The organism is Azospirillum sp. UFLA03-27 (assembly GCF_059803775.1).
The window spans coordinates 1-56,566 of record NZ_JAUQTX010000005.1 but is presented as its reverse complement, the minus strand read 5'-3'; the positions used below and the strand labels follow the sequence as shown (position 1 = coordinate 56,566).

The following is a 56,566-nucleotide window of genomic DNA, read 5'->3' as shown; positions in this document are numbered from 1 at the left end:
GGGCTGGCGCGAGATCGCCGCCTCCGCCCGCGGGGTGGTCGGCGCCGCGCCGCGCGCCAATCTGCCCAAGGAAGACGCGGAGCGGCTGAAGGAACAGATCGAAGCCTGCCTGGAGGGCCGCGGCGGCGAGGTGTCGGCGCGGGCGCGGGCGGCGCAGCTCGGCCGCACTTATCTGGCGCTGGACGGGCAGGGGCGGCGCAATTTCCTGATGATGCTGGCGCGCGATTTCGACGTGGACCGCGCTGCCGTCGACCAGGCGATGGCGACCTTCCAGACGGCGGGCGACCCGGTGTCGCGCGGCCATGCCGAGCGCGCCCTGCGCCGGGCGCTGGAGCCGCCGCGGCTGCGGCTGCTGACCCAGTTCAACGGCCTGCCGGAAGGGGTGAAGTTCCTGGTGGACCTGCGCGCCGAGCTGATGGAGATGGCACGCGGCGAGCCGCTGCTCCAGGCGCTGGAGGACGATCTCAAGAGTCTGCTGCGCAGCTGGTTCGACGTCGGCTTCCTGGAGATGCGCCGGATCACCTGGGACAGCCCGGCCTCCCTTTTGGAAAAGCTCATCAAGTACGAGGCGGTGCACGAGATCAGCGGTTGGCGGGACCTGAAGGACCGCCTCGACTCCGACCGCCGCTGCTTCGCCTTTTTCCACCCGCGCATGCCGAACGAGCCGCTGATCTTCGTCGAGGTCGCGCTGGTCCAGGGCATGTCGGACAACGTCCAGGCGCTGCTCGACCCCTCCGCCCCGGTCTGCGACCCGAAGAGCGCCGACAGCGCCATCTTCTATTCCATCTCCAACGCCCAGGTGGGGCTGGCGGGAATCAGCTTCGGCAACTTCCTCATCAAGCGGGTGGTGGACGGGCTGACCGGGGAATTCCCCAACATCAAGTGCTTCGCCACCCTGTCGCCGATTCCCGGTTTCCGCCGCTGGCTGGACCGGGAACTGGCCGAGCGCGGCGATTCGCTGCTCAGCCCGCCCGAGGCGGAACGCATCGCCGAGGCCATGACCAGTCATCCGGGAAACGGCGAATCGGAGATGGACAGCGACGCGGACGAGCGCCCGGTGCTGGCCGGAGCCCTGGCTCTGCCCTCCTGGCACACCGACGAGGAGCTTCAAAAACAGCTTCGCGGCCCGTTGATGCGGCTGTGCGCGCACTACCTGACGACGGCGCGCGCGTCGGACCGCCGCAGCGAACGGCCGGGCGCGGCGCCGGCGCGGGCGCTCGATCCGGTCGCGCACTTCCACCTCAGCAACGGCGCCCGCATGGAGCGGCTGAACTGGCTGGGCGACCGGTCGCCCAAGGGGTTGCGGCAGTCCTGCGGGATGATGATCAACTACCGCTACAAGCTGGGCGAAATCGACGCCAACCACGAGGCGTACCGGGGGGAGGGCAAGGTCAACGCCTCCTCCTCCATCCGGTCCCTGGGGAAGGGGGGCGGATGAGGCGGCCTGCCGTTCGCCGGGGCGCTTCCCTCGGGGCTTCCCAGGCCACCCACCAATGGCGTGCGGAACGGCGCCCATTTTGCCTGTTTGCGGCGCGAACCCTGTGCTATAGAGCGGACTTCGCCGGCAGTCCGTCGGGTGTTCCGCACCCGTCGCGGGCTGTCTATGCCATTGCGGGCGTGGCGGAACTGGTAGACGCGCCGGATTTAGGTTCCGGTGACTTCGGTCGTGGGGGTTCGAGTCCCTTCGCCCGCACCATGGCAACAGCTTGGACCGCATGGGAACACACGGTTTCGGGCCGCCCGGACGGGCGCCGCCGGGCCGGACAACGAGATAGGCTTTCGTTCCGATGAACATCACCGAGACCAGCGCCGACGGCCTGAAGCGCGAGTACAAGGTCGTCATTTCCGCCCAGGATATCGAACAGAAGGTGCAGGGCCGGCTCGAAGAGCTGCGCCGGACGGTGCAGCTCCCCGGCTTCCGTCCGGGCAAGGTGCCGGTTGCCGTGATCAAGCAGCGCTACGGCGGCAGCGTGCTGGCCGAGGCTCTGGAGGATGCGATCGCCGACAGCTCGCGCCAGGCGCTGAGCGAGCGCGGCCTGCGCATCGCCATGCAGCCGAAGATCAACGTCGAGAAGTACGAGGACGGCGGCGACCTGTCCTACACCATGGGCGTCGAGCTTCTGCCGGACATCGAGCCGGGCGATCTCAGCGGCCTGGAGCTTGAGAAGCCGGTCGCCACGGTCGAGGATTCGGCCGTCGACGAGGCGCTGACCCGTCTGGCCTCCGCCCATTCGGTGCAGGCCCCGGTCACCGAGGACCGCGCGGCCGAGAAGGGCGATATCGCCGTGATCGACTTCGCCGGTTCGGTCGATGGCGAGGCCCTGCCGGGCATGGATGGCAAGGACTACCCGCTGGAGCTGGGCGCCAACCAGTTCGTTCCGGGCTTCGAGGAACAGCTGATCGGCGCCAAGGCCGGTGAGCACCGCACGGTGAAGGTCACCTTCCCGGCCGACTACCCGCACGACCGCCTGAAGGGTGCGGACACCGTGTTCGAGGTGGACGTCAAGGAGCTCCGCAAGAACGTCCCGGCCGAGGTCAACGACGACCTCGCCAAGGAGTTCGGCATGGAGAGCCTGGAGAAGCTGCGCGAGGCCGTCGGCGACCGCATCAAGGGCGAGTACGCCAACGTGTCGCGCCTGCGCGTCAAGCGCCAGCTCCTCGACAAGCTGGCCGAGGCGCACTCCTTCGAAGTCCCGCCGGGCATGGTGGACGTCGAGTTCGAGGGCATCTGGCAGCGCCTTCAGCAGGAGCTGAAGAACGGCACCGCCGGTGAGGACGCCGGCAAGCCGGAAGAAGAGCTGAAGACCGAGTACCGTGGCATCGCCGAGCGCCGCGTGCGCCTGGGCCTGCTGCTGTCGGAAATCGGCCGCCGCAATGACATCCAGGTGACCCAGGACGAGATCAACCGCGCCCTGATTGCGGAAGCCCGCCGCTTCCCCGGCCAGGAGCGTCAGGTGTTCGAGTTCTTCAAGCAGAACCGGGAAGCGCTGGAAAACCTCCGCGCCCCGATCTTCGAGGACAAGGTCGTCGACTACATCCTGGACCAGGCCAAGGTGAGCGAGAAGCCGGTGTCCGCCGAAGAGCTGATGAAGGACCCCGACGAGGAGGCCGAGGCGGCCTGATCGTCAGAAAGGTTGAGGGGCGGCCTACCGGTCGCCCCTTTCCATTCCTATATGTAGACTGCTCAGACGACTAACCGAGCTGCGGGAGCAGGGAAGACCACCATGTACGACTTCGAACCGAAGATGAATGCTCTGGTCCCGATGGTCATCGAGCAGACCAACCGGGGCGAACGAGCGTACGATATTTACTCGCGCCTGCTGAAGGAACGGATCATCTTCTTGATCGGTGGCGTGAACGACGCCGTCGCCAGCCTGATCTGCTCGCAGCTGCTGTTCCTGGAATCGGAGAACCCGAGCAAGGACATCGCGCTCTACATCAATTCGCCGGGCGGCTACGTCTCGGCCGGTCTCGCCATCTACGACACCATGCAGTACATTCGTCCGCAGGTGTCGACGGTGTGCATGGGGCAGGCGGCCTCGATGGGTTCGCTTCTGCTCGCCGCCGGCGCGCCGGGCAAGCGCTTCTCGCTGCCGAACAGCCGGATCATGATCCACCAGCCGTCGGGCGGCGCCCAGGGCCAGGCCTCGGACATCGAGATCCAGGCCCAGGAGATCCTGAAGCTGCGCTCGCGCCTCAACGACATCTACGTCAAGCACACCGGCCAATCGCTCGACACCATCGAGGCGGCCATGGAGCGCGACAAGTTCATGTCTCCTGAGGAAGCCAAGGCGTTCGGCCTGATCGACGAGGTCGTGGAAAAGCGCCCCGGCTCGGTCGGCGACGGCAGCGCCGCCTGAGGGCACGCACGAACTAATGATTGATTGCGCCGGTTCCCTGTTGTTGAATGATGGGGAACCGGTCCGATGGATCGGGTTCGAAGGATGAGTGAGCGGATGCGTTAACCTTGTCGCGGGCCTTCCCCGTGACAACCTTTGAAAGGACCGGCGTCGGGGGACGCCGCAGGCGGTTGACAGGTTATACGGATCAGTCCCCCGCGAGATGACGGAGTACCGATGAGCAAGTCCAGCAGCGGCGATTCGAAGAATACGCTCTACTGCTCCTTTTGCGGCAAGAGCCAGCACGAGGTCCGCAAGCTGATTGCCGGTCCGACGGTGTTCATCTGCGATGAATGCGTCGAGCTGTGCATGGACATCATTCGCGAGGAGAACAAGACGACCCTCGTGAAGTCCCGCGACGGCGTGCCGACCCCGCGCGACATCCATGCGGTACTGGACGATTACGTGATCGGCCAGCATCACGCGAAACGGGTCCTTTCTGTTGCGGTGCACAACCACTACAAGCGGTTGGCGCACGGCACGAAGCACAACGACGTCGAACTGGCGAAGTCCAACATCCTGCTGGTCGGCCCCACGGGCTGCGGCAAGACGCTGCTCGCCCAGACGCTCGCCCGGATCATCGACGTTCCCTTCACGATGGCCGACGCCACGACCCTGACCGAGGCGGGCTATGTCGGTGAGGACGTCGAGAACATCATCCTCAAGCTGCTCCAGGCCGCCGACTACAACGTCGAGCGGGCGCAGCGCGGCATCGTCTACATCGACGAGGTCGACAAGATCAGCCGCAAGTCCGACAACCCGTCGATCACGCGCGACGTGTCGGGCGAGGGCGTGCAGCAGGCCCTGCTGAAGATCATGGAAGGCACCGTCGCTTCCGTGCCTCCGCAGGGTGGCCGCAAGCACCCGCAGCAGGAGTTCCTGCAGGTCGACACCAGCAACATCCTGTTCATCTGCGGCGGCGCCTTCGCCGGTCTGGACAAGATCATCGCGCAGCGCGGCAAGGGCACCTCGATCGGCTTCGGCGCCGACGTCCGTGGTCCGGACGAGCGTTCGACCGGCGATATCCTGCGTGAGGTCGAGCCCGAGGATCTGCTGAAATTCGGCCTGATCCCCGAGTTCATCGGCCGTCTGCCGGTGGTCGCAACCCTGTCCGACCTGGACGAAGCGGCTCTGGTCGAGATCCTCACCAAGCCGAAGAACGCCCTGGTCAAGCAGTACCAGCGCCTCTTCGAGATGGAGGACGTCCGTCTGGAATTCTCCGACGACGCCCTGCGCACCATCTCCCATAAGGCGATCCAGCGGAAGACCGGCGCCCGTGGCCTGCGTTCGATCATGGAGTCGATTCTGCTCGATCCGATGTTCGATCTGCCGGGCCTGTCGGGGGTGGAAAGCATCCTGGTCAATAAGGAAGTGGTCGAAGGGCGCGCCAAGCCGCTTTACGTCCACGCCGAGCGCCGCGGGGAGCAGCAGGCACCGGGTGCCTGAGTTCGTCACGGCCGATCAGTATCGGATACGGGGAAGGGCGCCTTTGGGCGCCCTTTGTCGTTTCCAGCTTTTGCAGGCATCGAGGGCACCAGCCGGGCCGCGGAGCGGTCGGACCGGCATGTCGCACCGCCATACGGAATTGGGGTTCTGGCCCTTGAAGGGGGGCTATGGCTGTGCCACGTTAGAAAAAGTGCCGGTTTTCGATCCCTGTGCTCATCCCCCGAGGCGGGGCTCTTCCCAGGCCCATCCCGGGCTGACGGCGTCCCAATGAAAGAGGCCCAATCAATGTTCGAAATCCCTCGTGGTGCCCTCTATCCGGTCCTGCCGCTCCGCGACATCGTGGTTTTCCCCCACATGATCGTGCCTCTTTTCGTCGGCCGTGAGAAATCCGTGCGCGCCCTGGAAGACGTGATGAAGGACGACAAACAGATCCTTCTCGTCACCCAGAAGAATGCCGCGCAGGACGATCCGACGCCGGCCGATATCTACAGCGTCGGCACCGTTGGGACCGTGTTGCAGCTGTTGAAGCTGCCCGACGGAACGGTGAAGGTGCTCGTGGAGGGCGGCCAGCGCGCGTCCATCACCAAGTTCGCCGAGAACGAGGATTTCTTCCAGGCCCACGCCGACCTCGTCGAGGAAAAGGTCGGGGAAAGCCAGGAGCTTGAGGCGCTGGGACGCGCGGTCGTCTCGCAATTCGAGCAGTACATCAAGCTGAACAAGAAGATCCCGCCGGAGGTTCTGGTCTCGATCAACCAGATCGAGGAGCCGGGGAAGCTGGCGGACACCGTCGCCTCCCACCTCGCGCTGAAGATTCCGGAGAAGCAGCAGCTCCTGGAATGCGCCACGGTGTCGGAGCGTCTGGAGCGGGTGTATGCCTTCATGGAAGGCGAGATCGGCGTCCTGCAGGTCGAAAAGCGCATCCGCAACCGCGTCAAGCGGCAGATGGAGAAGACTCAGCGCGAGTACTACCTCAACGAACAGCTCAAGGCGATCCAGAAGGAACTCGGTGAGACCGAGGACGGCCGCGACGAGTCGGCCGAGCTGGAAGAGAAGATCAACAAGACCCGCTTCTCCAAGGAAGCCCGCGACAAAGCCCTGGCCGAGCTGAAGAAGCTGCGCTCCATGAGCCCGATGTCGGCCGAGGCGACGGTGGTGCGCAACTACCTGGACTGGATGCTCTCCATTCCGTGGAAGAAGCGTACCAAGGTGAAGAAGGACCTGAAGCTCGCGCAGAAGATCCTCGACGCCGACCATTACGGCCTGGAGAAGGTCAAGGAACGCATCCTCGAGTATCTCGCGGTCCAGAACCGCATGAACAAGGTGAAGGGGCCGATCCTTTGCCTCGTCGGCCCCCCCGGCGTTGGCAAGACCTCGCTGGGCAAGTCGATCGCCAAGTCCACGGGGCGCAACTTCGTGCGCATGTCGCTCGGCGGCGTGCGGGACGAGGCCGAGGTCCGTGGTCACCGGCGCACTTACATCGGCTCGATGCCCGGCAAGGTCATCCAGGGCATGAAGAAGGCAAAGTCGTCCAACCCGCTGTTCCTGCTGGACGAGATCGACAAGCTCGGTGCCGATTGGCGCGGCGATCCGTCGTCGGCCCTGCTGGAGGTCCTCGATCCCGAGCAGAACGGCACCTTCAACGACCATTACCTTGAGGTCGACTACGACCTCTCGGACGTGATGTTCGTCTGCACGGCCAACACGATGCGCATGCCGCAGCCGCTGCTGGACCGTATGGAGATCATCCGCGTTGCCGGCTACACCGAGGACGAAAAAGTCGAGATTTCCAAGCGCCACCTGATCGAGAAGCAGGTGGAGGCCAACGGTCTGAAGAAGGGCGAGTTTGCCATCTCCGACGACGCGCTGCGCGACCTGATCCGCTATTACACGCGGGAGGCCGGTGTCCGTAGCCTGGAGCGCGAGATCGCCAACCTCTGCCGCAAGGCCGTGAAGGAGATCCTGATGAAGGGGGCCGCCGGCGCCAAGGTCTCGGTCACCCGCCGGAACCTGGACAAGTATGCCGGCGTTCGCCGCTTCCACTTCGGTGAGGCGGAGCTTGAGGATCTGGTGGGCGTCACCACCGGCCTGGCCTGGACGGAAGTCGGCGGCGAACTGCTGTCGATCGAGGCGGTCAGCCTTCCCGGCAAGGGGCGGGTGACCACCACCGGCAAGCTCGGCGACGTCATGAAGGAGTCGGTCCAAGCGGCGGAAAGCTACGTCAAGTCGCGGGCCACCGCCTTCGGCATCAAGCCGACGCTCTTCGAGAAGCGGGACATCCACGTCCACGTGCCCGAAGGCGCCACCCCGAAGGACGGTCCGTCGGCGGGTGTGGCGATGATCACCTCGATCGTCTCGGTCCTGACCGGCATCGCGGTCCGCAAGGACGTGGCGATGACCGGCGAGATCACCCTGCGCGGCCGGGTGCTGCCCATCGGCGGCCTGAAGGAGAAGCTGCTGGCCGCTCTGCGCGGCGGCCTCAAGCATGTGCTGATCCCGAAGGACAACGAGAAGGATCTCGCCGAAATTCCGGACAACGTGAAGCGCGGCCTGGAAATCATCCCGGTCAGCACGGTCGACGATGTCCTGAAGAACGCCCTGGTTCGGGAACTCGAGCCAATCGAGTGGAAGGAACCGGAGGCGGTCGAACCGGCGGTCGCCAAGCCGCAGCCCGACGGCGGCGGCGAGGTGCTGCGTCATTGATCATGCTCCGCGTTTAAAGCGCCCTTAAAGGCCTACCAAGCTTCGCATCGCCCGCCCGTCTGCAATTGACGGGCGGGCGATGTCGCGTTTATCGTTTGAAAGCGTGAAGTCATTGGGTGGCTTTGCTTCCACTTTCTTTGCCGGACTGAAATGGGGGGAAGTAAGTGAACAAGAATGATCTGGTGGCGCACGTCGCCGATGCCGTGGGTTTGTCGAAAACCGACGCGACCAAGGCGGTCGACGCTGTTTTCGACGGCATCGCCGACTCGCTCAAGAACGGGGAGGAGGTTCGACTGGTCGGTTTCGGCACCTTCGCGGTTTCCGAACGCGCGGCCGGCGAGGGCCGCAACCCGCGCACGGGCGAGAAGATTGCCATTCCCGCGTCGAAACAGCCGAAGTTCAAGCCGGGTAAGACCTTGAAGGACGGGTTGAAGTGATGACGTCTTGAACGGATAGGGCATTCCGGGCATAGTGCGCGCCGGTCAGCACAGGCTGGCCGGCTTTGCGTTGTCTGGAGCGCCAATCCGGTCAACGACGCGGCGCGGGCGATTAGCTCAGCGGTAGAGCATCTCGTTTACACCGAGAGGGTCGGGGGTTCGAAACCCTCATCGCCCACCATCGCGCCCGATCCTTCCAGCACGTCCTTTTCAAATTCGTGATTGACAGGTCATGCGTCGGGCGGCTAGAAACCGCCCATCGGCGACGGGGCGTGGCCCCGGAAACTGCGCTGCGATCCTATGACATGGACGCCTGTTTTTGCGCATTTCATATCGCCGCGTTGCGCGGGTGTAGCTCAGTTGGTTAGAGCGCCGGCCTGTCACGCCGGAGGCCGCGGGTTCAAGTCCCGTCACTCGCGCCATTCCTTCCCTTTTCATTCTCTTTTTTTGCAAAGAAAACGAAGCCTTCACGGCTTTACCGGCAGGCTCACGGTCCCCATATCCGATTAGCTCGACCCGCATATCCGATAAGCCGGATAGAGAGAAGGGTCATTTAAAAAGTTTGGTAATACCAAGGACATCCGCTCATTTCCGCAGAGTGGATTCGTTGGCCGAAAGCGATTCAAAGCGCTTTCCTTGATCACGCTCTCGTCATATATTCCGCCCCGTCTGATGGGCTAATCCAAGGCATTCCAGCCACGACACCGCGCGTCGGCCGATTACCGGCCGTACCGGCGATCGTGGCGTGGGCTTATGGGAGGACCGCGGTGACCAACCCGCTGATCATTGAGTACCTTCCGATCCTGGTGTTCCTGCTGATCGGTATCGCGCTGGCCGTGGTGATGGTTGGCGCGTCTTACGTCATCAGCCCGAAGAATCCGGATTCGGAGAAGCTCTCCCCCTACGAGTGCGGCTTCGAGCCGTTCGAGGATGCCCGCACGAAGTTCGACGTGCGGTTTTACCTGGTCTCCATCCTGTTCATCATCTTCGACCTTGAGGTCGCCTTCCTGTTTCCGTGGGCCGTGGCGCTCGGGGACATCGGCCTCTTCGGTTTCTGGTCGATGATCGTGTTCCTTGGGATTCTGACCATCGGCTTCATCTATGAGTGGAAGAAAGGAGCTCTGGAATGGGAGTAGAGGCTGCCAAGCTGGCGCCGATTCCGCCCGGACCGGAACAGGACGCCTATCTCCGCGCGGTCACCGAGGAGATCCAGGAAAAGGGTTTCATCACGGCGAAGTACGAGGACGTGCTCGCCTGGGCCCGCACCGGTTCCCTGTGGCCGATGACCTTCGGTCTGGCCTGCTGCGCGGTGGAGATGATCCACGCCTACATGAGCCGGTACGACCTGGACCGTTTCGGCGTCATTCCGCGCCCCAGCCCGCGCCAGTCCGACTGCATGATCGTGGCCGGCACGCTGACCAACAAGATGGCCCCCGCGCTGCGCAAGGTCTATGACCAGATGCCGGAACCGCGCTGGGTGATCTCGATGGGCTCCTGCGCCAACGGCGGCGGCTACTATCACTATTCCTACTCGGTGGTGCGCGGCTGCGACCGGATCGTTCCGGTCGATATTTACGTGCCGGGCTGTCCTCCGACCGCGGAAGCGCTGGTCTACGGCATTCTGCAACTCCAGAAGAAGATCCGGCGCGGCAACCGCATCGCTCGCTGAATAAGAAAAAGGCAGGTCCTGGCCATGTCCGAACAGGCGTTGAAGGAACTTGGGGACCATATCGCCGCGACGCTCGGCGATGACGTCCTGAAGGTCGAGCTGAAGCTTGGCGAGCTGATGGTGACCGTCCGCCGGCCCTCGCTCATCAAGTCGCTGACCTTCCTGCGCGACGATCCGACCTGCTCGTTCGAGCAGCTGCTCGACGTCACCGCTGTGGATTGGCCGGAGCGGGAGGAACGCTTCGAGGTCGTCTACATCCTTTTGAGCTACAAGCACAATCGGCGCCTCCGCGTGAAGGTCACCACCGACGAGGATACCCCGGTGGCCTCCGCCGTGCCGGTGTACAGCGCGGCCGGCTGGTTCGAGCGTGAAACCTGGGACATGTTCGGGATCTTCTTCTCCGACCATCCGGATCTGCGCCGCATCCTGACCGACTACGGTTTCGAAGGTCACCCGTTGCGCAAAGACTTCCCGATGACGGGCTATGTCGAGTGCCGCTACGACGAGGACCAGAAGCGCGTCGTCTACGAGCCCGTCCGCCTGACGCAGGATTTCCGCAGCTTCGACTTCCTGTCGCCCTGGGAAGGCATGACGAACGTGATGCTGCCCGGCGACGAGAAGGCCCAGGCCCCTGACACCGGGAGCAAGCCGTGACCATCGCCACGTCCGCACACCCCTCCGCCGGCCAGTCCGGCGGCAAGACCCAGATCAAGCCCTACACCATGAACTTCGGGCCGCAGCACCCTGCGGCCCACGGCGTGTTGCGTCTGGTGATGGAGCTGAACGGCGAAGTCGTCGAGCGCTGCGACCCGCACATCGGCCTGCTGCACCGCGGCACCGAGAAGCTGATCGAGTACAAGACCTACCTGCAGGCCGTTCCGTATTTCGACCGCCTCGATTACGTCAGCCCGATGTGCATGGAGCACGCCTATGTGCTCGGCATCGAGAACCTGCTGCAGATCAAGGCGCCGCTGCGCGCCCAGTACATCCGCGTTCTCTTCTCCGAGATCACGCGAATCCTGAACCACATCCTGTCGATCACCACCGGCGCGCTCGACGTCGGCGCGATCACGCCGGCGCTGTGGGGCTTCGAGGAACGCGAGATCCTCATGGAGTTCTACGAGCGTGTGTGCGGTGCGCGCTTGCATGCGAACTACTTCCGTCCCGGCGGCGTCGCCTGGGATTTGCCCGCTGGCCTGACCGACGACATCTGGGAGTTCACGGAGCGCTTCCCGAAGTTTGTTGACGACATTGACAATCTGCTGACGAACAATCGCATTTTCAAGCAGCGGACCGTCGACATCGGCGTCGTCACCAAGGAAGAGGCGTTCAACTGGGGCTTCACCGGCCCGATGCTGCGCGGCTCGGGCGTCGCCTGGGACCTGCGCAAGTCGCAGCCCTACGAAGTCTACGACCGCATGGACTTCGACGTGCCGGTCGGCCTGACCGGCGATTGCTGGGCGCGCTACCTCGTCCGCATGGAGGAGATGCGCCAGTCCAACCGCATGATCCGCCAGTGCCTGAAGGAGCTTCCCGACGGCCCGGTGCGCGCGGAGGAGCGCAAGGTCTCCCCGCCGCCGCGTGGCGAGATGAAGCGGTCGATGGAAGCGCTGATCCATCACTTCAAGCTCTTCACCGAGGGCTTCCACGTCCCGGCGGGCGAAACCTACACCGCCATCGAGGCGCCGAAGGGCGAGTTCGGCGTGTATCTGGTGTCGGACGGCACGAACAAGCCGTACCGGTGCAAGATCCGCGCGCCGGGCTTCGCCCACCTGCAGGGCCTCGACTTCATGTCGAAGGGCCACATGCTGGCCGACGCGGTGGCCAACATCGCGTCCATGGACATCGTGTTCGGAGAAATTGACCGATGAGCGCCCCGGCTCACGACCCGGCCAAGGAGCCGGCCTCCTTCGCCTTCAATCCGGAAAATCTGGAACGGGCGAAAGCCATCATCGCGAAGTACCCGGCGGGCAAGCAGGCCAGCGCCTGCATGCCGCTGCTCGATCTGGCCCAGCGCCAGAGCGACGGCTGGCTGCCGCGCGTCGCCATGGACGCCGTCGCCGACCTGCTCGGCATGCCGCGCATCCGCGTGTACGAGGTCGCGACCTTCTACACGATGTACAACAAGACCCCGGTCGGTAAGCACGTCATCCAGGTCTGCACGACCACGCCGTGCTGGCTGCGCGGGTCGGACGACATCGTGCACACCTGCGAGCGCAAGCTGGGTATCGGTGTCGGCGAGACCACCGCGGACGGCCAGTTCACGCTGCGCGAGGTCGAGTGCTCGGGCGCCTGCGTCAACGCGCCGGTGGTCCAGATCGGCGACGACTACTATGAAGACGTCAGCCCGGAACACATGGAAACGATCATCGACGCTCTCAAGGGCGGCGAGATCCCCAAGCACGGCTCGCAGATCGGCCGGCAGTCCTCCGAACCGGTGGGCGGCCCGACGACTCTGAAGGCCTTCACCACCACGGCCGATTGAGGGGGATGCGATGCTTCGCGACGAGGACCGCATTTTCACCAACCTGTACGGCTACCAGAGCTTCGGCCTGGACGCCGCCCGGAAGCGTGGTGACTGGGACAACACCAAGGCCCTGATCGCCCAGGGCAAGGAATGGATCATCGAGCAGGTCAAGGAGTCCGGCCTGCGCGGGCGCGGCGGCGCCGGTTTCTCGACGGGCATGAAGTGGTCCTTCATGCCGAAGAACGTCACGGACAAGCCGGTCTACCTCGTCATCAACGCCGACGAGGGCGAGCCGGGCACCTGCAAGGACCGCGACATCCTGCGCCACGATCCGCACAAGCTGATCGAGGGCTGCCTGATCGCCGGTTTCGCCATCGGCGCGTCCGCCTGCTACATCTACATTCGCGGCGAGTTCTACAACGAGGGCTCCAACGTCCAGCGCGCCATCGACGAGGCGTACGAGGCGGGGCTGATCGGCAAGAACGCCTGCGGCACCGGCTACGATTACGACATCTACATCCACCGCGGCGCGGGCGCGTATATCTGCGGCGAGGAAACCGCGCTCATCGAGTCCATCGAGGGCAAGAAAGGCCAGCCGCGCAACAAGCCGCCGTTCCCCGCCCAGGCCGGTCTCTATTCCTGCCCGACCACGGTGAACAACGTCGAATCCATCGCGGTGGTTCCGACCATCCTGCGCCGCGGCGCCGCGTGGTTCGCTGGTCTCGGCCGTCCGAAGAACACCGGCACCAAGCTCTTCTGCATCTCCGGGCACGTCAACAAGCCGTGCAACGTGGAAGAGGAGATGGGCATCCCGCTGAAGGAGCTGATCGAGAAGCACGCCGGCGGCGTGCGCGGCGGGTGGGACAACCTGCTGGCGATCATCCCCGGCGGTTCGTCGGTGCCGCTGCTGCCGAAGTCGATCTGCGACACGGTCCTGATGGACTTCGACAGCCTGCGCGATGTGCGCTCGGGCCTGGGCACCGCGGCGGTGATCGTGATGGACAAGTCCACCGACGTGGTGAAGGCCATCGCCCGCCTGTCCCAATTCTACGCCCATGAGAGCTGCGGCCAGTGCACGCCGTGCCGCGAGGGCACCGGTTGGATGAACCGCATCATGCAGCGCATGGTGACCGGCAACGCGCGCGTCGAGGAAATCGACATGCTGCTGGAGGTCACCAAGCAGATCGAGGGGCACACCATCTGCGCGCTCGGCGATGCCGCGGCCTGGCCGATCCAGGGCCTGTTCCGGCATTTCCGGCCGGAGGTCGAGCGCCGCATCCTCGACTACCGCAACGCCGCCAAGTCCTTGGCGGCCGAGTAAGGAGCCCGGTTTCCAATGCCGAAACTCACCATCGACGGGATCGAGATCGAAGTCGAGCCGGGCACCTCGATCCTGCAGGCCTGCGAACAGCTGGGCATCGAGATCCCGCGCTTCTGCTACCACGAGCGTCTGAGCGTGCCGGCGAACTGCCGCATGTGCCTCGTGGAGATGGAGCGCGCGCCGAAGCCGGTGGCCGCCTGCGCCATGCCCTGCGGCGACGGGATGGTCGTCAAGACCAACACCGAGCTCGTGCACAAGGCCCGTAAGGGCGTCATGGAATTCCTGCTGATCAACCACCCGCTGGACTGTCCGATCTGCGATCAGGGCGGCGAGTGCGATCTCCAGGACCAGGCGATGGCCTACGGTTTCGACCGTGGCCGCTACGGCGAGAACAAGCGCGCCGTCCAGGACAAGTACATGGGGCCGCTGATCCGGACCGAGATGACGCGCTGCATCCACTGCACGCGCTGCATCCGCTTCGTGAACGAGATCGCCGGCGTTCCCGACCTCGGCGCGGTGAACCGCGGCGAGCACATGGAGATCACCACCTTCGTCGAGAAGGCCATCGGGTCGGAGCTGTCGGGCAACCTCGCCGACGTCTGTCCGGTGGGCGCTCTGCTGTCCAAGCCCTACGCCTTCACGGCCCGTCCGTGGGAGTTGCGCAAGACCGAGACGGTTGACGTGCTGGACGCGGTCGGCTCGAACATCCGCGTCGACACCCGCGGCCCCGAGGTGATGCGCGTCCTGCCGCGCGTCAACGAGGACGTCAACGAGGAGTGGATCGCCGACAAGACCCGCTTCGCCTATGACGGGCTGAAGCGCCAGCGTCTCGACCGCCCCTACGTCCGCAAGGACGGCAAGCTCCAGCCGGCGACCTGGGCCGAGGCCTTCCAGGCCATCGCCGCCAAGGTCAAGGGCGTCCCGGGCAACCGCATCGCCGCCATCGCCGGCGATTTGGCCGACACCGAGTCCATGCTGGCGCTCAAGGAGCTGATGGCGGGCCTCGGCTCGGCCAACATCGACTGCCGCCAGGACGGCGCCCTGTTCGACACGTCGTCCCGCGCGGGCTACCTGTTCAACAGCGGCATCGCCGGGATCGAGCGGGCGGACGTCATCCTGCTGGTCGGCACCAACCCGCGTTGGGAAGCCACCATCGTCAACGCCCGCATCCGCAAGCGCTACATGATGGGTGGCCTGAAGGTCGCGGTGATCGGCGAGGCCCGCGAGCTGACCTACCCGTACAGCCATCTCGGCACGGGCACCGACGCCCTGCAGCAGCTCGTCGACGGCACGCACGCCTTCGCCGACGTGCTGCACGGCGCCAAGAACCCGATGGTCATCCTCGGCGCCGGCGCCTTCCGCCGCAAGGACGGCGCCGCCGTTCAAGCTGCAGTGCGCAAGCTGGCCGAGACCTTCAACGTGGTTCAGGACGGCTGGAACGGCTTCAACGTGCTGCACACGGCGGCGTCCCGCGTCGGTGGCCTCGACATCGGCTTCCTGCCGGGCGAGGGCGGTCGCGGCACCGCCGGCATCGTCGAGGGGGCAGGGAAGGGTGAGATCGACGTGGTGTACCTGTTGGGCGCCGACGAGATCGACACCGCCGCGCTCGGCAACGCCTTCGTGGTCTACCAGGGCCACCACGGCGACAAAGGCGCCCACCGCGCCGACGTCATCCTGCCGGGTGCCGCCTACACCGAGAAGAACGCCCTCTACGTCAACACCGAGGGTCGTCCGCAGCAGGCGCGTCTCGCCACCTTCCCGCCCGGCGAGGCGCGGGAGGACTGGAAGATCCTGCGCGCCCTGTCGGAACAGCTCGGCCACAAGCTGCCCTACGACAGCCTGACGCAGATCCGTCGCCGTCTGGCCGAGGTCAACCCGGTCTTCGCGGCGGTCGGCACCGTCACGCCGGCCGCCTGGGCGCCGTTCGGCGCGGAGGGCGCGCTCGACGCGGCCCCGCTCCAGTCGCCGGTCGCGAACTACTACATGACCGACCCGATCAGCCGCGCCTCGGTGACCATGGCTCGTTGCGCCGAGACGTTCGTGAAGCCCGCCGAGAGCGCTCAGGAGAGGACCGGTACCCATGGCTGAGTTCTGGAGCGGCTTCCTGCTGCCGCTGATTATCATCGTCCTCAAGATCCTGGCGATCGTCGTGCCGCTCCTGGTCGCCGTGGCCTTCATGACCTACGCCGAGCGTAAGATCATGGGCGCCATGCAGCTCCGCCAGGGTCCGAACATCGTCGGCCCGTTCGGGCTTCTGCAGCCTTTTGCGGACGGCCTGAAGCTGTTCGCGAAGGAGCAGATCCTGCCGGTCGGCGCGAACCGCTTCGTGTTTTATCTGGCGCCGATGCTGACCTTCTTCCTGGCGCTGGTCGCCTGGGCGGTCATTCCCTTCGACTACGGCATGGTGCTGGCCGACATCAACGTCGGTATCCTGTACCTGTTCGCGATCTCGTCGCTGGGCGTGTACGGCATCGTGATGGCCGGCTGGGCATCGAACTCGCGCTACGCCTTCCTCGGCGCGCTGCGCTCGGCGGCGCAGATGGTGTCCTACGAGGTCTCGATGGGCCTCGTCATCATCTCCGTCCTGCTCTGCGTCGGCTCGCTGAACCTGACGAAGATCGTCGAGGCGCAGGAGACGATCTGGTTCGCCATCCCGCTGCTGCCGATGTTCGTCATCTTCTTCATCTCGGCGCTGGCGGAAACCAACCGGTCCCCCTTCGACCTGCCGGAAGGCGAGTCGGAACTGGTGGCCGGCTTCATGGTGGAATACAGCTCGGCCCCCTTCGCGCTCTTCTTCCTTGGCGAATACGCCAACATGATCCTGATGAGCGCGATGACCAGCATCCTGTTCCTGGGAGGCTGGCTGCCGCCGCTGCCGTTCGCGCCCTTCACCTGGATCCCCGGCCCGATCTGGTTCGCCCTGAAGATCGCCTTCTGCCTGTTCGTCTATGTGTGGGTCCGTGCGACCATGCCGCGTTACCGCTACGACCAGCTGATGCGTCTGGGGTGGAAGGTATTCCTGCCGTTCTCGCTGCTGTGGGTCGTGCTCACGGCCGGCGTGCTGGTGACGTTCGGCTGGCTGCCGAAGTGACCGGCGCCTGAACGGACCATCGGATCGAGTTTCAAAGAGAAAGCGCGGGCGCTACCCGGAACGGGGCGCCCGCTAGGAAGGAGACGAAGAGGCCATGGCGTTCCTCGATCGTGCGGCGCGCAGCCTGTTCCTGACCGAACTGTTGGGCGGCCTCGGGCTCACCCTGCGCTACATGTTCAAGCCCAAGGTGACCCTGAACTACCCGTTCGAAAAGGGCCCCATCAGCCCCCGCTTCCGCGGCGAGCACGTCCTGCGCCGGTATCCCGGCGGCGAGGAGCGCTGCATCGCCTGCAAGCTGTGCGAGGCGGTGTGTCCGGCCCTGGCCATCACCATCGAGGCCGAACCGCGTGAGGACGGCAGCCGCCGCACCACGCGCTACGACATCGACATGACGAAGTGTATCTACTGCGGCTATTGCCAGGAGGCTTGCCCGGTGGACGCCATCGTGATGGGCCCGAACTTCGAGTTCTCCACCGAGAACCGTGAAGAGCTTTTCTACAACAAGCAGAAGCTGCTGGCGAACGGCGACCGCTGGGAAGCGGAAATCGCCCAGAACCTCGCGGCCGAGGCGCCGTACCGGTAAGTCGTTGCAGTGCGGTAAGCGGAAACGGGGATAACGATGATTGTTCAAGGCATCGCCTTCTACGTCTTTGCCGCGCTGCTGGTGGCCTCCGGTGTGATGGTCATCTCGGCGCGGAATCCGGTTCATTCGGTCCTTTATCTGGTCCTGGCCTTTTTCCAGGCCGCCGGCCTGTGCGTGCTGCTCGGGGCCGAGTTCATCGCGATGATCCTGGTGATCGTCTATGTGGGCGCGGTCGCGGTCCTGTTCCTGTTCGTGGTGATGATGCTCGACATCAACTTCCGCGAGCTGCGGGCGGGCGCGCTCCAGTACCTGCCGATCGGCGGGCTGATCGGTCTCATCCTGCTGGCCGAACTGGCCGCCGTGCTCGGCGGCTGGATCATCGCGCCGGCGGCGGAGAAGGCCGCATCGGCTCCGGTCGCGGCGATGGCTGGAGCGACCAACACCGAGCAGCTCGGCCAGCTGATCTACACCCACTACGTCTATCTGTTCCAGGCGTCGGGCATCGTGCTGCTGATCGCCATGATCGGCGCCATCGTCCTGACCCTGCGTCAGCGTGAGGGTGTCCGGAAGCAGAACATCGGCTCCCAGCTCGCCCGTCGGCGCGAGGACGTGGTCGCCATCCGCAAGGTGCCGACCGGGGAGGGCGTGTGATCATGGAAATCGGTCTCGGGCATTATCTGACGGTCTCGGCCATCATCTTCACGCTCGGCGTCCTCGGCATCTTCCTCAACCGGAAGAACGTCATCATCATCCTGATGTCGATCGAGATGATGCTGCTCGCCGTGAACCTGAATCTGGTGTCGTTCTCGGTCTTCCTGAACGATCTGGTCGGGCAGGTCTTCTCCATGATCATCCTGACCGTCGCCGCCGCCGAGGCGGCCATCGGTCTCGCCATCCTGGTGGTGTACTTCCGCAACCGCGGATCCATCCGGGTCGAAGACATCAATCTGATGAGGGGCTAAGGCAGCGCCATGGAAGTCCTTGTCGTATTCCTCCCGCTCCTGGCGTTCCTCGTCGCGGGTTCCATCGCCCTGTTCGGCGGGCCGAAGGCGGAGCCGGCGCACGCCGGCGGCCACGATCATCATGGGCATGACCACGGTCATGGCCACGACGCCCATGCGCATGATGCCCATGCGCACGACACGCACGCTCACGACGAGCATCACGATGACGGCCACGACGACCATCATGTCGTCGCCGGGCCGCCCACCGTGGGCGACCGCGCCGCGCAGTTCGTCACCACCGGTGCCGTCCTGCTCTCCGCGGTCCTGTCCTGGGTGCTGTTCTTCGACGTCGCCGTCGGCGGGCATCCCCGCACGATCGAGCTGATGAGCTGGATGCGCAGCGGTGGCCTGGACGTGTCGTGGGCGCTGCGCGTCGACCAGCTCACCGCGGTCATGCTGGTGGTGGTCAACACCGTGTCGTCGATGGTCCACCTCTACTCCATCGGCTACATGGCCGAGGACCCGCAGAAGCCGCGCTTCATGGGCTATCTGTCGCTGTTCACCTTCGCCATGCTCATGCTGGTGACGGCCGACAACCTCGTGCAGCTCTTCTTCGGCTGGGAAGGCGTGGGTCTCGCCTCCTACCTGCTCATCAATTTCTGGTACGAGAAGCCCTCGGCCAACAACGCGGCGATCAAGGCCTTCCTGGTCAACCGCGTCGGCGACTTCGGCTTCGTGCTTGGCATCTTCGCGATCTTCGTGCTGACGGGCTCCGTCCAGTTCGACGCGATCTTCGCCAAGGCGCCGGAGCTGGCCGGCCAGACGCTGCATTTCCTCAGCTGGAACTTCGACGCGCTGACCGTCACCTGCCTGTTGCTCTTCATCGGCGCCATGGGCAAGTCGGCCCAGCTCGGCCTGCACACCTGGCTGCCGGACGCCATGGAAGGCCCGACCCCGGTGTCGGCGCTCATCCACGCGGCCACCATGGTGACCGCCGGTGTGTTCATGGTCTGCCGCCTGTCCCCGGTCTTCGAATACGCCCCGACGGCGCTGGAGATCGTGGCCGTGGTCGGCGCCCTGACGGCCTTCGTCGCGGCGACCATCGGGTTCACCCAGTTCGACATCAAGCGCGTCATCGCCTATTCGACCATGAGCCAGCTCGGCTACATGTTCTTCGCCGCGGGCGTCTCCGCCTACGGTGCCGCGATGTTCCACCTGTTCACGCACGCCTTCTTCAAGGCCCTGCTGTTCCTTGGCGCCGGTTCGGTGATTCACGCCCTGCACCATGAGCAGGACATGCGCAACATGGGCGGCGTCTGGAGGAAGATCCCCTTCACCTACGCGGTGATGTGGATCGGCAACCTCGCGCTGGCCGGTCTGCCGTTCTTTGCCGGCTACTACTCCAAGGACATGATCCTGGAGGCGGCCTTCGCCTCGGCCAGCCCGGTCGGCAAGTTCGCCTTCGCGCTCGGCATCGCCGCCGCCCTGCTGACCGCCTTCTACTCCTGGCGTCTGCTGTTCATGACCTTCCACGGCAAGCCGCGGATGGAGAAGTCGGTCTTCGACCACGCCCATGAATCGCCGATCGTCATGCTGATCCCGCTGGCCGTCCTGGCGGTGGGCGCCCTGTTCGCCGGCTTCGGCTTCCACGAGCTGTTCATCGGCCACAGCATGGAGCATTTCTGGGGTAAGACCATCCTGGTGCTGGCGGACAACAACAGCATCGAGGCGGCCCACCACCACACCCCGGGCTGGGTCAAGCTGGCTCCGCTGGTCGTCGGCCTGATCGGCATCGCGCTCGCCTACATCATGTACATGGCGATCCCGGGCCTGCCGGAGAAGGTCGCCACCACGTTCCGTGGCGTGCATCAGTTCCTGTACAACAAGTGGTACTTCGACGAGCTGTACGACCGCCTGTTCGTGCGCACGGCCAAGTATCTGGGCTACGGCCTGTGGAAATCCGGCGACGGCGCCGTGATCGACGGTGTCGGTCCGGATGGTATCGCCGCCGCCACCCGCGACGTCGCGGCGCGCGCCAGCCGCCTCCAGTCCGGCTACGTCTATCACTACGCCTTCGCGATGGTGATCGGTGTGGTGCTGCTGGTCGCCTGGCTCTCGGTGTTCGGTTGAGCGGTTTGAAGGGGAACAAGAACAATGGCTAGCTGGCCGCTCCTGTCGTTCACGACCTTCCTGCCGCTGGCCGGTGTGGCGCTCATCCTGCTCTTCTGCAGGGGCAACACGCCGGATGTGGTTCGGAACGTCCGTTACGTCGCGCTCTGGACGACGGTCATCACCTTCGTCCTGTCGCTGTTCATCTGGTTCAACTTCGACCCGCGCAACCCGGGCTATCAGCTCGTGGAGAAGGCGGCATGGATTCCCGAGTTCGGGATCTCCTACCACATGGGTGTGGACGGCATTTCGATGCTGTTCGTCATCCTCTCGACCTTCCTGATGCCGCTCTGCATCCTCTCCTCCTGGGAGGCGGTGCAGACCCGGGTGAAGGAATACATGATCGCCTTCCTCGTGCTGGAAACCCTCATGGTGGGGATGTTCTGCGCGCTGGATTTCGTCCTCTTCTACATGTTCTTCGAGGGCGTGCTGATCCCGATGTTCCTGATCATCGGTGTCTGGGGCGGCGCGCGGCGCGTCTACGCGGCGTTCAAGTTCTTCCTCTACACGCTGCTCGGCTCGGTCCTGATGCTGCTGGCCATCCTGGCCATGTACTTCGCGGCCGGCACGACGGACATCCCGACGATCACGGCGACCCACTTCCCGCGCAACATGCAGCTCTGGCTGTGGCTGGCCTTCTTCGCGTCCTTCGCGGTGAAGGTGCCGATGTGGCCGGTGCACACCTGGCTCCCCGACGCCCACGTCGAGGCGCCGACCGCCGGGTCGGTCATCCTGGCCGGCGTGCTGCTGAAGATGGGCGGCTACGGCTTCCTGCGCTTCAACATCCCGATGCTGCCCGAGGCGACCGAGTATTTCGCCCCTATGGTCTACGCCCTGTCGATCGTCGCGGTGATCTACACCTCCCTCGTCGCCCTGGCGCAGGAGGACATGAAGAAGCTGATCGCCTACTCGTCCGTCGCCCACATGGGCTTCGTCACCATCGGCATGTTCGCGCTGAACCAGCAGGGCATCGAGGGCTCGATCTTCACGATGCTGTCGCACGGCATCGTCTCGGGCGCGCTCTTCCTCTGCGTCGGCGTGGTCTATGATCGGTTGCACACCCGCGAGATCGCCCGCTACGGCGGTCTGGTGAAGAACATGCCGAAGTACGCGGTGGTCTTCCTGTTCATGACCATGGCCTCGGTCGGCCTGCCGGGCACCTCCGGTTTCGTCGGCGAGTTCCTGGTCCTGCTCGGCGCCTTCCGCGACAACACCTGGGTCGCCTTCCTGGCCGCCACCGGCCTGATCCTGGGCCCGGCCTACGCGCTGTGGCTGTTCCGCCGCGTCGTGTACGGCAAGCTGGTCAAGGCGGACGTCCGCGCGATGTTCGACCTGAACACCCGCGAGGTTGCCATCTTCCTGCCGCTGATCGCCGTGGTGCTGTGGATGGGCGTCTACCCGAACAGCTTCCTGAACGTCACTTCGGCGTCGGTCGGGCAGCTGATCCAGACCTACCAGACCAAGCTGGCCGCCGCTCAGGGCGGGGCCGACGTCTCCGTCGCCGCGCGCTAGAGGTTCCGACATGACCGCTGTGTTTCCCGACATCTGGCCGGCCCTGCCGGAAATCTTCCTCGCCTGCGCCGGCATGGCCCTGCTGCTGATCGGCGTGTTCCGCGGCGACGGCTTCACGCGCCCCATCGGCTACATGACGATGGTGGCGCTGCTGCTGGCCGCCATATTGTCCATGGGCTACGGCACCGGCCGGGTCGTCACCTTCAACGGCCTCTTCGTGATGGACGCCTTCGGCGTGTTCATGAAGGTGTTGATCCTTGTCGCCGCCTCGCTGTCCGTTCTCCTCGCGCTCGGCTTCAACGAGCGCGAGAAGATGGCCCGGTTCGAGTTCCCGGTGCTGATGCTCTTCGCCACGCTCGGCATGTTGATGATGGTGTCGGCCAACGACCTCATCTCCCTCTATGTCGGGCTGGAGACGCAGAGCCTCGCGCTCTACGTCATCGCGGCCTTCCGCCGCGACAGCGCCAAGTCGTCGGAAGCAGGCCTGAAGTACTTCGTGCTCGGCTCGCTCTCGTCGGGCATGCTGCTGTACGGCGCCTCGATGGTCTACGGCTTCGCCGGCACGACCTCCTTCGACAAGATCGCCGCCCTGTTCGCCGGTGGCGCGCATCCGTCGGTGGGCGTCATCATCGGTCTGGTCTTCGTCGCCGCTGGCCTGGCCTTCAAGATTTCCGCCGTTCCGTTCCACATGTGGACGCCGGACGTCTACGAGGGCGCGCCGACTCCGGTCACGGCCTTCTTCGCCGCCGCCCCGAAGGTCGCCGCCATCGCGCTGTTCACCCGCCTGCTGATCGAGCCGTTCGGTCATCTGGCCCACCAGTGGCAGCAGATCATCATCGTCAGCTCGATCCTCTCGATGTCGCTCGGCGCCTTCGCGGCGATCACCCAGAGCAACATCAAGCGGCTCATGGCCTACAGCTCCATCGGACACGTCGGCTACGCTCTGGTCGGACTCGCGTCCGGCACCCAGGAGGGCGTGCGCGGCGTACTGATCTACATGGCGGTCTACGTCGTCATGAACATCGGCACCTTCGCTGTCATCCTGTGCATGAAGCAGCAGGGCCGCATGGTCGAGGAGATCAAGGACCTCGCCGGCCTGTCGCGCACCAACCCGCTGCTGGCGGGCGCGATGGCGGTGTTCATGTTCTCCATGGCGGGCATCCCGCCGATGGCCGGCTTCTTCAGCAAGCTCTACGTCTTCCTCGCCGCCATCGAGGCGCAGCTCTACACGCTGGCGGTGATCGGCGTTCTGACCAGCGTCGTGGGCGCCTACTACTACCTGCGCATCATCAAGATCATGTACTTCGATGAGCCGGTGGAGGCGTTCGACAAGATCGGTGACGACGGGATGACCGGCATCCTGATCGCCACCGGCCTGTTCACGCTGCTGTTCTTCGTGGTTCCGGCCCCGATCCTGAACTACGCGGCGGCGGCGGCGGCCTCGCTGTTCGCCGGATGACGGCAGGCAATGAAGCGGAGGCGGCGCGCTTGCGCTTGCCTCCGGGCTTCCGGGTGATGGCCTTCGACTCCGTCGGCAGCACGAACGACGAGGCGAAGGCCTTCGCGCGTTCGGGGGCTGCCGAAGGCACAATCGTCTGGGCGAAGCGGCAGGACTCCGGTCGCGGCCGTCGCGGCCGGGCCTGGACCTCGCCGGAAGGCAATCTTTACAGTTCGACCATTCTGCGTCCCTCGCGCCCGCCGGCCGAGGCGGCGCAGATTTCGTTCGTGGCGGCGCTCGCCATCGCCGACACCGCCGCCGCCGTCCTTCCCGATCCCGACGGCGTGCGCTGCAAATGGCCGAACGACGTTCTGGTGCATGGCCGCAAGCTGTCCGGCATCCTGCTCGAGTCGGAGGCTGCTGCCGGGGGAGGGGTGTCCTGGCTGGTGCTCGGCGTCGGCATCAACCTGCGGCATTTTCCCGACGGAACGGACTACGCGGCCACATCGCTGGCGGCGGAGGGCGCTCCGGCGGCGCTGCAGCCCGCGGCGCTGCTGGAAATCTATGCGGAGCAATTGGCGCGCTGGTACGGCGTCTGGGCGGAGCAAGGCTTCGGCCCGGTGCGCGCCGCTTGGCTGAAGCGGGCGCGGGGGCTGGGCGAGCCCATCGTCGTCCGTCTGCCGGACCGCACATTGACCGGCACCTTCGCCGATCTGGACAGCGACGGCGTTCTGTTGCTTGATCGGGATGACGGGGCGGGGCGCCAGCGCATCGCCGCCGGAGACGTGTTTTTCCCACCCGCGGTGGAGACCTGAGAGATGCTGCTCGCCATCGACGCCGGAAACACCAACGTGGTGTTCGCGATCTATGAGGGCGACCAACAGCGCGGCCTGTGGCGCACGGCGACCGACAAGAAGCGCACCGCCGACGAATACATGGTCTGGCTGACCCACCTGATGGCGCTGAAGGGCATGGGTCCGGCGGACATCGACAGCGCCATCATCGCCAGTGTGGTGCCCGGCGCCACCTTCAACCTGAAGCGTCTGTGCAAGGACCATTTCGGCTGCGAGCCGTTGGTGGTCGGCCAGCCGGAGGTCGATCTCGGCACCCGCGCGCTCGTGGATCGGCCGGATGAGGTCGGCGCCGACCGGCTGGTCAACACGGTCGCGGCGGCGGCCACCTACCAGACGCCGCTGATCGTCATCGACTTCGGAACCGCGACGACCTTCGACGTGGTTGACCGCGACGGCAACTACCGCGGCGGCGTCATCGCTCCCGGTCTGAACCTGTCGCTGGAGGCGCTCCAGATGGCGGCGAGCAAGCTGCCCCGCGTCGAGATCCAGCAGCCGGGCCACGTCATCGGAACCAACACCGTCGAGTGCATGCAGTCCGGCGTCTTCTGGGGTTACGTCGGCCTGATCGAAGGGCTGGTCAACCGCATCCGGGCGGAGTACGGCGAGCCGATGACGGTCGTCGCGACCGGAGGGCTGGGTGTGCTTTTCGCCAAGGCAACCCATGTAATCGAACACACCGACGGCGAACTCACGCTGCGCGGCCTCCTCCTGATCCACAAGCGCAACACGGCCCAATGACCCAACCCGACTCCGCTCCCTCCGTCCACCCGGTCGAGGGAGACGGCGACCTGTTCGCTCCCGAGGACGACGCGCTCTACTTCCTGCCGCTGGGCGGTTCGGGCGAGATCGGCATGAACCTCAACCTCTACGGCCATCGCGGCAAGTGGTTGATGGTGGATCTCGGCATCTCCTTCGCGGACGACACGATGCCGGGGTTGGACGTCATCATGCCGGACCCCGCCTTCATCGCGGAGCGCCGGCATGACCTCGTGGGCATCGTGGTGACGCACGCGCACGAGGATCACCTGGGGGCGATCCAGTATCTGTGGCCGCAGCTCCGCGTTCCCGTCTACTGCACGCCCTTCACCGCCGCCGTGCTGCGCGCCAAGCTGCACGAGCGCGGGCTGGCCGGGGTGGTGCCGGTTCACGAGGTGGCGCTGGGCAGCACCATCGAAGTCGGCCCCTTCTCCGTCGAGTATGTGACGGTTACCCATTCGATCCCCGAGCCGAACGCCCTGGCGATCCGCACCGCCGCCGGCACCGTGCTGCACACCGGCGACTGGAAGCTCGACCCCGAACCGCTGGTGGGGGAGGCGGCCGACGAGGAGCGGCTGCGCGCCATCGGCGACGAGGGCGTGCTGGCGCTGGTCGGCGACAGCACCAACGCTCTGGTACCCGGCAGTTCCGGGTCGGAAGGAAGCGTGCGCAAGACTCTGACCGAGCTGATCGGGCAGTTTCCCGACGTGCGCGTCGCGGTGAGCTGCTTCGCCACCAACGTCGCGCGGCTCGAGAGCATCGCCCACGCGGCGGCGGCGCACGGGCGCCACGTCGCGCTGGTCGGGCGGTCGATGTGGCGAATCAACGAGGCGGCCCGCTCCAACGGCTACCTCGCCGACCTGCCGGCCTTTCTGACCGAGCATGACGCCAACTACGTGCCGCGCGACAAGCTGGTGCTGGTCTGCACCGGCAGCCAGGGGGAGCCGCGCTCCGCGCTCGCCCGCATCGCATCGGACGACCATCCGCAGGTGTCGCTCCAGCGCGGCGACGTGGTGATCTTTTCCTCCCGCGAGATTCCGGGTAACGAGCGGGCTATCGGCCGCATGCAGAATTTGCTGGTCGGGCAGGGCATCCGCATCGTCACCGCCGACGAGGCGCCGGTCCATGTGTCCGGCCACCCGGCGCAGGATGAGCTGGTCCGCATGTACCAGTGGGTGCGCCCGCGCATCGCCATGCCGGTCCACGGCGAGCAGCGCCACCAGTTGGAGCACGCCAAGTTGGCCCGCGCCTGTCAGGTGCCGGAGGCGCTGGTCCCCAGTAACGGTGACCTGATCCGGCTGACGCCCGACGCGCCGCCGCGGGTGGTGGCACAGGTCCGCTCCGGCCGCATGGCGCTGGACGGCAAGCGGCTGATCCCGCTCGACACCGGGCTGATGCGGGCGCGCCACCGGATGGTCCACAACGGCGCCGCCGTCGTCACGCTGGTGATGAACGGCAAGGGCGAGTTGGTGACCGCGCCGCAGATCGCGGTGATGGGGTTGCTGGACGACTCGGCGGACCGCGACATGCTGCTCGACGTGGTGGACGCGGTGCGCGAGGCCGTCGCCGAGATGCCGAAATCGGCCCGCTCCGACGACGAGCAGGTGCGCGCCGCCGCCCGGATCGCCGTCCGCCGCTGCTTCAACGCGACGCACGGCAAGAAGCCGGTGACGGACGTGCATCTCGTCCGTGTATAAGCGTTTCCGACTTTACGCCTTTCGGGAGGACCCATGATCGGGAAGCTGAACCACGTCGCCATCGTCGTACCGGATCTGACGGCGGCGACCGCGCTCTACCGCGACACGCTGGGCGCCGCGGTGTCCCAGCCGGTGGACCTGCCGCCGCACGGCGTCACCGTCGTCTTCGTCACCCTGCCCAACACGAAGATCGAGCTGCTCCATCCCTTCGGCGAGAAGTCGCCAATCGCCGGCTTCCTGGAGAAGAACCCGTCCGGTGGCATCCACCACATCTGCTACGAGGTGGACGACATCCTGGCCGCCCGCGACCGGATGAAGGCGCAGGGCGCCCGCGTCCTGGGCGACGGCGAGCCGAAGATCGGCGCCCACGACAAGCCGGTGCTGTTCCTGCACCCCAAGGACTTCTGCGGGACCCTGGTCGAGCTTGAGCAGGCCTGAGACGAAGGGAGGCTGCGATGGGCTGGGTGACGGGCATCAGCGTCTATGTGGTCGTCTGGTGGGTGGTGCTGTTTGCGGTGCTGCCCTGGGGCGTGCGCACCCCCGCCCGGCCCGAGCCGGGCATGGCGAGCAGCGCGCCGGAGCGCCCGCGCATCCTCCTGAAATTCGCCGCCACGACGCTGGTCGCGGCGGTGGTGTGGCTGGTCATCTTCGGCATCGTGCAGTCGGACCTGATTTCCTTCCGCGAGATGGCCAAGCCGCACTGATCCCACTCCCGGATGGAGCCTTCGCGTGAGCCTGACCTATTGCGACGCGGCGCCCGGCCACGCGCATCACGGCCCCTACCACGACACCGAGTACGGGTTTCCCAGCGCCGACGACCAGGTGCTGTTCGAGCGGCTGATTCTGGAGATCAATCAGGCGGGCCTGTCCTGGCTGACCATCCTGAAGAAGCGCGAGGCCTTTCACGCCGCCTTCAACGGCTTCGACATCGACCGCGTCGCCGCCTATGGCGAGGCGGAGCGGGAACGGCTTCTCGCCGATCCCGGGATCATCCGCAACCGGCTGAAGATCGACGCCGCCATCGAGAACGCGCGGCGGATCGTGGCCCTGCGCGGGACGCACGGGTCGTTCGACGGCTGGCTGCGCGCCCACCACCCCTTGAGCAAAGCGGAGTGGGTCCGGCTGTTCAAGCGCACCTTCCGCTTCACCGGCGGCGAGATCACCGGCGAATTCCTGATGAGCCTCGGCTATCTGCCGGGCGCGCATCAGCCCCGCTGCCCGGTCTGGTCCGAGGTCGCCGCGCTCGACCCTCCCTGGATGGCCGCCGTTCAGCAGGGGTTCGCAGGATACGACGCTCATAAAACGGGCACAGCAGCGCCTATGACGTAATCAACCGCCTAGGTCTTGGGCGAAATCTGCGAATTCTTTTCTGACGACTTGGTTTAGTCCAAATTCCGTCTTGTCATCGGGTGGTGCCGGGTTCAATGTACTTTGTGTGACGAGAGGGGTTCTTCCCTCTTTTCCGACGCCTGGTGGCGATTCCTCCCTAAACCTCGGGCCGCGCCGCGATCGCCGCGCGGTCCTTTTTTCGTCCTGGTCGGCTCACGATCTCCGCGCCGAGGTTCGTTCGTAGGTGGACGGAGCGTTGTGCTTCGGTACAGAATGAATTAACCCTTTATCGGCTATAGCTGATCCACTGTGCAGGAAGCGGGCAAGCGTCCGTTCCGACTTTCGATTCAAGCGCGTCGGCATTCGCAGCCGGGCTTGCGACCGTCAGCGGGGAGAACGATGTCGAGGCGCCGATGACCGCGGGTGACAATGAGAAATTCGAGCAGTTCGCGGCCATTCTGACCACCGAACTTCTCGACCGCACTCGCAAAAGTCTTGAACTGCTGACCCCCGAAGAGCAGCCGGCGGCCAAGCTCCCCTTTGCGCTGACCCCGTCCTTTCAGGAAATCTACGCCGAACTGGTGCGCGTCGGGATCTTCCCGGTGCTGCTCAGCCGCCGTCCGGTGCGGGCCATCGTCGGCGATGTGGATTGGCCGCGGGACGGGCGCGACTATCTGCTGACCGTGCTCGACGACCGCTCGAACGCCGTCTTCACCGCCTGGGATTACGCCTGGGACGCGCTGTGGGACGAGCGGAAGGTGGGGGCGGACAGCGGCGGGTCGGCGCCGGCCAAGAAGAAGGGCTTTTTCGCCTCGCTGTTCGGGCGGAAGGCGGACAAGCCGGAAAGGAAGACCGGCGAGCAGGGCGCGGAAGGCGATGTCATGGCCGGCCTCTACACCATGCTGAACGAGCAGGCGGAGCGTCGCGGCTACCTGCCGCTGTTCCATGACGACATCAAGGTGTTGAAGGGGCTGATTCGCGTCAAGCCGGCGCGCATCTTCCAGGCCTGGAAGGAGATCAATCAATACCATCACCAGGAATTCTACCTGTCGGGCCAGGATCAGGCCAAGCCGGGGGTGACCTCGGACTGCCTTCAGAAATGGCACTACAACCTGCCGGACCGGATCGGCGAATTCCTGGTGCTGAAGGCGGCTGTCGACATGGAGTTCGTGAACAAGCCCTTCCTCGGCAAGTACATCCGGCAGTCGGCCCGCACCCAGGAGGAGGCCGAGAAGGGCATGCCCTATCTCGCTACCTACTGGAAGTCCATGAAGCAATCCGCCGCCGCCCAAGGCTGAGGTCCGCCATGATCCGCCGCTCCGTTCCCCTTCTCGTCGCTTTTCTGGCGCTTTCCACTGGGGCGGCCGCGCAGCCGGTCGACCTGTCCGCTTGCCGGTTCCTCACGGCCCATCGTCCTGCGGCGGGGGTGGAGTACACGCCGGGCGTTGACGTGAATGGCAAGGCGGTGGCTCCCGCCGACCTGCCGGGCTCGGCGGGGGCTGCGCCGCCGCTGGAGCGGTTCGACATCCCGGTGACCATCGACTTTGCCCGCCGCATGGGCTTCCCGGTGCCACAGGGTGGGGCGGCGCCGGGCGTCGAGGTTGGCTATCTGACTTGGTACGCCAACCGGCTCTTCTTCAACGGCCAGCCCATCGGCGCACCGAGCGAGGCGGAGGTCTACGCCTATTGCCGCACCGTCCGATAGGCCGGTTCACCCCCGGATGCACGCCGTGACGATGGACAAGCGCGCGGTGGCTTCCTAAAGTCCCTGTCCCTGTTGCGGCCCGGCGTACCGCCGGACGAATCCCCTCGAAACCGAGAGCAGAGCCATGCGGCTGTCCACCTTCTTCCTGCCGACCCTCAAGGAGACCCCGACCGAGGCGCAGATCGTCTCGCACCGCCTGATGCTGCGGGCCGGGATGATCCGCCAGACCAGCGCCGGCATCTACGCCTGGCTGCCGCTGGGCCACCGGGTCCTGAAGAAGATCGAGCAGATCGTCCGCGAGGAGCAGGACGCCGCCGGCGCCCAGGAACTGCTGATGCCGACCATCCAGTCGGCGGAGCTGTGGAAGGAAAGCGGACGCTACGACGATTACGGCAAGGAGATGCTGCGCATCACCGACCGCCACGACCGCGAGATGCTGTTCGGCCCGACGAACGAGGAGATGATCACCGACATCTTCCGTGCCTTCGTGAAGAGCTACCGTCAGCTTCCGCTGAACCTCTACCACATCCAGTGGAAGTTCCGGGACGAGATCCGCCCCCGTTTCGGGGTGATGCGCGGGCGCGAGTTCCTGATGAAGGACGCCTACAGCTTCGACATCGACCCGGTCAGCGCCCGGCGCTCGTACCAGAAGATGTTCCTGGCCTATCTGCGCACCTTCGCCCGCATGGGGCTGAAGGCCATCCCGATGCGCGCCGACACCGGCCCCATCGGCGGCGACCTGAGCCACGAGTTCATCATCCTGGCCGAGACCGGTGAGAGCGGCGTCTTCTGCCACAAGGATTGGCTGACCCTGGACGTGCTGCAGAACGCGCCGGGCTTCGACGAGGACCTGCAGCCCTTCTTCGACACCTACACCTCGATCTACGCGGCGACCGACGAGAAGCACGAGCCGGGCAACTGCCCGGTCGCGGAGTCGGATCTGGTGTCCGCGCGCGGCATCGAGGTCGGCCACATCTTCAACTTCGGAACCAAGTACTCGAAGCCGATGAACGCCGTCGTCGCCGGTCCGGGCGGCGAGCCGGTTCCGGTGGAGATGGGCTCCTACGGCATCGGCGTGTCGCGCCTGATGGGCGCCATCATCGAGGCCAGCCACGACGACAACGGCATCATCTGGCCGGACGCCGTGGCGCCCTTCAACGTCGGGCTCGTCAACCTGAAGGTCGGCGACGCCGAGACCGACCGCGTCTGCCAGGAGCTGTACTACAAGCTCCGCGCCAACGGGCTGGACGTGCTGTACGACGACCGCGACGAGCGTCCGGGCGTGAAGTTCGCCGACATGGACCTGATCGGCCTGCCGTGGCAACTTGTCGTCGGGCCGCGCGGCCTGAAGAACGGCGTGGTCGAGCTGAAGCGCCGCGCCACCGGCGAGAAGCAGGAGCTGTCGGTGGAGAGCGCGCTGGAGAAGCTCTCGGCGTAACACCGTGGGGCGGGGGAGCGGGCGCCTTGGAAGGTCGCCCTTTTCCTGCCACGGTTAAGCACTTATGTTGCGGGGCGGCGGACTGGTTGCGGTCCGCCGCCTTTGCTTTTGCCGGGCCTCCGTCGCCCGCCCTTCGCTCATCGGGAGCCGCATGATCTTCTCCGCCTTCGAACGCATGGTCGCGATGCGCTATCTGCGGGCGCGCCGCCAGGAAGGGTTCATCTCGGTCATCGCGGGATTCTCGCTGCTGGGCATCGCGCTCGGCGTGGCGACGCTGATCATCGTGATGTCGGTGATGAATGGCTTCCGGGCGGAGCTTCTGGGCCGCGTGCTCGGCCTGAACGGCCACCTGAACGTCTACAGCGTCCACGGCGGCCCGCTGCCCGATTACGACCCGCTGGTGCAGCGCCTCCAGGGCGTGCCCGGCGTGGTCGGGGTGACGCCGACGGTGGAGGGCCAGGCGCTGGTCTCGGTGCGCGGCGTCGCTTCCGGCGCGGTGGTGCGCGGCGTGCGGCCGGAGGATTTCCGGGTGCGGCCGACGCTGTCGCGCAACATCGTGCGCGGCACGGTGGAGGCCTTCGGAGAGGACAACATCGCCATCGGCATCCGCATGGCGCAGCGGCTGGGGCTGGCGGTCGGCGACCAGATGACCCTGATCGCGCCGCAGGGCAACGTCACCGCCTTCGGCACCGTGCCGAGGATGCGCAGCTTCACCATCGGCGCCGTGTTCGACGTCGGCATGTTCGAATACGACAACAGCTTCATCTTCCTGCCTCTGCCAGAGGCCCAGGCCTTCTTCCGCACGGGTGAGGCGGTGACCTCGCTGGAGGTCTTCGTCAGCGATCCGACCCAGATCCGCGCGGCACGCGACGCCATCCAGTCGGCGGTGGCCGGGGTGGGGCGGGTGGTCGACTGGCAGCAGTCCAACGCCAGCTTTTTCACGGCGCTCCAGGTCGAGCGCAACGTGATGTTCCTGATCCTGTCGCTGATCATCACGGTGGCCGCCTTCAACATCATCTCCAGCCTGATCATGCTGGTGAAGGACAAGGGACGCGACATCGCCATCCTGCGCACCATGGGCGCCACCCGTGGCATGATCATGCGCATCTTCTTCCTGTCCGGCGCCTCGGTGGGGGTGGCGGGGACGCTGGTGGGGGTGGCCCTGGGCGTGTCCTTCGCGCTGAACATCGAGACGATACGCCAGGGCATCCAGGCCCTGACCGGCACCAACCTGTTCAACGCCGAGATCTATTTCCTGTCGCAATTGCCGGCGAAGATCGACTGGTCGGAGGTGATCCAGGTCACCTTCATGGCGCTGGGCCTGTCCTTCGCCGCCACCGTCTACCCGTCCTGGCGGGCGGCACGCCTCGATCCGGTGGAGGCCCTGCGCTATGAGTGAGCCGATGCTGGAACTGTCGGGGATCGTCCGCACCTTCGAGCAGGCGGGGACGGAGCTTCATGTGCTGCGCGGGGCGGAGCTGACCGTCCATGCGGGCGAGCTGGTCGCGCTGGTCGGCCCGTCGGGCGCCGGCAAATCGACCCTGCTGCACATCGCCGGCCTGCTGGAGCGGCCGACGGCGGGCACCGTGCGGATCGCCGGGACCGACGTGTCCGCCCTGGACGACGGGAAGCGGACGGAGGTGCGCCGCCGCTCGGTCGGCTTCGTCTACCAGTTCCATCACCTGCTCCCGGAATTCTCCGCGCTGGAGAACATCGTGCTGCCGCAGATGATCAACGGCGTGGCGAAGCGCACCGCCCGCGAGCGCGCCCTGGAGCTGTTGCGCATGGTCGGGCTGGAGCCGCGCGCCGGCCACCGCCCGGCCCGCCTGTCGGGCGGCGAGCAGCAGCGGGTCGCCATCGCCCGCGCGCTGGCCAACGGACCGGGCCTGCTGATCGCCGACGAACCCACGGGCAACCTCGACCCGCACACGGCGGAGGGGGTGTTCGCCATGCTGACCGCCATCGTGCGGCAGGCGCGGGTCGGCGCGCTGATCGCCACCCACAACCTGGAGCTTGCGAACCGCATGGATCGGGTGCTGGAAATGAGCGACGGGCTTTTGGTTGAGCATCGGTCCAACCCGGCCTGATCACTAAAAACTGATCCTCGGGGAGTTGTCAGTCCCGGTTCCGCACCCCACACTCCGGCACAGGCTTGGCCAGCTCAGGCTTAAGGTCAAAACCGATCGGAAGGGTGAGGGATGGACCAGAAAATCATCGACCTGTACGACGAGTACACCCACAGGCCGCTGCCGCGCCGCGTTTTCCTGGAGCGGCTGGCGGTGCTGGCGGGCAGCGCGGCGGCCATTCCGGCGATCCTCTCCCAGATCGAGCCGAACTACGCCCTGGCCGCCGAGGTTCCGGAGGACGACAGCCGAATCGCCACGGACCGCGTCACCTTCCAGGGGGCGACCGGCGACGTTCAGGCCTACCGGGCCCGCCCGAAGCTGGCGGAGCAGGCGCCCTCGGTGGTGGTGATCCACGAGAACCGTGGCCTGAACCCCTACATCGAGGACGTGACGCGGCGGCTGGCGGTGGCCGGCTTCGTCGCCATGGCCCCGGATCTGCTGTCCCCGCTGGGCGGCACCCCGCAGGACCCCGACCGTGCCCGCGAGATGATTGGCCAGCTCGACCCCGACAAGACGGTGAACAACCTGATCGCGTCGATGAGCGACCTGATGGCCTACCGCTACTCCAACGCCAAGGTGGGGGCCATCGGCTTCTGCTGGGGCGGCGGCATGACAAACCGGCTGGCCATCAAGGCGCCGGACCTCAAGGCAGGCGTCGTCTTCTACGGCCCGGCGCCCGACCCGGCGCTGGTCACCACGATCAAGGCGCCGCTCCAGCTCCACTATGCTGGGCTGGACAACAATGTGAACGCCAAGGTGCCAGCCTACGAGGAGGCCCTGAAAAAGGGCGGCAAGTCCTACGAACTCTTCATGTACGACAACGTGAATCACGCCTTCCACAACGACACGTCGGCGGAGCGCTACAACAAGGAGGCGGCGGACCTCGCCTGGGGCCGGTCCGTGGAGTTCCTCAAGAAGAACCTGACCTGAGCGATCAGGCCTTTGTCAGGGCCGAAGGGTGGCGGGCCGTGCAGAGGGCAGCTTCAGCACGGCCACCGCCAGCCCGGCAAGCACCAGAAGCGCGCCGGCCATCTTCAGCGGGGTGAAGCTCTCCCCCAGGACCAGCGCGCTTGAACTCATGCCGAAGACCGGCACCAGCAGCGAGAAGGGCGCCACCAGGCTCGCCGGGTAATGGCGCAGCAGGAAGCCCCAGGCGGCAAAGCCGAACAGCGTCGCCCCGAAGGCGATGTAAGCCACCGCCCCGACGCCCAGCGGCGTCAGATGGGTCAGGGCCTGCCACGCCCGGTCCGGCCCCTCCAACCCTAGCGACAGCAGCAGCAACGGGATCGGCGGCACCACGCTGACCCACAGCATCATGCGGAACAGGTCCGGCGCCCTGGCCTGCTTCATCAGCAGGTTCGCCACGCCCCAGGTGGCCGCGGCGGCCACGACCAGCCCCAGCCCGAGGAGCGAATCGCCCGCCGGCATCTCCAGCGCGATCAGGCCGATCCCGGCGAAGGCCACCGCCATGCCCAGCACCTGCTTCGGACCGGGCCGCTCCCCCAGCACCAGCGCGGCGAACAGGGCGGTGAAGAAGGCCTGCAACTGCAGCACCAGCGAGGACAGTCCCGCCGGCATGCCGATGTCCATCCCGACGAACAGCAGCGAGAACTTCACCACCCCCAGCACCATCCCGATGCCCAGGATGAAACGCCAGGGCACCGGCGGACCGCCGCGAACCCCCAGCACGAGAAGCGGCAGAGCCGCCAGCGCGAAGCGCAGGGCGCAGAACAGGATCGGCGGGAAATCCGCGAGGCCGACCTTGATGGCGACGAAGTTGAAGCCCCAGATTGCCGCGACGGCAAGGGCCAGAGCGATGTGGGCGGTGCGCATGGGGCCGAGGCTAGACCCGCAAGGCGTGGCGGTCAACGCGGCGCAACAGCACGCAAGGAGGGTGGGATCGCTCGCTGTGCTTTACTTCTCCGTGTGAAGGATGCGGCACTCGTCCAGCGCGGCCAGCGCCCAGGAGGAGCCGCCGAGATTGACGTCGCCGATCTCCGTCCCGCCGCCGTCCCGCTGCAGCGTCACCGCGCGCGACCGCATGAAGGGCTCGAACAGGTCCTCGTACTTCGGCAACTCGACCGGCACCACCACGCCGCCGTCGGGCAGGGGGCTGGCCTCCAGCGCCATGGTCTCGCCGTCGGGGAAGATGGCGGTCAGGCGGCTTTCCGTGTCCTTGCCGGCCTGGGCGTGCTGGTCGGCGTTGACCAGCATGGCCGCCCCCTTCGCCGTCGCCCGGAAGGAGAGGGGGGAGGAGTCGTCCGCCCGCGTGGCGTAGCAATAGGCCGAGCCGGTCTTGGTCGCCGGATGCGCCCGCACGACCCAGCCCTTGTTCTGCGCGACGACGCGCCCCGGCGCGTCGGACAGGGGGGAGGCGGGCGTAGCGGTCGGCGGCGGCCGGTGGGTCTGCTCCGCGGACGGTGCGGGGGCGCCGGTGGTCTGGCAAGCCGTGAGGAGCGTGGCCGCCAGCACCGCCAGGACGGCGCTGGAGCGGATGCGGCGCATGGAACGGGTCATTCTCGGATCGTGGCTCTGCCTCTTTCGATAGCACGAACACGCATGATCGGGGAATCTTCCCTTACCCTCGACAGGGTTGGCGCATCGCCGCATGGCCGGGCCCGCGCTTGGTCCCTTGCAGTGCGGGGCCGGATGCGCGACGACTAGGGGAGACGTCCCCCTTCGCTGGAACCGGTGCCCATCTCCGCCATGCCCCACGCCGACTTCATCCACCTGCGCGTCCACTCCGCCTATTCCCTGTCAGAGGGCGCCATCAAGGTGAAGGAGCTGGTCAAGCTCTGCCAGAAGAAGGGGATGCCGGCGGTCGCCGTGACCGACACCGGCAACCTGTTCGGCGCGCTGGAGTTCGCGCTGGCCGCCGCGGATTCGGGTGTGCAGCCGATCATCGGCACGGTCCTGGGCATCACCCGAGTCGGACCCGCCAACGGCAAGCCGGGCCTGCCGGGCAAGGCGGCGTCGGTCCCCGACCAGCTCGTCCTGCTCTGCCAGACCGACGAGGGCTACCGGAACCTGATGAAGCTGGTGTCCAAGGCCTTCCTGGAATCGGATCCGATGGCCGGGCCGCAGATCCCGCTGGACGCGCTGGAGGGCCATTCCGCCGGGCTGATCGCGCTGACCGGCGGTCCCGCCGGCTCGGTCGGTCGGCTGCTGGGCGAGGGGCAGAAGGATCTGGCGCTCGACGTGCTGGAGCGGTTGAAGCGGCTGTTCCCCGGCCGGCTCTATGTCGAGCTTCAGCGCCACCGCGACCATTTCGCGGTGATTGAGGACGCCATCGAGCCGGCGCTGATCGACCTCGCCTACGCCCACGACCTGCCGCTGGTCGCCACCAACGATTGCTATTTCGCGACCGAAGACATGTACGAGGCGCACGACGCGCTGCTCTGCATCGCCGAGGGCGCCTACATCGGTCAGACCGAGCGCCGCCGCCTGACCCCCGACCACCGCTTCAAGTCGGCCGAGGAGATGCGGGACCTGTTCAAGGACCTGCCGGAGGCGGTGGACAACACGGTCGCCATCGCCCGGCGCTGCTCCTTCCTGCTGAAGCCGATTAAGCCGATCCTGCCGCCCTTCCCCTGCGAGGGCGGCCGCGACGAGGGGGAGGAACTGCGCGCCCAGTCCCGCGAGGGTCTGGAGATGCGGCTGAACAGCGTCGTCTACACCCCGGACATGACGCCGGAGCAGCGCGCGGAGACCCGCAAGACCTATTTCGAACGGCTGGAGTTCGAGCTGGACGTCATCGTGTCGATGAAGTTCCCCGGCTACTTCCTGATCGTGTCGGACTTCATCAAGTGGGCCAAGTCGCACGACATCCCGGTGGGTCCGGGCCGCGGTTCGGGCGCGGGCTCGGTCGTCGCCTGGGCGCTGACCATCACCGACCTGGACCCGCTGCGCTTCGGCCTGCTGTTCGAGCGCTTCCTGAATCCTGAACGCGTGTCGATGCCCGACTTCGACGTGGACTTCTGCCAGGACCGCCGCGAAGAGGTGATCCGCTACGTCCAGGACAAGTACGGCTACGACCGCGTCGCCCAGATCATCACCTTCGGTAAGCTGCAGGCCCGCGCGGTGCTGCGCGACGTCGGGCGCGTGCTGCAGATGCCCTACGGGCAGGTGGACAAGATCTGCAAGCTGGTGCCGAACAACCCGGCCAACCCGGTGACGCTCCAGCAGGCGCTGGACAGCGAGGAGATGTTGCGCCAAGCCCGCGACGGCGACGAGACGGTGGCGCGCCTCGTCAACATCGCGCTGAAGCTGGAAGGGCTGTACCGCCACGCCTCGACCCACGCGGCGGGCGTGGTGATCGCCGACCGCCCGCTGCACGATCTGGTGCCGCTGTACCGGGACCCGCGGTCGGACATGCCGGTCACCCAGTTCAACATGAAGTTCGTCGAGCAGGCCGGTCTGGTGAAGTTCGACTTCCTCGGCCTGAAGACTCTGACCGTGCTGAAGACGGCGGTGGACCTGATCGAGGACAAGCCGGACCTGACCACGGTCACGCTCGACGACCCCAGAAGCTACGAGATCCTCGGCCGCGCCGAATCGACCGGCGTGTTCCAGTTGGAAAGCTCGGGCATGCGCGACGTGCTGCGCCGGCTGAAGCCGAACCGGCTGGAGGACATCATCGCGCTGGTGTCGCTCTACCGCCCCGGCCCGATGGACAACATCCCCAAATACATCAAGGTGAAGAACGGGGAGGAGCTGCCCGACTACATGAATCCGGCCCTGGAGCCGATCCTGAAGGAGACCTTCGGGATCATGATCTACCAGGAGCAGGTCATGCAGATCGCCCAGGTGCTGTCCGGCTATTCGCTGGGCGGCGCCGATCTTCTGCGCCGTGCCATGGGCAAGAAGATCAAGGAGGAGATGGACAAGGAGCGCGACAAGTTCGTCGTCGGCGCCAAGGACAAGGGCGTGGACCCCGATCAGGCCAGCATGATCTTCGATCAGGTGGCCAAGTTCGCCGGCTATGGCTTCAACAAGAGCCACGCCGCCGCCTACGCCCTGGTCGCCTACCACACCGCCTATCTGAAGGCGAACCACCCGGTGGAGTTCATGGCGGCGTCGATGACGCTCGACCTCGGCAACACCGACAAGCTGAACGTCTTCCGGCAGGAGCTGGTGCGGCTGAAGATCAAGCTGCTGACGCCGGACATCAACAAGTCCGACAGCATCTTCGGGGTCGAGGCGCTGCCCGACGGCACCAAGGCGGTGCGCTACGCGCTGGCCGCGGTGAAGGGCGTCGGCCTTCCCGCCATGAAGGCGGTTGTGGAGGAGCGGCGCAAGAACGGCCCCTATAGGAGCCTGTTCGATTTCGCCCGCCGCCTCGACCTGAAGACCATCAACAAGCGCCAGTTGGAGAACCTGACCTGCGCCGGCGCTTTCGACGGGATCAACCCCAACCGCGCCCAGGTGCATGCGGCGCTGGAGACACTGATCCGCTACGCCCAGGCCGAGGCGGCCGAGCGCGACAGCGGCATCGGCAACCTGTTCGGCGGCGCTGGCGGAGGCCTGAAGGAGCCGGACCTGCCCAAGGTCAAGGAGTGGGAGCCGCTGGAGAAGCTGAAACACGAGTTCGGCGCCATCGGCTTCTACCTGTCCGCCCACCCGCTGGACGCCTTCGCCGGTCCGCTGGCCCGCATGCGTGTGGTGCGCTCGGCGGACCTCGCCACGGCGGTGACCGGCGGCGGCTCGACCCGGCGCAGCGTCGCCGGCATCGTGGTCAGCCGCAAGGAGAAGACGGCGAAGTCGGGCAACCGTTTCGCCTTCGTGGAACTGTCCGACGGCAGCGGCGGCTATGAGGTGACGGTCTTCTCCGAGGTGCTGGCGACCAACCGCGACCTGTTGGAGGCCGGACGCCCGGTCCTGATGACTGTGGACGTCCAGATGAACGGCGAGGACATCCGTCTGACCTGCCAGGAGGTGAAGCCGCTGGAGGACGCCGTCGCCCAGGTCTCCGACGGTTTGAAGGTGGTGGTGCGCGACGGCGGTCCGGTGGAGAGCATCCGCGGCATGCTGGAGCGGCTGGCCCGCGGCAAGGGAAAGATCCACCTGCTGGTGGAGATCGACCCGTTGAAGGAGGTGGAGATCCAGCTTCCCGGTTCCTTCAACATCACCAACCAGAGCCGCGCCGCGCTGAAGGCGGTGCCGGGCGTGGTGGAGGTGGTGGAGCTGTAATCGGGTGCACAGCTGGAAAAGGCCGTGCCGGGATGTCATATTCAAGCCATGCCGAACCTCGCCCGCCAGATCGACGATGAAGCCGCGGAATCCGACGCCCTGAAGGCTGCGGTGGCAAAGGCGCGCGCAGACCGGCGCGGCGTTCCGCACGAGCAGATGCGGGAATGGCTGTTGCGGATGGCCGAGGGTGAGTTCGGTGCGGAGCCACCGGAAACTCGCGACCTGTGACGGTCGTCTGGCGAGCGGCAGCGCGTGCTGATCTCGTCCGCATTTTGCAGTACATCTCGCAGGAAAATCCGATCGCCGCGCGGCGCTTGGCCCAGGAGTCGGTTCTGGCGGGAGATAGCCTGCAGGTTTTTCCGCGACGCGGTCGCCGGGGCTTGGTCGAGGGTACGCGAGAACTGGTCGTCGTCCGTCCCTATGTCATCGTCTACGACATCGGCGAGGACGAAACCGTTTCGATCCTGCGGCTTTGGCACAGCGCTCAAGATCGCGGTTAGCCGCTGAAAAAACAGGATCGCGCTCCCGACCGAATTGCCAAACCGGTGTTGCCAAAGCGGTTCCGGCGGGCTATGTAAGCGCCGTCGTCAAAACCTCACGCGGGCTGGCGGTCCCTCGGCTTTACCCCGATGGCCCGATCCGGTGTCCTGTCAAACGGACAGTGCCCGCGGCGGAGCAACCGGAAAAGGACTTTTCCAAATGGCTATTCCGTCTTTCACCATGCGCCAGCTGCTCGAAGCCGGCGTCCACTTCGGTCACCACACCCGCCGCTGGAACCCGAAGATGGGCACGTACATCTTCGGCGTGCGCAACGGTGTGCACATCATCGACCTGGAGCAGACCGTCCCAGCGCTGCACCGCGCCCTGCAGGCCGTCCGTGATGTCGTCGCCGGCGGCGGCCGCGTCCTGTTCGTCGGCACCAAGCGCCAGGCCCAGGAGAAGGTGGCCGAGGCCGCGTCGAAGTGCGGCCAGTACTACGTCAACCACCGCTGGCTCGGCGGCATGCTGACCAACTGGAAGACCATCTCCCAGTCGATCAAGCGCCTGCGCGAGATGGAAGAGCGCCTGGGCGGCGACACCTCGGGCCTGACCAAGCGCGAAATCCTCGAGCTGACCCGCGAGCGCGACAAGCTGGAGCGCGCGCTGGGCGGCATCAAGGAGATGGGCGGCCTGCCGGACGTCCTCTTCATCATCGACACCAACAAGGAGTCGATCGCGGTCAAGGAAGCCAACAAGCTCGGCATCCCGGTCATCGCGGTGATCGACAGCAACTCCGATCCGGACGGCGTGGCCTTCCCGATCCCGGGCAACGACGACGCCCTGCGCGCCATCGACCTGTACTGCGAGCTGGTGAACGGCGCCGTGCTCGACGGTCTGCAGGCCGAGATGAGCGCCGCCGGCATCGACGTCGGCTCCAGCGAGGAGGCTCCGGCCGAGCAGCTGCCGGAAGCCGAAGCGGAAGAGGCCGCGCCGGCTGAGCAAGCCCAGGCCTGATCCCGGTGATACGGGGCAGCCGGGCCTTATGACCTATGGCCCGGCTGCCTTTTTTATGAGTTGTTTGGATCAACCCGATCCGCTTGGATCTGTTCGGAAGGAAGAGGGCGAAACCATGGCCGAGATTACCGCCGCGCTCGTCAAGGAACTGCGCGAGAAGACCGGCGCGGGCATGATGGACTGCAAGAAGGCGCTGGCCGAGACCCAGGGCGACCTCGAGGGCGCCGTTGACTGGCTGCGCAAGAAGGGCCTCGCCGCCGCCGCCAAGAAGTCCGGCCGCGTCGCCGCCGAGGGCCTGGTTGCCGTCGCCACCGCCGGCACCGCGGGCGCCGTCGTCGAGGTGAACGCCGAGACCGACTTCGTCGCGCGCAACGACAAGTTCCAGGCCTTCTCCCTGAAGGCCGCCGAGCTGGTCCTGTCCGGTTCGGGCGACGTCGAGGGCCTGAAGGGCACCGCCTATCCGGACGCCGGCCGCACGGTCCAGGAAGAGCTGACCAACCTGATCGCCACCATCGGCGAGAACATGAACATCCGCCGCTCGGCCAAGCTGTCGGTCCCGGCGGGCGTTGTCGTGTCCTACGTTCACTCGGCCATCGCGCCGGGCCTCGGCAAGATCGGCGTTCTGGTCGCCCTGGAGTCGACCGGCGACGCCGCCAAGCTGAACGATCTGGGCAAGCAGATCGCCATGCACATCGCCGCCGCCCGTCCGGACGCCCTGGACATCGCCGACGTCGACACCTCCGCCCTGGAGCGTGAGCGCAACGTGCTCGCCGACCAGGCCCGCGCCTCGGGCAAGCCGGAGAACATCGTCGAGAAGATGCTCGAAGGCCGCATCCGCAAGTACTACGAGGAAGTGGTGCTGCTGGAGCAGACCTACGTGATCGACGGCGAGACCAAGGTCCGCAAGGTGGTTGAGAACGCCGCCAAGGACGTCGGCGCCCCGGTCAAGGTGACGGGCTTCGTCCGCTTCGCGCTGGGCGAGGGCATCGAGAAGGCGGAGAGCGATTTCGCCGCCGAAGTCGCCGCCGCCGCCGGTCAGAAGTAAGGACCCGGCGACCCGCCGCACGCACTCTTCACACCAACCGGGAGAAAGCCCCCCATGGCCCAGACCACCGGGACCACCGAGCCGGCTGACGGCATCCGCTTCAAACGAGTCCTGCTGAAGGTGTCGGGCGAGGCGTTGATGGGTCAGCGCGACTACGGCCTCGACCCGGAGGTGGTCAACCGCGTCGCCAACGAGGTGAAGGCGGTGATCCAACTGGGCGTCCAGGTGAGCCTGGTCATCGGCGGGGGCAACATCTTCCGCGGCGTGAAGGGTGCGGCGAGCGGCATGGAGCGCGCCTCGGCCGACTACATCGGGATGCTCGCCACCGTCATGAACGCCCTGTCGATGCAGAGCGCTCTGGAGCGGATGGGTGTCGCGACCCGCGTGCAGTCGGCCATTCCCATGTCCTCGGTGTGCGAGCCCTACATCCGGCGCCGCGCCATCCGGCACATGGAGAAGGGGCGCGTGGTGATTTTCGCCGCCGGCACCGGCAACCCCTTCTTCACCACCGACACCGCCGCCGCTCTGCGCGCGTCGGAGATGGGCTGCGATGCCCTGCTGAAGGGCACGCAGGTGGACGGCGTCTACACCGCCGACCCGAAGAAGGTGAAGGACGCCGAGCGTTACGAGCGCCTGAACTATCTCGAAGTCCTGGCGAACGATCTGCAGGTGATGGACGCCTCCGCGATCTCCCTGGCGCGCGAGAGCCACATCCCCATACTCGTGTTCTCGATCCACACCCCCGGCGCCTTCGCCGAGGTGATGCAGGGCCGGGGCAAGTTTACGATCATCAACGAAGAAACGGAGTGAGCCGTGGCTGCGCCTGATACATCGGACCTCCAGTCGGATCTCAAGCGCCGCATGGAAGGAGCGCTTGAGGCGTTTCGCAAGGAGTTGAGCGGCCTGCGCACCGGCCGCGCCTCCGCCAGCCTGCTTGAGCCCGTGACCGTCGAGGCCTACGGCGCCCGCATGCACCTCAAGGAGGTCGGCACCGTCAGCGTGCCGGAGCCGCGCCTGATCGTCGTGCAGGTGTGGGACCGCGGCATGGTCAAGGCCGTGGAGAAGGGCATCCGCGATTCGGGCCTCGGCCTGAACCCGCAGACGGAAGGCCAGTCGATCCGCGTCCCGCTGCCCGACCTGACGCAGGAGCGCCGCAAGGAACTCGCCAAGGTCGCCCACAAATACGCCGAGCAGGCCCGCGTCGCCGTGCGCAACGTGCGCCGTGACGGCATGGACGGCCTGAAGAAGGCCGAGAAGGCCGGAGACATCTCGCAGGACGAGCACAAGGGGCTCGGCGAGAAGGTCCAGGCGCTCACCGACCAGTACATCAAGCTGGTCGACGATGCGCTTGCGGCGAAAGAAAAGGACATCATGCAGGTCTGACGGCATGCGCGACGCGGAAGACAGCCGCCCCCTGCGCCCGCCCGCGCACGTGGCCGTGATCATGGACGGCAACGGGCGCTGGGCGAAGTCCAGAGGGCTGCCCCGCACCGCCGGCCATAAAAAGGGCGTGGACGCCGTCCGCCGGACGGTCGAAGCCGCGGGCGACCTGGGGATCGGCTATCTGACGATCTTCAGCTTCTCGTCCGAGAACTGGCGTCGGCCGGAGGAGGAGGTGTCCGACCTCATGCAGCTCCTGCGCTTCTACCTGCGCAGCGAGATTGCCGACCTCCACCGAAACGGCGTGCGCCTGCGCGTCATCGGCGACCGGGCCCGCTTGTCCAAGGACATTGTCGGCCTGATCGAGAACGCCGAGAATCTGACCCGCGACAACCGCAGGCTGACCCTCGTGGTGGCGTTGAGCTACGGCTCCCGCCAGGAGATCACGCTGGCGGCTCGGCGCTTGGCCGAAGAGGTGAAGGCGGGGACGCTCGATCCCGCGGACATCACCGAGGACCGGCTGTCCGAACGCCTGTTCACCGCCGACATCCCGGACCCCGACCTGATCGTCCGCACCAGCGGCGAGAAGCGCATCAGCAACTTCCTGCTGTGGCAGGCGGCGTATGCCGAGCTGGTCTTTGTGGACACGCTCTGGCCTGACTTTTCCAAGCGTGACCTGGAGGCGGCGATTGAAGAGTTCCACCGACGGGAACGTCGCTTCGGCGCAACCACCGGCACCCGTTAAATCCGGAGACCTGAAGACGCGCGCCATCTCGGCGCTCGTTCTGGCTCCGCTTGTCCTGGCCGCGGTCTGGGCCGGCGGCTGGATTTTCCACGCCCTGATCGCGCTCGGCGCCGTGGCCTCCGCCGTGGAGTGGAGCAACCTCGTTCCCTGCCGCCGCAAGGCTGCTGCCATCGCGTTATCGGTGGCCGGCGTCCTGCTGGCCCTGGCCGCGCAAATCGCCGCCGGGCCGTGGGCGGCCGTCGTCATCGCCATCCTGGCCACCGCCGGTGTCGCGCTGGCCTCGGGCGGGCCGGATCGCGGTCTGTCCGGAGGCGGCGTCCTCTACATCGTGGCCGGTCTGGCCGGTCTGATGTGGCTGCGCGACGATCCGGAGTCCGGCCTCGCCCTGTTCCTCTTCACAATGCTCGGCGTCTGGGCGACCGACATCGGCGCCTACGCCGCCGGACGCACCATCGGCGGGCCGAAGCTGGCCCCGCGCATCAGCCCGAAGAAGACATGGGCCGGTCTGATCGGCGGCATGGCCTCCTCCGCCCTGGTGGGGTGGGGGGTGGCTCTGGCGGCCGGCGCGCAACGGCCGTTGCTGGCTCTTGCGGTGGGCGCCGTTCTGGCTGTGGTGGCGCAAGCGGGCGACCTCTTCGAATCCGCGGTCAAGCGCCGTTACAACGTGAAGGACAGCGGCCATCTCATTCCTGGTCACGGAGGAATTCTGGACCGCATCGACGGGCTGCTCGCCGCGGCCCCGGTGCTGGCCCTGTTCCACGCGACCATCGGCACGGCAATCGCATGGTGGTGACGGGGTCATGGTTGTGAAGGCTGAAGAGGCGGGGAGCGCGCCGCGCCGCGTGACGATCTTCGGTTCGACCGGATCGGTCGGCACGCAGACGGTGGACCTCGTCGCCCGCGATCCGGAGCGCTTCCCGGTGGAGGCGCTGACCGCCAACCGCAACGTCGCCCTCCTCGCCGAGCAGGCGCGGCAACTCCGCCCGAAGCTGGCCGTGGTCGCCGACCCCGCCGCCTACGCCGACCTCAAGGAGGCGCTGGCCGGCACCGGCGTGGAGGCCGCCGCCGGCCCCCAGGCGGTGGCCGAGGCCGCCGAGCGCCCTTCCGACTGGGTGATGGCCGCCATCGTCGGTGCCGCTGGGCTGGAGCCCACGCTGGCCGCCGTGCGCCGCGGCGCCTGCGTCGCCTTCGCCAACAAGGAGGTGCTGGTCTGCGCCGGCGCCCTGATGATGGAGGAGGTGCGCCGCCACGGCGCCAACCTGCTGCCGGTGGACAGCGAGCATTCGGCGATCTACCAGGTCTTCGACTTTGACCGGCTGGACAGCGTCCAGCGCCTGATCCTGACGGCCTCCGGCGGCCCCTTCCGCACCAGGGACCGGGCCTTCATGGCGGCGGCGACGCGCGAGCAGGCGGTCGCCCACCCGACCTGGGAGATGGGCGCCAAGATCTCCATCGACAGCGCCACCATGATGAACAAGGGGCTGGAGATCATCGAGGCGCATTTCCTCTTCGGCGTTCCCGAAGAGAAGATTGACGTCCTGGTCCACCCCCAATCGGTCGTGCATTCGCTCGTCGAGTATGTGGACGGCTCGGTCCTGGCGCAGCTCGGCACGCCGGACATGCGCACGCCGATCGCCTACGCGCTCGGCTGGCCGGCGCGCATCCCGACGCCCGCCGAACGGCTGGACCTCGTCAAGGCCGCAACCTTGACCTTCGAGGCGCCGGACCCCGAGCGATTCCCGGCCCTGAGGCTCGCCCGGGCCGCCTTGCAAAGCGGTGGGGGCGCTCCTACTATTCTCAGTGCCGCCAACGAGGTGGCCGTGCAGTCGTTTCTCGACCGCCGGATCGGCTTTCTCGACATCGAACGGATCGTCGAGGGGGTGTTGGGTACGCTGCCGCACCGGCCGCTCCGCGACCTTGGCGCGGTGCGCGACACCGACGCCGAGGCGCGCCGCGTGGCGGCCGACCGGGTCGCGGCCCTGGCACGCTGAGTCTTTTTCCGGGCGCGGGCCGCGAAGGAACCGCTCCGGGATGCAAAGGATGTGATGGACGTCATGGGCGGCTTCGGGACCACGCTTCTGTCTTTTCTGCTGGTCCTCACCGTGCTCGTGTTTGTGCACGAACTCGGTCACTACCTCGTGGCGCGCCGCAACGGCGTGCGGATCGAGGTCTTCTCCATCGGTTTCGGGCCTGAGCTGTTCGGCTGGACCGACCGCTCCGGAACGCGCTGGAAGTTCAGCGCCATCCCTCTCGGCGGTTATGTGAAGATGTTCGGCGACGCCGACCCGGCGAGCACGCCCGGCGCCCACACGCAGAGCATGAGCGCCGAGGAGCAGGCGGTCTCCTTCCACCACAAGCGGCTCGGCCAGCGGGCGGCCATCGTGGCGGCGGGACCCATCGCGAATTTCCTGTTCGCCATCGTCGCCCTGACCATCCTCTTCGCCACCGCCGGCCAGTCCTTCACCCCGCCGGACGTCGGCGGCGTGCAGCCGGGCAGCGCCGCGGAGCGCGCCGGGCTGCAGCCCGGCGACCTGATCGTCTCGATCAACGGCAGCGGCATTCAGCGATTCGAGGAAATCCGGCAGATCGTCTCCATGCAGCCGGGAGCGCCGCTGGAGATGGTTGTGCAGCGCGAGGGGCGTTCGGTCAACCTGACAGCGACTCCGGACGTGCGCGAGGTCACCGACCGACTCGGCAACACCCACCGCATCGGCCAACTCGGCATCATGCGCGGCGGAGCGGAGACGAAGCGCCACGACCCGCTGACCGCGCTGTGGCAGGCGGGACGGGAGGTCGTCGGCATGGTCTCCGGCACCTTCGTGGCGCTGGGACAGATGATCGAGGGTTCGCGCGGCACCGAGGAGCTGGGCGGACCGCTGCGCATCGCCCAGATGTCCGGCGAGGTCGCGCAATCCGGCTGGTATCCGCTGATCTGGTTCATGACCTTCCTGTCCGTGAACCTCGGCATGATCAATTTGTTTCCGGTTCCGCTGCTTGACGGCGGCCATCTGATGTTCTACGCCCTTGAAGGACTCCGTGGGCGTCCTCTCGGACCTAAAGCGCAAGAATACGGTTTCCGCATCGGGCTTGCTTTGGTATTAACGCTCATGGTTTTCGCCACGTGGAACGATCTCGTTCAGCTTCGCGTGGTGGATTTCTTTAGGGGGCTCATTTCCTGAGGGATGCCCCCAAAGCCAGGGAGCGAGCTTTGCGGGTGTCGAGCAGGGTTCTGGCGTTCGGCCTGATGGCCGGTTGCGCCATGACGACGGTTTCTCTTGCCCTTTCCCACGCAGCCTGGGCCCAGGCGGGCGCGCCCAAACCGGGCGCGGCGAAATCCGCCGCGTTCGGCGATGGGACGCTGGTGGCACAGATGTTCTCGGGCGGCACCATCCGGGACATCCGGGTGGAAGGCGTTCAGCGCATCGAGCCGACGACGGTCCGCTCCTACCTCGCGGTGGCGCCCGGCGATCCCTTCGATCCCGACCGCATCGACCAGTCGCTGAAGGCCCTGTTCAACACGGGCCTGTTCGCCGACGTCGTGCTGAAGCGCGACGGCGATGCGCTGGTGGTGCAGGTGGCGGAAAACCCGATCATCAACCGCATCGCCTTCGAGGGGAACCGGCGCATCGAGAAGGAGAACCTGGAGAAGGAAATCCAGCTCCGTCCCCGCGTCGTCTACACCCGCACGCGTGTCCAGAGCGACGTGCAGCGCATCCTGGACATCTACCGCCGCCAGGGCCGCTTCGCCGCGACGGTCGAGCCGAAGATCATCCAGCTCGACCAGAACCGCGTCGATCTGGTGTTCGAGATCAACGAGGGTGTGCGCACCGGCGTGCGCAGCATCACCTTCATCGGCAATGAGAAGTTCTCCGACGGGACGCTGCGCGAGGCGATCCAGACGCGGGAAAGCGCCTGGTGGCGCTTCATGACGTCGGACGACAACTACGATCCGGACCGCCTGAACTACGACCGCGACCTGCTGCGCCGCTACTACCTCAAGGAAGGCTACGCCGACTTCCGCGTCGTCTCCGCCGTGGCGGAGCTGACGCCTGACCGCGAGGACTTCGTCATCACCTTCACGGTGGACGAGGGCGAGCGCTACAAGTTCGGCAAGATGGACATCAGCACCTCCCTGAAGGCGTTGGACCCGGAGCAGCTGCGCAGCGTGCTGAGCACGCGCGAGGGCGACTGGTACAACGCGCAGGAGGTGGAGAACACCATCACCAAGCTGTCCAACGCCGTTGGTGACCTGCAATACGCCTTCGTGGACGTTCGCCCACGCATCTCGCGCAACCGCGACAACCAGACCATCGACATCGTCTACGACATCGTCGAAGGCCCGCGCGTCTTCGTGGAGCGCATTGACGTGACCGGCAACGTCCGCACGCTGGACAAGGTGGTCCGGCGCGAGATGCTGCTGTCCGAAGGCGACCCCTTCAGCACGACCAAGCTGCGCCGTTCCGAGCAGCGCATCAAGGACCTGGGCTATTTCGAGCGCGTCAACATCACCACCGCGGAAGGCTCGGCGCCCGACCGCACCGTGATGAACGTCGAGGTGACTGAGCAGTCCACCGGTGAAATCTCCATCGGCGCCGGCTACTCGACCTCGGACGGTCCGCTGGCTGACTTCTCGATCCGCGAGCGCAACCTGCTGGGCCGCGGCCAGGATCTGCGCTTCGGCGCCACCGTGTCGGGCAGCCGCCAGGAATACGACGTCTCCTTCACGGAGCCTTATTTCCTGGACCGTGACCTGTCCGCCGGTTTCGACCTGTTCCGCATCACCCGCGATTACCAGGACGAAAGCTCCTTCGACGAGAAGAGCACCGGCATGGCCCTGCGCATGGGTTATCCGCTGACGGAGAACCTGCGCCAGCGCGTCTACTACCAGCTCCAGAACACCGACATCACCAGCGTTCCCAGCTCGGCCTCCCGGTACATTCAGGACCAGAAGGGCTCGCGCCTGACTTCGCTGATCGGGCAGGAGTTGACGTACGACCGCCGCAACAGCCGCCTGAACCCGACCGAAGGCTATTACATCCGGTTGACGAACGATCTCGCGGGTCTGGGTGGCGACGCCCGCTTCCTGCGCAATCGTCTCGGCGCCGGCTATTACCTGCCGCTGTTCGACGACAGCTGGGTCGTCAGCGCCACCGGCGAGGTCGGCTACATTGTCGGCATCGGTGACGACGGCATTGCCCTGTCCGATCGCTTCTTCATCGGCGGTGACACGCTGCGTGGTTTCAACACCGCCGGCATCGGCCCGCGCGACCTGCGCACCGGCGACGCCTTGGGCGGCACCCGCTATTACCGCGGGTCGGTCGAAATGAGCTTCCCGGTCGGCCTGCCCGAGGAATTCGGGCTGAAGGGCCATGCCTTCACCGACGTCGGCACGCTGGGCAAGGTCGACATCAACGATCCGCTCGTCCCCGACGACGAATCGGTCCGCCTGTCGGTCGGCACCGGCTTGTCCTGGCGCTCGCCCTTCGGGCCGATCCGCCTTGACTTTGCGGTCCCGATTCTCAAGGAAGATTACGACAAGAAAGAGATCTTCCGCTTCAGCTTTGGAACCAGGTTCTAACATGCAGTTCAGCAAGCTCAGGGCGCTGGTCGCCGCCGGTGCGGTGTTGGCGGGCGTCGCGATGGCGACGCCGTCCTTCGCCCAGGACAAGCCGACCGACAACCTCAAGGCGCCGGTCATCGCCGTGGTCGACGTGCAGAAGATCATGCAGGAGTCGAACGCCTCCAAGGGCGTCTCGAAGTCCTTCGAATCGCTGCGCGAGACCTACCAGAAGGAAATTGCCTCGCTGGAGGACAAGCTGCGCAAGTCCGAGGAGGAACTGCGCAAGCAGCAGACCGTGCTGGCTCCGGACGCGCTGGCCAACAAGCGCCGCGACTTCGAGAAGCAGGTCGGCGAGGTCCAGAAGACGGTGCAGAGCCGCAAGCGCGCTCTGGAAAACGCTCTGAACGAGGCGATGGCCGTCGTCCACAAGAACATGGTGGAGATCGTGGCCGACGTCGCGCGCGAGCGCGGGGCCAACCTGGTCCTCGCCCGCCAGCAGTTCGTCCTGGTCGACACCCAGCTCGACGTCACCGACGTCGTGCTGGAGCGGGTGAACAAGAAGCTGCCCCAGGTCGCGCTGACCGTTCCCAAGCAGTAAGGCGCGTCGGAACGAGCCGCCACGCTTCCGCAGGGAGGCGTGGCGGCTTTTTGTTTGCGCAAAGGGGGGAGCCGGAATGCCGTCGGCGTCGGGATTGCCAAATCCCCGGAAATGGGGCACAAGGGGCTTCGTCCCGGGCCGCCGCAGGTGCGGCGCGGGGCGTTCTCGTGGATTTTGAAAGGCGGGCGGCCGGACCATGGATGTGACGGCGGACAACAAGAAGATAGCCGACCTCGACATCATGCGGATCATGGAAATGATCCCGCATCGCTATCCGATTCTGATGATCGACCGGGTGATCGACATCACTCTGGGCGAAAGCGCCACCGGCGTGAAGAACGTCACCATCAACGAGCCGTTCTTTCAGGGGCACTTCCCGTCGCGACCGGTGATGCCGGGCGTGATGATCATCGAGGCGATGGCGCAGACCTCCGCCGTGCTGGTGGTCGCCACGCTGGGCAAGGAGTCCGAGGGCAAGCTGGTGTATTTCATGACCGTGGACGAGGCGCGTTTCCGCCGCCCGGTCACGCCCGGCGACACCATCCACATCCACGTAACCAAGCAGCGCCAGCGCGCCAACGTGTGGAAGTTCAAGGGCGAGGCCAAGGTCAACGGTGTCCTGGTCGCCGAAGCCGTCTATTCCGCCATGATCCTGGACGAGAAATGAGCGTTTCCATTCACCCGACGGCGGTCGTCGATCCGGCCGCCAGGCTGGGCGAAGGCGTTTTCATCGGTCCCTTTTGCGTGGTCGGGCCGGATGTCCAACTGGGCGACCGCGTGCGGCTGACCTCTCACGTGGTGGTCGAGGGCCGTACGCGCGTCGGCGAGGACTCGGTGGTCTATCCGTTCGCGTCCATCGGCCACCGCCCGCAGGACCTGAAGTTCAAGGGTGAGCCGTCCGAACTGATCATCGGGCGCAACAACCAGATCCGTGAGCATGTCACCATGAGCCCCGGCACCGAGGGCGGCGGCATGGTTACGCGGATCGGCGACAACGGCCTGTTCATGGTCGGCGTCCACATCGCCCACGACTGCGTCGTCGGCAACAACGCGGTCCTGGCGAACAACGCCACGCTGGCCGGCCATGTGGAACTGGGCGATTTCGTGACCATCGGCGGGCTGTCGGCGGTCCGCCAGTTCGTCCGCATCGGCTCGCACGCCATGATCGGCGGCATGTCCGGCGTGGAGAAGGACGTGATCCCCTACGGCCTCGTCATGGGCGACCGGGCGCGTCTGGCCGGCCTGAACCTCGTCGGGCTGGAGCGTCGCGGCTTCCAGAAGGATGAGATTCACGCCCTGCGCGCCGCCTACCGTCTGCTGTTCGGCAACGAGGGCACCTTCGCCGAGCGCATGGAGGAGGTCGGGCGCGACCTGGGGCAGCAGGCGCTGGTCGCCGACGTTCTGACCTTCGCACGGGCCTCGCGGTCGCTCTGCCAGCCGCGCGAGGGCTGAGGAGCCGTCCGGGCTCCGTTTCCTTGTTCTGTTCCGTGGGAGAGTCCCGGCCATGTCGCAGCCTCTTCCCAAGCTCGGCATACTGGCGGGCGGCGGCACGTTGCCGGCCCGCATCGCCGCCGCGGTGCGCGGCCAGGGGCGCGAGGTCTTCGTCGTCGCCTTCGACGGCCACACCGACCCCGCCACCGTCGTGGGCCTTCCTCATCTGTGGAGCCGCTTCGGCGCCGCCGGCAGCATCATCGACCGGTTGAAGAAGGAAAAGGTCGGGGAGCTGGTCTTCGCCGGACCGGTGCGCCGGCCGTCATTCACCGAGCTTCTTCCCGACTGGTACACCACCAAGTTCCTCGCCAAGGTCGGCACCCGCGCGCTCGGCGACGACGGGTTGCTGCGCTCCGTCGCGCGCGAACTCGAAGGGGAGGGGTTCCGCGTGGTCGGTCTGCACGAACTCCTGGGCGAGCTTCTGACCCCGGCTGGGCCGGTGGGCCGGCTGCGTCCGGACGGCGAGGCGGAGCGCGACATCGCCCGTGCGGTCGAGGTCGCCCGCACACTCGGCGCTCTGGACGTCGGGCAGGGCGCCGTGGTGCAGCAGGGGATCGTGCTCGCCGTCGAGGCCATCGAGGGCACCGACGCCATGCTGGCCCGCTGCGCCGGGCTGGCGCGGCCCGGCGCGGGCGGCGTGCTGGTCAAGGTGAAGAAGCCGCAGCAGGACCGCCGCCTTGACCTGCCCACCATGGGGGTGACGACCGTGGAGAACGCCGCCCGCGCCGGTCTGCGCGGCATCGCCGTCGAGGCGGGCGGCAGCCTGCTGGTGGACCGCGTCGCGGTGGCCGAGGCTGCCGACCGGCTGGGTCTCTTCGTCGTCGGCATCACCGTTGCGTCGGAGGCCCGGTCGTGAGCGATCCGCTGATTTTCCTGATCGCCGGGGAGCCCTCCGGCGACGCGCTGGGCGCGCGGCTGATGGCCGCCTGCAAGCGGCTGACCGGCGGGCGGGTGCGCTTCGCCGGCATCGGTGGCGAGAAGATGGTCGCGGAGGGGCTGGAGAGCCTGTTCCCGATGGGCGAACTGACCCTGTTCGGCGTGTTCGAACTGCTGCCCCATCTGCCGAACCTGCTGCGCCGCATCGACCAGACGGTCGCGGACATCCTGCGGCTGCGGCCCGACGCGGTGGTGGGCATCGATTCGCCGGGCTTCACGGTGCGGGTGTCCAAGCGGGTCAAGGCACAGGCGCCGGAGATTCCGCTCATCCACTATGTGGCGCCCACCGTCTGGGCCTGGAAGCCGAAGCGCGCCGCCAAGTACGCGGCGATCTATGATCATCTGCTGGCTATCCTGCCCTTCGAGCCGCCCTATTTCGAGAAGGAAGGGCTTCCCTGCACCTTCGTCGGCCATTCGGTGGTGGAGAGCGGCGCCGGGCATGGCGACGCGCAGCGCTTCCGGGAGACCCACGGGCTGGCACCGGATGCGCGGATCGTCGCCGTCCTGCCGGGAAGCCGGAAGGGGGAGGTGTCCCGCCTCCTCCCCGACTTCCGCGCCACGCTTGAGCGCTTGCTGCCGTCTCATCCGGAACTGGTCGCCGTGGTGCCGACCGTGGCGACGGTGCGTGACCGCGTGGCGGCGGAGGTGGCGGGCTGGCCGATGCCCACCATCCTCGTCGAGGGCGACGGCCCGAAATACGATGCCTTCGCCGCGGCGGAAGCCGCGCTGGCGGCGTCCGGGACGGTGGCGCTGGAACTGGCGTTGGCGCGCCTGCCGACGGTGATCGCCTACCGCCTCAACCCAGTGACGGTGGCCTTGTACCGGCGGCTGATCCGGGTCAAATACGTCAATCTGGTCAATCTGATGCTCGACCGCATGCTGGTGCCGGAACTGCTTCAGGAGGACTGCCGCCCCGACCGGTTGGCGTCCGAACTGGGGCGTCTGCTCGACGATCCGGCCGCCCGCACGGCACAGATCGACGGGGTGATGGAGGTGGCGCACTGGCTGGGGCAGGGCGGAACGCCGCCCAGCGAGCGCGCTGCCCAGGTCGTGCTGGAGGTTTCTGCCGGCCAGCCGCATAAGACGAGGCCGGATAAGACAAGAGCGCAAGAACCCGCTTGGGAGAAGAGACCATGAGCCAATTCCGCCTGCTGCACACGATGCTCCGGGTCTATGATCTGGAGAAGTCGCTGGACTTCTACACCCGCCTGCTCGGCATGAAGCTGCTGCGCCGCAACGATTATGAGGGCGGCCGCTTCACGCTGGCCTTCGTCGGCTATGGCGATGAGAAGGACACCGCCGTCCTGGAGCTGACCCACAACTGGGACCAGGCCGAACCCTACGCCATCGGCACCGCTTACGGCCACATCGCGCTGGGCGTTCCAGACATCTACGCCACCTGCGAGCAGCTCGCCAAGGAAGGCGTCAAAATTCCGCGCCCGCCCGGCCCGATGAAGCACGGCACCACCGTGATCGCCTTCATCGAGGACCCGGACGGCTACAAGGTCGAGCTGATCGAGACGAAGTAACCGGTCTCACAGCGTTTTGTAGAAGAGGACGGTGTCATGGAAGGCGCCGTCCGCTTCCACCGTGTAGCCGGGAATCAGCCCGGCCCGCTGCCAGCCCGTCGCCTCGTAGAAAGGCTCGCCGCGGTCGCCCTTCAGCGTGTCGAGCACCAGAAGCGACCGCTCCAGACCACGGGCGGTGTCCTCCACCGCCGCCATCAGCCGTCGCGCGACTCCGTTCCGGCGGTAGCGGGTGAAGACGAGCAGCTTCTGCACCTCGGCGCGGTGCGCGCCGTTCGGCTTGCTGCAGAGCGCCAACTGCACGCTTCCCAGCAACTCTCCCTCCGGCCCACGGGCGATCAGCAGACGGTGCGCGCCGCCCGACAGCAGCTTGGCCACGCCGCCCCAGAAGGCCCGCTTCCAGTGAGGGGCCAGCGGGGCGTGGTAGCCCACCGAAGCGCCGCTGTTCACCGCGTCCTCCAGAAGCGCTTCCAGTTCCGCGCGCAGGCGGCCGTCATCGAGAGTGGAGATGTCGGTGATGGACAAGGTCATGGTCATGGGAAGTGCCGGGATGGTTCGGTGTCTGCGCCCAAGCCTGCCCGCCGCTCCCCCGGTCCACAATTGACTTCGCAGGGCATGGGTGTGAGGAATTCTCACATCGACCTCCGGAGACGCCACCGATGCCGCGCCTTCCCCTTACCGCCTTGGCCGCCTTCGAAGCGGCATCCCGTCACGGCAGCATGACGCGCGCCGCCGACGAGCTTGGCCTGACACATGGCGCGGTCAGCCGACAGGTGGGTGATCTGGAGAAGCGGCTGAATGTCCGTCTGTTCGATCGCACCCCGCAGGGGCTTCACCTGACCGACGCCGGGCGCGATCTCGCGCAGGCCTGCACCGCCGGGCTGGGGCGGGTTCAGGAGAGTTGGGACCGCATCGCTGGACAAGGGCCGGAACGGCTGCGCATTGCCGCGCCGCGCACTTGGGCGGCCTTGTGGCTGGTGCCGCGTCTGGGGCGCTTCCTGGATAGCCGGCCGGGCCTGCGGCTGGACATCGAGGGGGGCAACACGGATCGCGCGTCGGAGGCCGAGGCGGGCTGGGCGGTCATCCGCTACGTGCGCGGCGGCGATCCGGGTCCCGACGGGACGCTGCTGTCGGAAGAGCCGCTGTTCCCGGTCTGTGCGCCGTCGCTGGCCGAGCGGCTGTCCGGTCCGGCCGACCTGTCCCGCCAGACGCTGCTGCATTATCATACCGATGGCGCATGAAGGCTTCCATTGCTTGGAATTCATGCGAATTGCGGCCACCAGTGGAACCATGTGGCGGCGCGGATACGGTCGGGATCATCGGCGAGACCGCAGCAGCGATCGGCGAGTGCTTGATCGAGGGCATCGAGATCCTCGAAGTCGGTGTTGGCGATCGTCTCGTTAGTCAGTGGCCAGAGATGCTCGGCGGGCTGCAATTCGGGGGAATACGGGGGTAAGAACTCCAGCGTGATGCCCTCCGGGATGTCCAGCGAGCCGGCGACATGCCAGCCCGCGCCATCGAGGACGATGAGCACCTGCTTGGTGGGCCCGGCCCCGACCTCGCGGGAAAAGGCGTCCAGGATAGCACCGAACATGGGCGCATCGAGGCCATCGACGAGGAACCAGATCACCTGTCCGGTGCTCGGCCGTACGAAGCCCGCGAGATACATCCACTCGAAGCGCTGGTGGCCGCGCGCCACCGGCCGGCGGCCGCGCGGCGCCCACACTCGGCGGAGCACCGGCTTCAGCCCGACGCGATGCTCATCCATCGCCCACACCTCCAAGGGTGTGTCCGGGTCTTCCTGCTGGAGGGCCTGCACACGGCGGCGGAACCGGGCCTTGAAGACCTCCTGGGCCAAGGGATCGGCTTCGGCGTGGCGGGGGCGCGGTATTTGGCGGGTGAAGCCGAGCCGGCCCAGATAATCGGTGCCGCGCCGGGGTGAGACGAGCCGGCCAAGCATGCCGGCGATCCACTGGGCGACCGAGTGGCCCGTCCACAAACCGCGGCCGGGCGGCGGATCG

The 56,566-nt window shown here is 66.5% G+C and carries 55 protein-coding genes and 3 tRNA genes (1 of these 58 cut by a window edge); 54 read left to right on the top strand and 4 right to left on the bottom strand.

Annotated features, from left to right (window positions below; translation table 11 throughout):
- The 35 genes from Q4I23_RS01735 to Q4I23_RS01565 form a co-directional block, all read left to right on the top strand.
- Positions 1 to 1,438, top strand: partial view of a malonyl-CoA decarboxylase gene (locus tag Q4I23_RS01735; protein ID WP_498525097.1) — the 3' portion only. Its footprint begins 128 nt before the window's first position; only the last 1,438 of its 1,566 coding nucleotides appear in the window; its start codon lies off the left edge, out of view; the stop codon is at positions 1,436 to 1,438.
- Between the two features lie 173 nt (positions 1,439 to 1,611).
- Positions 1,612 to 1,696: transfer RNA gene (locus Q4I23_RS01730), tRNA-Leu, on the top strand.
- 91 nt (positions 1,697 to 1,787) lie between these two features.
- A complete protein-coding gene (gene tig / locus Q4I23_RS01725) occupies positions 1,788 to 3,122 on the top strand; it encodes a trigger factor (RefSeq protein ID WP_498525096.1) in 1,335 nt (444 codons plus the stop codon).
- 102 nt (positions 3,123 to 3,224) lie between these two features.
- On the top strand, positions 3,225 to 3,860 hold the full coding sequence (clpP, locus tag Q4I23_RS01720) for an ATP-dependent Clp endopeptidase proteolytic subunit ClpP (protein WP_145684838.1): 636 nt from the start codon (positions 3,225 to 3,227) through the stop codon (positions 3,858 to 3,860).
- A gap of 216 nt (positions 3,861 to 4,076) precedes the next feature.
- Positions 4,077 to 5,345 (top strand): ATP-dependent Clp protease ATP-binding subunit ClpX, encoded by a 1,269-nt coding sequence (clpX, locus tag Q4I23_RS01715; protein WP_145625755.1) that lies wholly within the window; start codon positions 4,077 to 4,079, stop codon positions 5,343 to 5,345.
- A 285-nt stretch (positions 5,346 to 5,630) separates the two neighbouring features.
- Positions 5,631 to 8,045: an endopeptidase La gene (gene lon / locus Q4I23_RS01710; protein WP_498525095.1), complete on the top strand. Its 2,415-nt coding sequence runs from the start codon at positions 5,631 to 5,633 to the stop codon at positions 8,043 to 8,045.
- Between the two features lie 164 nt (positions 8,046 to 8,209).
- Positions 8,210 to 8,482, top strand: a complete 273-nt coding sequence (gene hbs / locus Q4I23_RS01705; RefSeq protein WP_237903808.1) for a non-specific DNA-binding protein Hbs — start codon at positions 8,210 to 8,212, stop codon at positions 8,480 to 8,482.
- Between the two features lie 106 nt (positions 8,483 to 8,588).
- Positions 8,589 to 8,663: transfer RNA gene (locus Q4I23_RS01700), tRNA-Val, on the top strand.
- A gap of 164 nt (positions 8,664 to 8,827) precedes the next feature.
- Positions 8,828 to 8,904 (top strand) — tRNA-Asp (locus Q4I23_RS01695).
- A gap of 345 nt (positions 8,905 to 9,249) precedes the next feature.
- Complete coding sequence (locus tag Q4I23_RS01690; RefSeq protein ID WP_014240120.1) at positions 9,250 to 9,618, top strand: NADH-quinone oxidoreductase subunit A; 369 nt, start codon at positions 9,250 to 9,252, stop codon at positions 9,616 to 9,618.
- Positions 9,609 to 10,151 (top strand): NuoB/complex I 20 kDa subunit family protein, encoded by a 543-nt coding sequence (locus Q4I23_RS01685; RefSeq protein ID WP_014240121.1) that lies wholly within the window; start codon positions 9,609 to 9,611, stop codon positions 10,149 to 10,151. The genes Q4I23_RS01690 and Q4I23_RS01685 overlap by 10 nt, the downstream gene beginning before the upstream one ends.
- Positions 10,152 to 10,175: 24 nt before the next feature.
- A complete protein-coding gene (locus Q4I23_RS01680; RefSeq protein WP_498525094.1) occupies positions 10,176 to 10,805 on the top strand; it encodes an NADH-quinone oxidoreductase subunit C in 630 nt (209 codons plus the stop codon).
- A gap of 68 nt (positions 10,806 to 10,873) precedes the next feature.
- A complete protein-coding gene (locus Q4I23_RS01675; protein ID WP_038531004.1) occupies positions 10,874 to 12,022 on the top strand; it encodes an NADH-quinone oxidoreductase subunit D in 1,149 nt (382 codons plus the stop codon).
- Complete coding sequence (nuoE, locus tag Q4I23_RS01670; RefSeq protein ID WP_137114334.1) at positions 12,019 to 12,636, top strand: NADH-quinone oxidoreductase subunit NuoE; 618 nt, start codon at positions 12,019 to 12,021, stop codon at positions 12,634 to 12,636. Before Q4I23_RS01675 ends, nuoE begins: the two co-directional genes overlap by 4 nt.
- A gap of 10 nt (positions 12,637 to 12,646) precedes the next feature.
- Positions 12,647 to 13,939 carry an NADH-quinone oxidoreductase subunit NuoF gene (gene nuoF, locus Q4I23_RS01665; protein ID WP_014240125.1) on the top strand — a complete coding sequence of 431 codons (1,293 nt, stop codon included), beginning with the start codon at positions 12,647 to 12,649 and terminating at the stop codon, positions 13,937 to 13,939.
- A gap of 15 nt (positions 13,940 to 13,954) precedes the next feature.
- Positions 13,955 to 16,027 (top strand): NADH-quinone oxidoreductase subunit NuoG, encoded by a 2,073-nt coding sequence (nuoG, locus tag Q4I23_RS01660; protein ID WP_498525093.1) that lies wholly within the window; start codon positions 13,955 to 13,957, stop codon positions 16,025 to 16,027.
- Positions 16,020 to 17,030: an NADH-quinone oxidoreductase subunit NuoH gene (gene nuoH, locus Q4I23_RS01655; RefSeq protein ID WP_014240127.1), complete on the top strand. Its 1,011-nt coding sequence runs from the start codon at positions 16,020 to 16,022 to the stop codon at positions 17,028 to 17,030. The genes nuoG and nuoH overlap by 8 nt, the downstream gene beginning before the upstream one ends.
- A 94-nt stretch (positions 17,031 to 17,124) precedes the next feature.
- The gene (gene nuoI / locus Q4I23_RS01650) at positions 17,125 to 17,613 is read left to right on the top strand and encodes an NADH-quinone oxidoreductase subunit NuoI (protein WP_014240128.1); all 489 of its coding nucleotides are present in this window, start codon (positions 17,125 to 17,127) and stop codon (positions 17,611 to 17,613) included.
- Between the two features lie 36 nt (positions 17,614 to 17,649).
- Positions 17,650 to 18,264: an NADH-quinone oxidoreductase subunit J gene (locus Q4I23_RS01645; RefSeq protein WP_035673018.1), complete on the top strand. Its 615-nt coding sequence runs from the start codon at positions 17,650 to 17,652 to the stop codon at positions 18,262 to 18,264.
- Positions 18,265 to 18,266: 2 nt separating this feature from the next.
- A complete protein-coding gene (gene nuoK / locus Q4I23_RS01640) occupies positions 18,267 to 18,575 on the top strand; it encodes an NADH-quinone oxidoreductase subunit NuoK (RefSeq protein WP_014240130.1) in 309 nt (102 codons plus the stop codon).
- Between the two features lie 9 nt (positions 18,576 to 18,584).
- Positions 18,585 to 20,687 carry an NADH-quinone oxidoreductase subunit L gene (nuoL, locus tag Q4I23_RS01635; protein ID WP_498525092.1) on the top strand — a complete coding sequence of 701 codons (2,103 nt, stop codon included), beginning with the start codon at positions 18,585 to 18,587 and terminating at the stop codon, positions 20,685 to 20,687.
- A 24-nt stretch (positions 20,688 to 20,711) separates the two neighbouring features.
- A complete protein-coding gene (locus tag Q4I23_RS01630; RefSeq protein ID WP_353859098.1) occupies positions 20,712 to 22,238 on the top strand; it encodes an NADH-quinone oxidoreductase subunit M in 1,527 nt (508 codons plus the stop codon).
- Positions 22,239 to 22,248: 10 nt separating this feature from the next.
- Positions 22,249 to 23,697 (top strand): NADH-quinone oxidoreductase subunit NuoN, encoded by a 1,449-nt coding sequence (gene nuoN / locus Q4I23_RS01625; protein WP_454018168.1) that lies wholly within the window; start codon positions 22,249 to 22,251, stop codon positions 23,695 to 23,697.
- Positions 23,694 to 24,491: a biotin--[acetyl-CoA-carboxylase] ligase gene (locus tag Q4I23_RS01620; RefSeq protein WP_498525091.1), complete on the top strand. Its 798-nt coding sequence runs from the start codon at positions 23,694 to 23,696 to the stop codon at positions 24,489 to 24,491. The genes nuoN and Q4I23_RS01620 overlap by 4 nt, the downstream gene beginning before the upstream one ends.
- Positions 24,492 to 24,494: 3 nt before the next feature.
- Positions 24,495 to 25,268, top strand: coding sequence for a type III pantothenate kinase (locus Q4I23_RS01615; RefSeq protein WP_454018170.1), 774 nt, complete (start codon positions 24,495 to 24,497; stop codon positions 25,266 to 25,268).
- Positions 25,265 to 26,983 carry a ribonuclease J gene (locus tag Q4I23_RS01610; protein ID WP_498525090.1) on the top strand — a complete coding sequence of 573 codons (1,719 nt, stop codon included), beginning with the start codon at positions 25,265 to 25,267 and terminating at the stop codon, positions 26,981 to 26,983. Before Q4I23_RS01615 ends, Q4I23_RS01610 begins: the two co-directional genes overlap by 4 nt.
- A 33-nt stretch (positions 26,984 to 27,016) precedes the next feature.
- The gene (gene mce, locus Q4I23_RS01605) at positions 27,017 to 27,421 is read left to right on the top strand and encodes a methylmalonyl-CoA epimerase (RefSeq protein ID WP_094306013.1); all 405 of its coding nucleotides are present in this window, start codon (positions 27,017 to 27,019) and stop codon (positions 27,419 to 27,421) included.
- 17 nt (positions 27,422 to 27,438) lie between these two features.
- Entirely contained in the window at positions 27,439 to 27,687 is a 249-nt protein-coding gene (locus tag Q4I23_RS01600) for a DUF1467 family protein (RefSeq protein ID WP_454018172.1), read from the top strand.
- Between the two features lie 25 nt (positions 27,688 to 27,712).
- Complete coding sequence (locus Q4I23_RS01595; protein ID WP_498525089.1) at positions 27,713 to 28,312, top strand: DNA-3-methyladenine glycosylase I; 600 nt, start codon at positions 27,713 to 27,715, stop codon at positions 28,310 to 28,312.
- A gap of 413 nt (positions 28,313 to 28,725) precedes the next feature.
- Entirely contained in the window at positions 28,726 to 29,610 is an 885-nt protein-coding gene (locus tag Q4I23_RS01590; RefSeq protein WP_498525088.1) for a hypothetical protein, read from the top strand.
- 8 nt (positions 29,611 to 29,618) lie between these two features.
- Positions 29,619 to 30,017 carry a hypothetical protein gene (locus Q4I23_RS01585; RefSeq protein ID WP_498525087.1) on the top strand — a complete coding sequence of 133 codons (399 nt, stop codon included), beginning with the start codon at positions 29,619 to 29,621 and terminating at the stop codon, positions 30,015 to 30,017.
- Positions 30,018 to 30,141: 124 nt separating this feature from the next.
- Positions 30,142 to 31,455, top strand: coding sequence for a proline--tRNA ligase (gene proS, locus Q4I23_RS01580; RefSeq protein WP_454018176.1), 1,314 nt, complete (start codon positions 30,142 to 30,144; stop codon positions 31,453 to 31,455).
- Between the two features lie 151 nt (positions 31,456 to 31,606).
- Complete coding sequence (locus Q4I23_RS01575; protein WP_498525086.1) at positions 31,607 to 32,854, top strand: lipoprotein-releasing ABC transporter permease subunit; 1,248 nt, start codon at positions 31,607 to 31,609, stop codon at positions 32,852 to 32,854.
- On the top strand, positions 32,847 to 33,542 hold the full coding sequence (locus Q4I23_RS01570; protein WP_237903796.1) for an ABC transporter ATP-binding protein: 696 nt from the start codon (positions 32,847 to 32,849) through the stop codon (positions 33,540 to 33,542). The genes Q4I23_RS01575 and Q4I23_RS01570 overlap by 8 nt, the downstream gene beginning before the upstream one ends.
- Before the next feature lie 111 nt (positions 33,543 to 33,653).
- Positions 33,654 to 34,511, top strand: coding sequence for a dienelactone hydrolase family protein (locus Q4I23_RS01565; protein WP_145684920.1), 858 nt, complete (start codon positions 33,654 to 33,656; stop codon positions 34,509 to 34,511).
- A gap of 15 nt (positions 34,512 to 34,526) precedes the next feature.
- On the opposite strand, the gene Q4I23_RS01560 is transcribed toward Q4I23_RS01565, so the two are convergent.
- Together Q4I23_RS01560 and Q4I23_RS01555 are read right to left on the bottom strand one after the other, a co-directional pair.
- Positions 34,527 to 35,414, bottom strand: a complete 888-nt coding sequence (locus tag Q4I23_RS01560) for an EamA family transporter (RefSeq protein ID WP_498525085.1) — start codon at positions 35,412 to 35,414, stop codon at positions 34,527 to 34,529.
- An 81-nt stretch (positions 35,415 to 35,495) separates the two neighbouring features.
- Complete coding sequence (locus Q4I23_RS01555) at positions 35,496 to 36,098, bottom strand: hypothetical protein (RefSeq protein WP_498525084.1); 603 nt, start codon at positions 36,096 to 36,098, stop codon at positions 35,496 to 35,498.
- 189 nt (positions 36,099 to 36,287) lie between these two features.
- Between Q4I23_RS01555 and dnaE the strand changes: the two genes are divergently transcribed.
- From dnaE to gloA, 18 genes are all read left to right on the top strand, one after another.
- Positions 36,288 to 39,770, top strand: a complete 3,483-nt coding sequence (gene dnaE, locus Q4I23_RS01550) for a DNA polymerase III subunit alpha (protein WP_498525103.1) — start codon at positions 36,288 to 36,290, stop codon at positions 39,768 to 39,770.
- 48 nt (positions 39,771 to 39,818) lie between these two features.
- Positions 39,819 to 39,998 (top strand): hypothetical protein, encoded by a 180-nt coding sequence (locus Q4I23_RS01545; RefSeq protein ID WP_454018182.1) that lies wholly within the window; start codon positions 39,819 to 39,821, stop codon positions 39,996 to 39,998.
- Positions 39,995 to 40,270, top strand: coding sequence for a type II toxin-antitoxin system RelE/ParE family toxin (locus tag Q4I23_RS01540; protein ID WP_498525083.1), 276 nt, complete (start codon positions 39,995 to 39,997; stop codon positions 40,268 to 40,270). The genes Q4I23_RS01545 and Q4I23_RS01540 overlap by 4 nt, the downstream gene beginning before the upstream one ends.
- 199 nt (positions 40,271 to 40,469) lie before the next feature.
- The gene (gene rpsB / locus Q4I23_RS01535) at positions 40,470 to 41,264 is read left to right on the top strand and encodes a 30S ribosomal protein S2 (protein ID WP_145678218.1); all 795 of its coding nucleotides are present in this window, start codon (positions 40,470 to 40,472) and stop codon (positions 41,262 to 41,264) included.
- A 115-nt stretch (positions 41,265 to 41,379) separates the two neighbouring features.
- A complete protein-coding gene (tsf, locus tag Q4I23_RS01530) occupies positions 41,380 to 42,309 on the top strand; it encodes a translation elongation factor Ts (protein WP_183180758.1) in 930 nt (309 codons plus the stop codon).
- A 54-nt stretch (positions 42,310 to 42,363) separates the two neighbouring features.
- A complete protein-coding gene (gene pyrH / locus Q4I23_RS01525) occupies positions 42,364 to 43,119 on the top strand; it encodes a UMP kinase (protein ID WP_454018184.1) in 756 nt (251 codons plus the stop codon).
- A gap of 3 nt (positions 43,120 to 43,122) precedes the next feature.
- Positions 43,123 to 43,692, top strand: coding sequence for a ribosome recycling factor (gene frr, locus Q4I23_RS01520; RefSeq protein WP_035673102.1), 570 nt, complete (start codon positions 43,123 to 43,125; stop codon positions 43,690 to 43,692).
- 4 nt (positions 43,693 to 43,696) lie between these two features.
- Positions 43,697 to 44,434 carry an isoprenyl transferase gene (locus Q4I23_RS01515; RefSeq protein WP_454018185.1) on the top strand — a complete coding sequence of 246 codons (738 nt, stop codon included), beginning with the start codon at positions 43,697 to 43,699 and terminating at the stop codon, positions 44,432 to 44,434.
- A complete protein-coding gene (locus Q4I23_RS01510; RefSeq protein WP_454018186.1) occupies positions 44,379 to 45,227 on the top strand; it encodes a phosphatidate cytidylyltransferase in 849 nt (282 codons plus the stop codon). Before Q4I23_RS01515 ends, Q4I23_RS01510 begins: the two co-directional genes overlap by 56 nt.
- 7 nt (positions 45,228 to 45,234) lie before the next feature.
- Entirely contained in the window at positions 45,235 to 46,425 is a 1,191-nt protein-coding gene (locus Q4I23_RS01505; protein WP_498525082.1) for a 1-deoxy-D-xylulose-5-phosphate reductoisomerase, read from the top strand.
- Positions 46,426 to 46,479: 54 nt separating this feature from the next.
- Complete coding sequence (rseP, locus tag Q4I23_RS01500) at positions 46,480 to 47,613, top strand: RIP metalloprotease RseP (protein ID WP_498525102.1); 1,134 nt, start codon at positions 46,480 to 46,482, stop codon at positions 47,611 to 47,613.
- A gap of 29 nt (positions 47,614 to 47,642) precedes the next feature.
- Entirely contained in the window at positions 47,643 to 50,012 is a 2,370-nt protein-coding gene (gene bamA, locus Q4I23_RS01495) for an outer membrane protein assembly factor BamA (RefSeq protein ID WP_498525081.1), read from the top strand.
- Between the two features lies 1 nt (position 50,013).
- The gene (locus Q4I23_RS01490) at positions 50,014 to 50,592 is read left to right on the top strand and encodes an OmpH/Skp family outer membrane protein (protein WP_014240159.1); all 579 of its coding nucleotides are present in this window, start codon (positions 50,014 to 50,016) and stop codon (positions 50,590 to 50,592) included.
- Between the two features lie 196 nt (positions 50,593 to 50,788).
- Complete coding sequence (gene fabZ, locus Q4I23_RS01485) at positions 50,789 to 51,259, top strand: 3-hydroxyacyl-ACP dehydratase FabZ (protein ID WP_035673111.1); 471 nt, start codon at positions 50,789 to 50,791, stop codon at positions 51,257 to 51,259.
- A complete protein-coding gene (lpxA, locus tag Q4I23_RS01480; RefSeq protein ID WP_454018189.1) occupies positions 51,256 to 52,044 on the top strand; it encodes an acyl-ACP--UDP-N-acetylglucosamine O-acyltransferase in 789 nt (262 codons plus the stop codon). Before fabZ ends, lpxA begins: the two co-directional genes overlap by 4 nt.
- Positions 52,045 to 52,096: 52 nt before the next feature.
- A complete protein-coding gene (locus Q4I23_RS01475) occupies positions 52,097 to 52,939 on the top strand; it encodes an LpxI family protein (protein ID WP_498525080.1) in 843 nt (280 codons plus the stop codon).
- Positions 52,936 to 54,156 carry a lipid-A-disaccharide synthase gene (lpxB, locus tag Q4I23_RS01470; protein ID WP_498525079.1) on the top strand — a complete coding sequence of 407 codons (1,221 nt, stop codon included), beginning with the start codon at positions 52,936 to 52,938 and terminating at the stop codon, positions 54,154 to 54,156. Before Q4I23_RS01475 ends, lpxB begins: the two co-directional genes overlap by 4 nt.
- Complete coding sequence (gene gloA, locus Q4I23_RS01465; protein WP_014240164.1) at positions 54,153 to 54,548, top strand: lactoylglutathione lyase; 396 nt, start codon at positions 54,153 to 54,155, stop codon at positions 54,546 to 54,548. Before lpxB ends, gloA begins: the two co-directional genes overlap by 4 nt.
- Before the next feature lie 6 nt (positions 54,549 to 54,554).
- Here the strand turns inward: gloA and Q4I23_RS01460 are convergent, their stop codons facing one another.
- Positions 54,555 to 55,082: a GNAT family N-acetyltransferase gene (locus Q4I23_RS01460; protein WP_454018192.1), complete on the bottom strand. Its 528-nt coding sequence runs from the start codon at positions 55,080 to 55,082 to the stop codon at positions 54,555 to 54,557.
- Between the two features lie 122 nt (positions 55,083 to 55,204).
- Here Q4I23_RS01460 and Q4I23_RS01455 point away from each other — a divergent pair, with 122 nt between their 5' ends.
- Positions 55,205 to 55,786, top strand: a complete 582-nt coding sequence (locus tag Q4I23_RS01455) for a LysR family transcriptional regulator (RefSeq protein ID WP_498525078.1) — start codon at positions 55,205 to 55,207, stop codon at positions 55,784 to 55,786.
- Positions 55,787 to 55,806: 20 nt separating this feature from the next.
- On the opposite strand, the gene Q4I23_RS01450 is transcribed toward Q4I23_RS01455, so the two are convergent.
- Positions 55,807 to 56,566, bottom strand: a 760-nt coding sequence (locus tag Q4I23_RS01450; protein WP_498525077.1) for an IS630 family transposase, incomplete at its 5' end; no start/stop codon positions are given.

Excerpts from the sequence above, each read along its gene's own strand:
- tig (WP_498525096.1), top strand. The coding sequence starts at position 1,788 with ATGAACATCACCGAGACCAGCGCCGACGGCCTGAAGCGCGAGTACAAG.
- clpP (WP_145684838.1), top strand. The coding sequence starts at position 3,225 with ATGTACGACTTCGAACCGAAGATGAATGCTCTGGTCCCGATGGTCATC.
- clpX (WP_145625755.1), top strand. The coding sequence starts at position 4,077 with ATGAGCAAGTCCAGCAGCGGCGATTCGAAGAATACGCTCTACTGCTCC.
- lon (WP_498525095.1), top strand. The coding sequence starts at position 5,631 with ATGTTCGAAATCCCTCGTGGTGCCCTCTATCCGGTCCTGCCGCTCCGC.
- Q4I23_RS01685 (WP_014240121.1), top strand. The coding sequence starts at position 9,609 with ATGGGAGTAGAGGCTGCCAAGCTGGCGCCGATTCCGCCCGGACCGGAA.
- Q4I23_RS01680 (WP_498525094.1), top strand. The coding sequence starts at position 10,176 with ATGTCCGAACAGGCGTTGAAGGAACTTGGGGACCATATCGCCGCGACG.
- Q4I23_RS01675 (WP_038531004.1), top strand. The coding sequence starts at position 10,874 with ATGAACTTCGGGCCGCAGCACCCTGCGGCCCACGGCGTGTTGCGTCTG.
- nuoE (WP_137114334.1), top strand. The coding sequence starts at position 12,019 with ATGAGCGCCCCGGCTCACGACCCGGCCAAGGAGCCGGCCTCCTTCGCC.
- nuoF (WP_014240125.1), top strand. The coding sequence starts at position 12,647 with ATGCTTCGCGACGAGGACCGCATTTTCACCAACCTGTACGGCTACCAG.
- nuoG (WP_498525093.1), top strand. The coding sequence starts at position 13,955 with ATGCCGAAACTCACCATCGACGGGATCGAGATCGAAGTCGAGCCGGGC.
- nuoH (WP_014240127.1), top strand. The coding sequence starts at position 16,020 with ATGGCTGAGTTCTGGAGCGGCTTCCTGCTGCCGCTGATTATCATCGTC.
- nuoI (WP_014240128.1), top strand. The coding sequence starts at position 17,125 with ATGGCGTTCCTCGATCGTGCGGCGCGCAGCCTGTTCCTGACCGAACTG.
- Q4I23_RS01645 (WP_035673018.1), top strand. The coding sequence starts at position 17,650 with ATGATTGTTCAAGGCATCGCCTTCTACGTCTTTGCCGCGCTGCTGGTG.
- nuoK (WP_014240130.1), top strand. The coding sequence starts at position 18,267 with ATGGAAATCGGTCTCGGGCATTATCTGACGGTCTCGGCCATCATCTTC.
- nuoL (WP_498525092.1), top strand. The coding sequence starts at position 18,585 with ATGGAAGTCCTTGTCGTATTCCTCCCGCTCCTGGCGTTCCTCGTCGCG.
- Q4I23_RS01630 (WP_353859098.1), top strand. The coding sequence starts at position 20,712 with ATGGCTAGCTGGCCGCTCCTGTCGTTCACGACCTTCCTGCCGCTGGCC.
- nuoN (WP_454018168.1), top strand. The coding sequence starts at position 22,249 with ATGACCGCTGTGTTTCCCGACATCTGGCCGGCCCTGCCGGAAATCTTC.
- Q4I23_RS01620 (WP_498525091.1), top strand. The coding sequence starts at position 23,694 with ATGACGGCAGGCAATGAAGCGGAGGCGGCGCGCTTGCGCTTGCCTCCG.
- Q4I23_RS01615 (WP_454018170.1), top strand. The coding sequence starts at position 24,495 with ATGCTGCTCGCCATCGACGCCGGAAACACCAACGTGGTGTTCGCGATC.
- Q4I23_RS01610 (WP_498525090.1), top strand. The coding sequence starts at position 25,265 with ATGACCCAACCCGACTCCGCTCCCTCCGTCCACCCGGTCGAGGGAGAC.
- mce (WP_094306013.1), top strand. The coding sequence starts at position 27,017 with ATGATCGGGAAGCTGAACCACGTCGCCATCGTCGTACCGGATCTGACG.
- Q4I23_RS01600 (WP_454018172.1), top strand. The coding sequence starts at position 27,439 with ATGGGCTGGGTGACGGGCATCAGCGTCTATGTGGTCGTCTGGTGGGTG.
- Q4I23_RS01590 (WP_498525088.1), top strand. The coding sequence starts at position 28,726 with ATGACCGCGGGTGACAATGAGAAATTCGAGCAGTTCGCGGCCATTCTG.
- Q4I23_RS01585 (WP_498525087.1), top strand. The coding sequence starts at position 29,619 with ATGATCCGCCGCTCCGTTCCCCTTCTCGTCGCTTTTCTGGCGCTTTCC.
- proS (WP_454018176.1), top strand. The coding sequence starts at position 30,142 with ATGCGGCTGTCCACCTTCTTCCTGCCGACCCTCAAGGAGACCCCGACC.
- Q4I23_RS01575 (WP_498525086.1), top strand. The coding sequence starts at position 31,607 with ATGATCTTCTCCGCCTTCGAACGCATGGTCGCGATGCGCTATCTGCGG.
- Q4I23_RS01570 (WP_237903796.1), top strand. The coding sequence starts at position 32,847 with ATGAGTGAGCCGATGCTGGAACTGTCGGGGATCGTCCGCACCTTCGAG.
- Q4I23_RS01565 (WP_145684920.1), top strand. The coding sequence starts at position 33,654 with ATGGACCAGAAAATCATCGACCTGTACGACGAGTACACCCACAGGCCG.
- Q4I23_RS01560 (WP_498525085.1), bottom strand. The coding sequence starts at position 35,414 with ATGCGCACCGCCCACATCGCTCTGGCCCTTGCCGTCGCGGCAATCTGG.
- Q4I23_RS01555 (WP_498525084.1), bottom strand. The coding sequence starts at position 36,098 with ATGACCCGTTCCATGCGCCGCATCCGCTCCAGCGCCGTCCTGGCGGTG.
- dnaE (WP_498525103.1), top strand. The coding sequence starts at position 36,288 with ATGCCCCACGCCGACTTCATCCACCTGCGCGTCCACTCCGCCTATTCC.
- Q4I23_RS01545 (WP_454018182.1), top strand. The coding sequence starts at position 39,819 with ATGCCGAACCTCGCCCGCCAGATCGACGATGAAGCCGCGGAATCCGAC.
- rpsB (WP_145678218.1), top strand. The coding sequence starts at position 40,470 with ATGGCTATTCCGTCTTTCACCATGCGCCAGCTGCTCGAAGCCGGCGTC.
- tsf (WP_183180758.1), top strand. The coding sequence starts at position 41,380 with ATGGCCGAGATTACCGCCGCGCTCGTCAAGGAACTGCGCGAGAAGACC.
- pyrH (WP_454018184.1), top strand. The coding sequence starts at position 42,364 with ATGGCCCAGACCACCGGGACCACCGAGCCGGCTGACGGCATCCGCTTC.
- Q4I23_RS01515 (WP_454018185.1), top strand. The coding sequence starts at position 43,697 with ATGCGCGACGCGGAAGACAGCCGCCCCCTGCGCCCGCCCGCGCACGTG.
- Q4I23_RS01505 (WP_498525082.1), top strand. The coding sequence starts at position 45,235 with ATGGTTGTGAAGGCTGAAGAGGCGGGGAGCGCGCCGCGCCGCGTGACG.
- rseP (WP_498525102.1), top strand. The coding sequence starts at position 46,480 with ATGGACGTCATGGGCGGCTTCGGGACCACGCTTCTGTCTTTTCTGCTG.
- Q4I23_RS01490 (WP_014240159.1), top strand. The coding sequence starts at position 50,014 with ATGCAGTTCAGCAAGCTCAGGGCGCTGGTCGCCGCCGGTGCGGTGTTG.
- fabZ (WP_035673111.1), top strand. The coding sequence starts at position 50,789 with ATGGATGTGACGGCGGACAACAAGAAGATAGCCGACCTCGACATCATG.
- lpxA (WP_454018189.1), top strand. The coding sequence starts at position 51,256 with ATGAGCGTTTCCATTCACCCGACGGCGGTCGTCGATCCGGCCGCCAGG.
- Q4I23_RS01475 (WP_498525080.1), top strand. The coding sequence starts at position 52,097 with ATGTCGCAGCCTCTTCCCAAGCTCGGCATACTGGCGGGCGGCGGCACG.
- gloA (WP_014240164.1), top strand. The coding sequence starts at position 54,153 with ATGAGCCAATTCCGCCTGCTGCACACGATGCTCCGGGTCTATGATCTG.
- Q4I23_RS01460 (WP_454018192.1), bottom strand. The coding sequence starts at position 55,082 with ATGACCATGACCTTGTCCATCACCGACATCTCCACTCTCGATGACGGC.
- Q4I23_RS01455 (WP_498525078.1), top strand. The coding sequence starts at position 55,205 with ATGCCGCGCCTTCCCCTTACCGCCTTGGCCGCCTTCGAAGCGGCATCC.